At 66.8% G+C, this 57001-nt stretch carries 57 protein-coding genes and 1 tRNA gene (2 of these 58 cut by a window edge); 12 read left to right on the top strand and 46 right to left on the bottom strand.

Annotation, left to right across the window (positions count from 1 at the left end; all coding sequences use genetic code 11):
* Window positions 1-316, bottom strand: partial view of a hypothetical protein gene (locus AQZ59_RS04425; protein ID WP_062613460.1) — the beginning only. The gene continues 797 nt to the left of window position 1, outside the view; only the first 316 of its 1113 coding nucleotides appear in the window; it begins with the start codon at window positions 314-316; its stop codon lies beyond the left edge, outside the window.
* A gap of 143 nt (window positions 317-459) precedes the next feature.
* Here AQZ59_RS04425 and AQZ59_RS04420 point away from each other — a divergent pair, with 143 nt between their 5' ends.
* The gene (locus tag AQZ59_RS04420; protein WP_062613459.1) at window positions 460-1563 is read left to right on the top strand and encodes a coiled-coil domain-containing protein; all 1104 of its coding nucleotides are present in this window, start codon (window positions 460-462) and stop codon (window positions 1561-1563) included.
* 153 nt (window positions 1564-1716) lie between these two features.
* On the opposite strand, the gene AQZ59_RS04415 is transcribed toward AQZ59_RS04420, so the two are convergent.
* The 24 genes from AQZ59_RS04415 to argS form a co-directional block, all read right to left on the bottom strand.
* Window positions 1717-2448 (bottom strand): alpha/beta fold hydrolase, encoded by a 732-nt coding sequence (locus AQZ59_RS04415; RefSeq protein ID WP_160326868.1) that lies wholly within the window; start codon window positions 2446-2448, stop codon window positions 1717-1719.
* A gap of 60 nt (window positions 2449-2508) precedes the next feature.
* Window positions 2509-2808 carry a hypothetical protein gene (locus AQZ59_RS04410; RefSeq protein WP_062613457.1) on the bottom strand — a complete coding sequence of 100 codons (300 nt, stop codon included), beginning with the start codon at window positions 2806-2808 and terminating at the stop codon, window positions 2509-2511.
* On the bottom strand, window positions 2808-3503 hold the full coding sequence (gene nucS, locus AQZ59_RS04405; protein ID WP_062613456.1) for an endonuclease NucS: 696 nt from the start codon (window positions 3501-3503) through the stop codon (window positions 2808-2810). The genes AQZ59_RS04410 and nucS overlap by 1 nt, the downstream gene beginning before the upstream one ends.
* Before the next feature lie 125 nt (window positions 3504-3628).
* On the bottom strand, window positions 3629-4048 hold the full coding sequence (locus AQZ59_RS04400; protein WP_062613455.1) for a DUF2550 family protein: 420 nt from the start codon (window positions 4046-4048) through the stop codon (window positions 3629-3631).
* 12 nt (window positions 4049-4060) lie between these two features.
* Window positions 4061-4348, bottom strand: coding sequence for a F0F1 ATP synthase subunit epsilon (locus tag AQZ59_RS04395; RefSeq protein WP_062613454.1), 288 nt, complete (start codon window positions 4346-4348; stop codon window positions 4061-4063).
* Complete coding sequence (gene atpD / locus AQZ59_RS04390) at window positions 4345-5808, bottom strand: F0F1 ATP synthase subunit beta (RefSeq protein ID WP_062613453.1); 1464 nt, start codon at window positions 5806-5808, stop codon at window positions 4345-4347. The genes AQZ59_RS04395 and atpD overlap by 4 nt, the downstream gene beginning before the upstream one ends.
* 13 nt (window positions 5809-5821) lie before the next feature.
* On the bottom strand, window positions 5822-6709 hold the full coding sequence (locus AQZ59_RS04385; protein WP_062613452.1) for a F0F1 ATP synthase subunit gamma: 888 nt from the start codon (window positions 6707-6709) through the stop codon (window positions 5822-5824).
* 2 nt (window positions 6710-6711) lie between these two features.
* On the bottom strand, window positions 6712-8337 hold the full coding sequence (atpA, locus tag AQZ59_RS04380) for a F0F1 ATP synthase subunit alpha (protein WP_062613451.1): 1626 nt from the start codon (window positions 8335-8337) through the stop codon (window positions 6712-6714).
* Window positions 8338-8379: 42 nt separating this feature from the next.
* Window positions 8380-9189, bottom strand: coding sequence for a F0F1 ATP synthase subunit delta (locus AQZ59_RS04375; protein WP_062613450.1), 810 nt, complete (start codon window positions 9187-9189; stop codon window positions 8380-8382).
* A 1-nt stretch (window position 9190) separates the two neighbouring features.
* Window positions 9191-9745 carry a F0F1 ATP synthase subunit B gene (gene atpF, locus AQZ59_RS04370; protein WP_062613449.1) on the bottom strand — a complete coding sequence of 185 codons (555 nt, stop codon included), beginning with the start codon at window positions 9743-9745 and terminating at the stop codon, window positions 9191-9193.
* A 2-nt stretch (window positions 9746-9747) separates the two neighbouring features.
* Complete coding sequence (gene atpE, locus AQZ59_RS04365; protein WP_062613448.1) at window positions 9748-9957, bottom strand: ATP synthase F0 subunit C; 210 nt, start codon at window positions 9955-9957, stop codon at window positions 9748-9750.
* A gap of 28 nt (window positions 9958-9985) precedes the next feature.
* Window positions 9986-10807, bottom strand: coding sequence for a F0F1 ATP synthase subunit A (gene atpB / locus AQZ59_RS04360; RefSeq protein WP_062613447.1), 822 nt, complete (start codon window positions 10805-10807; stop codon window positions 9986-9988).
* Window positions 10808-10987: 180 nt separating this feature from the next.
* Window positions 10988-11395, bottom strand: coding sequence for a hypothetical protein (locus tag AQZ59_RS04355; RefSeq protein ID WP_062613446.1), 408 nt, complete (start codon window positions 11393-11395; stop codon window positions 10988-10990).
* The gene (locus AQZ59_RS04350) at window positions 11385-12479 is read right to left on the bottom strand and encodes an MraY family glycosyltransferase (RefSeq protein ID WP_082661164.1); all 1095 of its coding nucleotides are present in this window, start codon (window positions 12477-12479) and stop codon (window positions 11385-11387) included. The genes AQZ59_RS04355 and AQZ59_RS04350 overlap by 11 nt, the downstream gene beginning before the upstream one ends.
* Window positions 12476-13081, bottom strand: coding sequence for an L-threonylcarbamoyladenylate synthase (locus AQZ59_RS04345; protein WP_062613445.1), 606 nt, complete (start codon window positions 13079-13081; stop codon window positions 12476-12478). Before AQZ59_RS04345 ends, AQZ59_RS04350 begins: the two co-directional genes overlap by 4 nt.
* Entirely contained in the window at window positions 13078-13896 is an 819-nt protein-coding gene (gene prmC, locus AQZ59_RS04340; protein WP_062613444.1) for a peptide chain release factor N(5)-glutamine methyltransferase, read from the bottom strand. The genes AQZ59_RS04345 and prmC overlap by 4 nt, the downstream gene beginning before the upstream one ends.
* The gene (gene prfA / locus AQZ59_RS04335; protein ID WP_062613443.1) at window positions 13897-15009 is read right to left on the bottom strand and encodes a peptide chain release factor 1; all 1113 of its coding nucleotides are present in this window, start codon (window positions 15007-15009) and stop codon (window positions 13897-13899) included. It lies immediately after the preceding gene.
* 69 nt (window positions 15010-15078) lie between these two features.
* The gene (gene rpmE / locus AQZ59_RS04330) at window positions 15079-15291 is read right to left on the bottom strand and encodes a 50S ribosomal protein L31 (protein ID WP_062613442.1); all 213 of its coding nucleotides are present in this window, start codon (window positions 15289-15291) and stop codon (window positions 15079-15081) included.
* A gap of 138 nt (window positions 15292-15429) precedes the next feature.
* Entirely contained in the window at window positions 15430-17133 is a 1704-nt protein-coding gene (gene rho, locus AQZ59_RS04325) for a transcription termination factor Rho (RefSeq protein WP_062613441.1), read from the bottom strand.
* 217 nt (window positions 17134-17350) lie between these two features.
* Window positions 17351-18244 carry a homoserine kinase gene (thrB, locus tag AQZ59_RS04320; RefSeq protein WP_062613440.1) on the bottom strand — a complete coding sequence of 298 codons (894 nt, stop codon included), beginning with the start codon at window positions 18242-18244 and terminating at the stop codon, window positions 17351-17353.
* Window positions 18241-19344: a threonine synthase gene (gene thrC, locus AQZ59_RS04315; RefSeq protein WP_062613439.1), complete on the bottom strand. Its 1104-nt coding sequence runs from the start codon at window positions 19342-19344 to the stop codon at window positions 18241-18243. The genes thrB and thrC overlap by 4 nt, the downstream gene beginning before the upstream one ends.
* On the bottom strand, window positions 19344-20621 hold the full coding sequence (locus AQZ59_RS04310) for a homoserine dehydrogenase (protein ID WP_062613524.1): 1278 nt from the start codon (window positions 20619-20621) through the stop codon (window positions 19344-19346). Before AQZ59_RS04310 ends, thrC begins: the two co-directional genes overlap by 1 nt.
* 14 nt (window positions 20622-20635) lie before the next feature.
* On the bottom strand, window positions 20636-21991 hold the full coding sequence (gene lysA, locus AQZ59_RS04305; RefSeq protein ID WP_062613438.1) for a diaminopimelate decarboxylase: 1356 nt from the start codon (window positions 21989-21991) through the stop codon (window positions 20636-20638).
* A gap of 2 nt (window positions 21992-21993) precedes the next feature.
* Window positions 21994-23673, bottom strand: coding sequence for an arginine--tRNA ligase (gene argS, locus AQZ59_RS04300; RefSeq protein ID WP_062613437.1), 1680 nt, complete (start codon window positions 23671-23673; stop codon window positions 21994-21996).
* A gap of 97 nt (window positions 23674-23770) precedes the next feature.
* Between argS and AQZ59_RS04295 the strand changes: the two genes are divergently transcribed.
* Window positions 23771-23843, top strand: a tRNA-Arg gene (locus tag AQZ59_RS04295).
* A gap of 24 nt (window positions 23844-23867) precedes the next feature.
* Here AQZ59_RS04295 and AQZ59_RS04290 read toward each other — a convergent pair.
* The 3 genes from AQZ59_RS04290 to AQZ59_RS04280 are packed head-to-tail and all read right to left on the bottom strand — an operon-like array spanning window position 23868 to window position 26625.
* Window positions 23868-24941 (bottom strand): hypothetical protein, encoded by a 1074-nt coding sequence (locus AQZ59_RS04290; protein ID WP_152994720.1) that lies wholly within the window; start codon window positions 24939-24941, stop codon window positions 23868-23870.
* Window positions 24938-25594, bottom strand: a complete 657-nt coding sequence (locus AQZ59_RS04285; RefSeq protein ID WP_062613435.1) for an ABC transporter ATP-binding protein — start codon at window positions 25592-25594, stop codon at window positions 24938-24940. The genes AQZ59_RS04290 and AQZ59_RS04285 overlap by 4 nt, the downstream gene beginning before the upstream one ends.
* Window positions 25594-26625 (bottom strand): peptidoglycan-binding domain-containing protein, encoded by a 1032-nt coding sequence (locus AQZ59_RS04280; RefSeq protein WP_062613434.1) that lies wholly within the window; start codon window positions 26623-26625, stop codon window positions 25594-25596. The genes AQZ59_RS04285 and AQZ59_RS04280 overlap by 1 nt, the downstream gene beginning before the upstream one ends.
* Before the next feature lie 589 nt (window positions 26626-27214).
* Between AQZ59_RS04280 and AQZ59_RS04275 the strand changes: the two genes are divergently transcribed.
* Complete coding sequence (locus tag AQZ59_RS04275; protein WP_062613433.1) at window positions 27215-27808, top strand: hypothetical protein; 594 nt, start codon at window positions 27215-27217, stop codon at window positions 27806-27808.
* Here the strand turns inward: AQZ59_RS04275 and AQZ59_RS04270 are convergent.
* The 4 genes from AQZ59_RS04270 to AQZ59_RS04255 all read right to left on the bottom strand — a co-directional run bounded on the left by AQZ59_RS04270 (window position 27805) and on the right by AQZ59_RS04255 (window position 32026).
* Window positions 27805-28581 (bottom strand): glycerophosphodiester phosphodiesterase family protein, encoded by a 777-nt coding sequence (locus AQZ59_RS04270; protein WP_082661142.1) that lies wholly within the window; start codon window positions 28579-28581, stop codon window positions 27805-27807. The two genes, AQZ59_RS04275 and AQZ59_RS04270, sit on opposite strands and share 4 nt — an antisense overlap.
* Window positions 28582-28595: 14 nt before the next feature.
* Window positions 28596-29501, bottom strand: coding sequence for a M23 family metallopeptidase (locus AQZ59_RS04265; protein WP_062613431.1), 906 nt, complete (start codon window positions 29499-29501; stop codon window positions 28596-28598).
* A gap of 198 nt (window positions 29502-29699) precedes the next feature.
* Window positions 29700-30716 carry a hemolysin family protein gene (locus tag AQZ59_RS04260; RefSeq protein ID WP_236698658.1) on the bottom strand — a complete coding sequence of 339 codons (1017 nt, stop codon included), beginning with the start codon at window positions 30714-30716 and terminating at the stop codon, window positions 29700-29702.
* A gap of 8 nt (window positions 30717-30724) precedes the next feature.
* A complete protein-coding gene (locus AQZ59_RS04255; protein WP_062613429.1) occupies window positions 30725-32026 on the bottom strand; it encodes a hemolysin family protein in 1302 nt (433 codons plus the stop codon).
* A gap of 230 nt (window positions 32027-32256) precedes the next feature.
* On the opposite strand from AQZ59_RS04255, the gene AQZ59_RS04250 reads away from it, so the two are divergent.
* Together AQZ59_RS04250 and AQZ59_RS04245 are read left to right on the top strand one after the other, a co-directional pair.
* Complete coding sequence (locus tag AQZ59_RS04250; protein ID WP_236698657.1) at window positions 32257-36000, top strand: multifunctional oxoglutarate decarboxylase/oxoglutarate dehydrogenase thiamine pyrophosphate-binding subunit/dihydrolipoyllysine-residue succinyltransferase subunit; 3744 nt, start codon at window positions 32257-32259, stop codon at window positions 35998-36000.
* An 84-nt stretch (window positions 36001-36084) separates the two neighbouring features.
* Entirely contained in the window at window positions 36085-36672 is a 588-nt protein-coding gene (locus AQZ59_RS04245) for a GDSL-type esterase/lipase family protein (protein ID WP_082661162.1), read from the top strand.
* Between the two features lie 53 nt (window positions 36673-36725).
* Here AQZ59_RS04245 and AQZ59_RS04240 read toward each other — a convergent pair whose 3' ends face one another.
* The 14 genes from AQZ59_RS04240 to AQZ59_RS04185 all read right to left on the bottom strand — a co-directional run bounded on the left by AQZ59_RS04240 (window position 36726) and on the right by AQZ59_RS04185 (window position 48839).
* Window positions 36726-37439 (bottom strand): C40 family peptidase, encoded by a 714-nt coding sequence (locus AQZ59_RS04240; protein ID WP_062613426.1) that lies wholly within the window; start codon window positions 37437-37439, stop codon window positions 36726-36728.
* A gap of 48 nt (window positions 37440-37487) precedes the next feature.
* Complete coding sequence (locus AQZ59_RS09375) at window positions 37488-37715, bottom strand: hypothetical protein (protein ID WP_101923637.1); 228 nt, start codon at window positions 37713-37715, stop codon at window positions 37488-37490.
* Between the two features lie 4 nt (window positions 37716-37719).
* On the bottom strand, window positions 37720-37794 hold the full coding sequence (locus AQZ59_RS09900; RefSeq protein ID WP_099981265.1) for a 50S ribosomal protein bL37: 75 nt from the start codon (window positions 37792-37794) through the stop codon (window positions 37720-37722).
* Between the two features lie 58 nt (window positions 37795-37852).
* On the bottom strand, window positions 37853-38146 hold the full coding sequence (gene rsrA / locus AQZ59_RS04235; RefSeq protein WP_062613425.1) for a mycothiol system anti-sigma-R factor: 294 nt from the start codon (window positions 38144-38146) through the stop codon (window positions 37853-37855).
* Entirely contained in the window at window positions 38146-38745 is a 600-nt protein-coding gene (locus AQZ59_RS04230; protein WP_062613424.1) for a sigma-70 family RNA polymerase sigma factor, read from the bottom strand. The genes rsrA and AQZ59_RS04230 overlap by 1 nt, the downstream gene beginning before the upstream one ends.
* Window positions 38746-38798: 53 nt before the next feature.
* The gene (locus tag AQZ59_RS04225) at window positions 38799-39965 is read right to left on the bottom strand and encodes an N-acetylglucosamine-6-phosphate deacetylase (RefSeq protein WP_062613423.1); all 1167 of its coding nucleotides are present in this window, start codon (window positions 39963-39965) and stop codon (window positions 38799-38801) included.
* A complete protein-coding gene (nagB, locus tag AQZ59_RS04220; RefSeq protein ID WP_062613422.1) occupies window positions 39962-40738 on the bottom strand; it encodes a glucosamine-6-phosphate deaminase in 777 nt (258 codons plus the stop codon). Before nagB ends, AQZ59_RS04225 begins: the two co-directional genes overlap by 4 nt.
* A gap of 16 nt (window positions 40739-40754) precedes the next feature.
* Window positions 40755-41426 carry an N-acetylmannosamine-6-phosphate 2-epimerase gene (locus tag AQZ59_RS04215; RefSeq protein ID WP_062613421.1) on the bottom strand — a complete coding sequence of 224 codons (672 nt, stop codon included), beginning with the start codon at window positions 41424-41426 and terminating at the stop codon, window positions 40755-40757.
* On the bottom strand, window positions 41427-42353 hold the full coding sequence (locus AQZ59_RS04210; RefSeq protein ID WP_062613420.1) for an ROK family protein: 927 nt from the start codon (window positions 42351-42353) through the stop codon (window positions 41427-41429).
* Window positions 42354-42362: 9 nt separating this feature from the next.
* Window positions 42363-43277, bottom strand: coding sequence for a dihydrodipicolinate synthase family protein (locus AQZ59_RS04205; protein WP_062613419.1), 915 nt, complete (start codon window positions 43275-43277; stop codon window positions 42363-42365).
* Window positions 43278-43286: 9 nt separating this feature from the next.
* The gene (locus tag AQZ59_RS04200; protein ID WP_062613418.1) at window positions 43287-44090 is read right to left on the bottom strand and encodes an ABC transporter ATP-binding protein; all 804 of its coding nucleotides are present in this window, start codon (window positions 44088-44090) and stop codon (window positions 43287-43289) included.
* On the bottom strand, window positions 44087-46168 hold the full coding sequence (locus AQZ59_RS04195) for a dipeptide/oligopeptide/nickel ABC transporter permease/ATP-binding protein (protein ID WP_062613417.1): 2082 nt from the start codon (window positions 46166-46168) through the stop codon (window positions 44087-44089). The genes AQZ59_RS04200 and AQZ59_RS04195 overlap by 4 nt, the downstream gene beginning before the upstream one ends.
* Window positions 46169-46171: 3 nt before the next feature.
* Window positions 46172-47125, bottom strand: coding sequence for an ABC transporter permease (locus AQZ59_RS04190; protein ID WP_062613416.1), 954 nt, complete (start codon window positions 47123-47125; stop codon window positions 46172-46174).
* Window positions 47126-47258: 133 nt separating this feature from the next.
* Window positions 47259-48839 (bottom strand): ABC transporter substrate-binding protein, encoded by a 1581-nt coding sequence (locus AQZ59_RS04185; protein ID WP_062613415.1) that lies wholly within the window; start codon window positions 48837-48839, stop codon window positions 47259-47261.
* A 64-nt stretch (window positions 48840-48903) separates the two neighbouring features.
* Here AQZ59_RS04185 and AQZ59_RS04180 point away from each other — a divergent pair, with 64 nt between their 5' ends.
* The 7 genes from AQZ59_RS04180 to AQZ59_RS04150 all read left to right on the top strand — a co-directional run.
* Window positions 48904-49665: a FadR/GntR family transcriptional regulator gene (locus tag AQZ59_RS04180; RefSeq protein WP_062613414.1), complete on the top strand. Its 762-nt coding sequence runs from the start codon at window positions 48904-48906 to the stop codon at window positions 49663-49665.
* A 166-nt stretch (window positions 49666-49831) separates the two neighbouring features.
* Complete coding sequence (locus tag AQZ59_RS04175) at window positions 49832-50299, top strand: DoxX family membrane protein (RefSeq protein WP_062613413.1); 468 nt, start codon at window positions 49832-49834, stop codon at window positions 50297-50299.
* Complete coding sequence (gene aroA / locus AQZ59_RS04170) at window positions 50296-51567, top strand: 3-phosphoshikimate 1-carboxyvinyltransferase (RefSeq protein WP_062613412.1); 1272 nt, start codon at window positions 50296-50298, stop codon at window positions 51565-51567. The genes AQZ59_RS04175 and aroA overlap by 4 nt, the downstream gene beginning before the upstream one ends.
* Window positions 51554-52570 (top strand): ribosome small subunit-dependent GTPase A, encoded by a 1017-nt coding sequence (rsgA, locus tag AQZ59_RS04165; RefSeq protein WP_062613411.1) that lies wholly within the window; start codon window positions 51554-51556, stop codon window positions 52568-52570. Before aroA ends, rsgA begins: the two co-directional genes overlap by 14 nt.
* Before the next feature lie 111 nt (window positions 52571-52681).
* Window positions 52682-53479 (top strand): histidinol-phosphatase, encoded by a 798-nt coding sequence (gene hisN / locus AQZ59_RS04160; protein WP_062613410.1) that lies wholly within the window; start codon window positions 52682-52684, stop codon window positions 53477-53479.
* 66 nt (window positions 53480-53545) lie between these two features.
* Entirely contained in the window at window positions 53546-54685 is a 1140-nt protein-coding gene (locus tag AQZ59_RS04155; protein WP_070447836.1) for an exonuclease SbcCD subunit D, read from the top strand.
* Window positions 54685-57001, top strand: partial view of an AAA family ATPase gene (locus tag AQZ59_RS04150; RefSeq protein WP_062613408.1) — the 5' portion only. Its footprint extends 812 nt past the window's final position; 2317 of the gene's 3129 nt are visible here — the first part of the coding sequence; the start codon lies at window positions 54685-54687; the stop codon falls past the right edge of the window. Before AQZ59_RS04155 ends, AQZ59_RS04150 begins: the two co-directional genes overlap by 1 nt.

Raw genomic sequence — 57001 nt, 5'->3', positions numbered from 1 at the left:
GGACCGTGTCCGACGACGCGGCCTCCCAGCTCTCCAGGCCCGTCACCTCGGTAGCCGGGGCGTCGCCCACGTAGGCCCGGACGTCGCCCGTCGTGGCCAACGCCCACTGGACCGTGCCCTCGCCCTCGAGCGTCACCGCCACCGTGTCATTCACCATCTCCAGGACGCCGGGTGCGGTGAAAATGAATTGCGACTCGCCGCCTGGCACCGTCACCTCAACGACGGTCGATTCCTCAGCCGTGGCAGCCCGGACAATCCCGAAAACCGCCACGATCAGGCCCAGGATAACCAAAAGCAGGCCGCCGATCCGTTTCATACCAGTTCCTCAGCATCCAGTAGTCTTTGATAACAATTGTGTAACACTATCCTGACACAGGTAATAAAATCATCGTAGTGTGAGTGACTCGACGGCGCGGTGACACTACGCTGTAGGGAGAGAAAACCGATCAAGGAGCCAATGTGACCGACCAATTCCCCGTCGTCATGCGCGGATACGACCGCGCTCAGGTAGACGAGCGCATCTCCCAGCTGGAGGCCAGCCTCGAGCAGACGCGGGATCACGTCTCCCGCCTGGACGCGCAGATCCTCCAGCTCTCCGCCGAGCTGACCGAGGCCCAGGACGCGCTGCGGGAAAATGAGCGGCCCTCCTACTCCGGGCTCGGCTCGCGCGTGGAACGCCTCCTGCGCTCCACCGAGGAACAGGCGCTCGACCTCATGATGCGCGCCCGCCAGGACGCTGCCGCGCTGGTTGCCGACGCGAAGTCCCGCGCCGCCCAGCTGCGCGCCAGCGCCGAATCCGAAAGCCAAAAGACCCTCGAGCACGCCCAGACGGAGGCCACCACTATGCGCACCAAGGCCGAAGCCGAAGCGGCCACCCTGTCCGAAACCACGCGTCGAACCGCCAACGAAATGGTCTCCTCCGCCGAACGCGAGGCCGCCCGCCTGCGCACGCTCGCCGACAAGGACACCACCGCCCTGCGCTCCGAGGCCGAACACGAGGCCGCGGCCCTTCGGGCCCAGACGGAAGAGGAGATGACCAATCTGCGCTCCACGGTGGCCCAGGAGGTGGCCAAGATGCGCGCCGAGGCGGAGGACGAGATCGCCGCGAAGGCCGCCGAATCCGCCCGCGCCCTCACCGAGCAGGCCGCCGAACTGCGCGCCCGCGCCGAGGAGATGGTGAGCGCGGCCGAAAACGAGGCACAGGACGCCGAAGCCCGGGTGGTCGAAGCCACCAAGCGGGCCGACGAGCTCACCGCCACCTCGAACACCGAGGCCGCCGCCATCCTCACCCAGGCCCGCGAAGAGGCCGCCGCCATCCTCGAGGCCGCACGCGAGGAGGCCGACCGCATCCGCTCCGCCGCGCAAAGCGCCGCCGACGGCGAGCGCAAATCCGCCGAAGAGCACGTGGCCTCCCTGCGCGAACAGCGCAACTCCCTCCAGTCCTACCTGGAGGACATCCGGGCGATCCTCACCTCCTCCTCACACTCCATCGCACTCGAGGAGATCGTCGATTCGGCCGAAGACAAAGCCGGGAAAGGCGGTGCCGGCGAGGGAGCCGAGTAGATAAGCTCTGCCAAGTGGACGCTGGCACGTCGAGGGCCCCGGGCATGCGCCCGGGGCCCTCTTCGCTCTCGCGGCGTTGCTAACTCGTGAATCTGAGAGGTTTCATGGCCGTATCGGCCCCGATCGGCTCCAGATTTACCAGTTAGCCACCACTTAGCGGGCTACGTGCGCGTAAAAATCGCGCAAAATGGCCGCCAGCTCCACCGGGCTCTCATCAGCCGCGAAGTGGCCCACGCCCGGGATCTCCTTGATCCGTGGCTGGTCGGTACGCAAGGCGAGCTTCATGTAGCTCTCCATCGACGCCGTGGGATCCTCCGTACCACGAATGAAATACACCGGGCCCTTCACCCGCGCCACCGCGTCCGTGCGATCCTCACGGTTCGCCATCGCCCGCTGGATCCACGCCAGGCCCTCATTCGGCAGGGCACGGAAGCGGGCGTCCAACGACGCCCGGACCTCGTCCGATGCATCCGGGCCCACCATCGTGGTCGTCCAGTCCTTTACCGTCTCATAGCCCTGGCCCGCGTCAGCCTTGGCGGCGGCGTCGCGGCGGAAAGCCTTGCGGTCGGCATCATCGGAATTGATGTTCGTGTCCATGAGGGCAAGGCCGGCCACGAGCTCGGGGTACGTGACCGTGAACTCCGCGGCCACCGAGCCGCCCATCGACAACCCGCCGAGCGCGATGCGCTTGATGCCCAGCTCGTCCAGGCGCGCCTTCATCGCGGCCACGAACGTGGCGATGCTCGGCTCGCCCGCCATGAACTCCGCGGTCAGTTCGGATTCCCCGAAGCCCGGGGCATCGAAGGTAAGGATGTCGACGTCGGAAAGCTCGCTGCGCACGGCATTCCACATCGCCGAATCCAACGGCAGTGCATGAAGAAGCACAAGCGGAAGGTCAGACGCTGGCCCAGTTCTACGATATGCAATCATAAAACCACGCTACCACTAGAAGCCCGTGGAGCGGCGCCCTTTCGCCCGCCAGCACGACGTGTGCCAGTGCCGGCGCGCCTCCTGGCCCGCCTGCGGGCCAAACCAGCTGTCCTCCGTCCAGGCCACCACGTGCGATTCCCCCACCATGATGATCCCGTTACACCCCGGGCACACGTACTCCTTGGTGCCCGCGCGGATGGTGTGAACCTTGAACTCCATGCCGTTATCGGCGGTCTCGTAGTGGGTGTAGTTCATCAACCGCTCCGGATCGAGCGGGCGAACCTCACGCTGATACTTGTTCCGCCGCCGGGCCATCAGAACAGCCGATCCTCAGGCCGGTCCACTCCGCGCATCGCGTCATAGTCGAGCACCACGCACTCAATCCCCCGGTCCTCCGCCAGCACCCGCGCCTGTGGACGGATCTCCTGGGCCGCGAAGATGCCGCGGATCGGACGGAGCGTGGAATCGCGCTCGAGCAGCGAAAGGTAGCGGGTCAGTTGCTCCACGCCGTCCACCCCGCCCCGGCGCTTGACTTCCACCGCGATGTGGCGCCCCTGCGCGTCCGTCACCAGCAGGTCCACCGGCCCGATCGCCGTCGGATACTCGCGCCGCACCAGCTGCGTGCCCGCGCCTAGGATCTCGGTCTGCTCGGCGAGCAGGCGCTGCAGGTGTTCCTCTACGCCGTCCTTGAGCAGGCCTGGCTCCACGCCCAAATCGTCCGTGATGTCCTCGTGGATCTCAAAAATGTGGATGACGAGCGCGTCATCCATCTTCGCGTGCTCCACCCGCCACTTTTCGGTAATCCCGCGCTCAGCCTCCGCTGCTTCCGGCTCCTCCACGCGCATCGTGCACGGCGCCGACATCCAATTCAGCGGCTTGTACGACCCGCCATCGGAATGGATAAGCACCGACCCGTCTGACTTGAGCATGACTACCCGCTTGGCGGGCTCAAGGTGGGCATCGAGGCGACCAGAATAATCCACAGAGCATGTCGCAATGACGATTCGCACGAGCTTCCTTTCCGCTAGAAGCTCCAGCCTAGCAGAGCGCCCGGCCCGCGCGTCTTGCGCCCGCTACCTCACGACGCTGCCCGGCAATGCAAGCCGCCGCACGACGCCGCCCGCCCGGCTCACCCCTACCCGAGCGTGGGCTCGGCCGAGGGGCGCGAGGAATCCATCCAGGACAGCAGCGCCGCCATCTCCTCCGGACTGGAGGCCACCCGCCGGCTCTCCCCCGCGCTACCTGGTTTGCCGGGCATGAGGACCGTGACCACGGAGATACCCCCGCGCGGGCGCTGCACCTCAAAACTCATCGTGTTGCGCACCCACCGCACCTTCGGCGCCAAGGACAGGGAGCGCGTGGAATACAGGTCAAGGGACTCAGGCCCAAGGATCGCGATCGCGTTGTGCCACGCCCCGTCCTCGCCCCGCACCGACACCTGGATCGAGGCCTCGTGATTGAGCAAGTAGCGAATGCGATACAGGTAGAGGGATGACAGGGCGAGGGCGAGCATCACAAGGATCGCGATGATCCACCAGATGCCGCCCTCGCCCATATCAGCCCGTTCCTATTCCGCGCCCAGTTCCTCGAACATCTTGGCGTTGGCCTCGGCGTCGTCGTAATCCTCCACGACCACCGTGATGTCGTCCTGGTCCACGGTCATGAAGCCGTTGCCAACCTTGAAGGACTTCGGCTCCCCATTCTCCACCAGGCGTACCGTGCCCTTGTAGATCACGGCCATGACGGGGGCGTGACCCGGCAGGATACCCATCTCGCCGTTGAATGCGGGCACCACGAGCTCAGAGACCTCACCTTTGTAGAGGCCCCCGGTTCGCGTAACGATCTCTAGCCTCATGACTCGGCCTGAATCTTCGCCCAGGCGCGCTCGATGTCCTCGATGCCGCCGATGTTGAAGAACGCCTGCTCCGGGATGTGATCGTATTCGCCCTCGGTGATGCGACGGAAGGCCTCAACCGTCTCGTCGATCGGCACCGTGGATCCCTCCACGCCCGTAAACTTCACGGCCGTGTAGGTGTTCTGCGAGAGGTACTGCTCGATGCGGCGTGCACGCGCAACGGTGATCTTGTCCTCTTCGGAGAGCTCGTCCACGCCCAGGATCGAAATGATGTCCTGAAGTTCCTTGTTCTTCTGGAGGATGGACTTCACGCGGGTCGCCACGTCGTAATGCGCCTGACCCACGTACTGCGGGTCGAGGATGCGCGACGTCGACGCCAGCGGGTCCACCGCCGGGTACAGGCCGCGCGAGGCGATCTCACGGGAGAGCTCGGTGGTCGCATCCAGGTGGGCGAACGTCGTGGCAGGCGCCGGATCGGTGTAGTCGTCAGCAGGCACGTAAATGGCCTGCAGCGACGTAATCGAGTGGCCGCGCGTGGACGTGATGCGCTCCTGGAGGGCGCCCATCTCATCGGCGAGCGTGGGCTGGTAGCCCACCGCGGACGGCATGCGGCCCAGCAGCGTGGAGACCTCGGAGCCAGCCTGCGTGAAGCGGAAGATGTTGTCGATGAACAGTAGCACGTCCTGGTTCTGCACGTCGCGGAAGTACTCCGCCATCGTCAGACCGGACAGGGCGATGCGCAGACGCACCCCCGGCGGCTCGTCCATCTGGCCGAAGACCAGGGCGGTCTTGTCCAGAACGCCGGCCTCCTCCATCTCCATGATGAGGTCATTGCCCTCGCGAGTGCGCTCGCCGACGCCGGCGAACACGGACACACCGCCGTGATCCTGGGCAACGCGTTGGATCATCTCCTGGATGAGCACGGTCTTGCCCACGCCCGCGCCGCCAAACAGGCCGATCTTGCCGCCCTGCACGTACGGGGTGAGGAGGTCGATCACCTTGATGCCCGTCTGGAACATCTTGGTCTGGCCCTCGAGCTGATCGAAGTTCGGGGCTGTGCGGTGGATCGGCCAGCGTTCGGTGACCTCGAGGGTCTCGCCCTCTTCAAGGTTCAAGCACTCGCCCACCACGTTGAACACGTGGCCCTTGGTCACGTCGCCCACGGGCACCGAGATCGGGGCGCCGGTGTTGCGCACCTTCGCGCCGCGCACCAGGCCGTCGGTGGGCTTCATCGCGATCGTACGCACGATGTTGTCGCCCAGGTGCTGGGCCACCTCGAGCACCATGGTCTTCGTGACCTCGGCGCCGTCCGCCTCGTCCTCGGGCAGGGCGACCTCGACTTCGAGGGCGTAGTTGATTTCAGGAAGGCCATCCGGCGGGAACTCGACGTCCACGACCGCTCCGACCACCTGGATGATGCGGCCATCAGCCAGCTTCTGAGACGTATCTGTCATAGTCATTTCCTTCTTGGCGCTACTTTCCGAGGCTGTCCGCGCCGGAGATAATTTCGGTGATTTCAGTGGTGATCTCTGCCTGGCGAGCATTGTTCGCAAGGCGCGTGTAGTCCTCGATGAGGTTCTGCGCGTTCTCGGTGGCCGCGTGCATCGCCTGTTGGCGCGAGGCCAGCTCCGATGCGGCCGCCATGAGCAGGACCGCGTAGATGCGCTGGTCGATGTACATAGGCAGCAGGGTGTCGAAGAGCTGGCGTGGCGAGGGCTCAAACTCGTACAGCGGCGCCTCTTCGTGAAGCCCGGCTTCGTCGTCGACGACGACGAGCGGCAGCATCCGCCGCACCTCCACGTTCTGCGTGATCATCGACTCGAACCGCGTGTAAACGGTGTGCAGCTCGGCAACTCCGCCCTCCTCCGGTGAGGCGAGGAAGCGGGCGAGGAACTCGCGCGCGATCTCGTGAGCGGTGTCCGCGCTCGGGTTGTCGGACTCCCCCGTCCACGAGCCGGCGAGCTCGACGCCGCGGAACTTGAAGTGCGACACCCCGCGCCGGCCGAAGACGTAGAGCACCGGCTCCTTGCCCTGGGCCTCGAGCTCCTCGCGTAGCCGGTCCGCCTCGCGCAGCACGGATGCCGAGTAGGCGCCGGCCATGCCGCGATCGGAGGTGACCACGAAGACGAGGACCCGGTTCGTGTCGGTACGCTCGTTGAGCATCGGGTGGCTCTCGTCAGCGTGTGCGGCAACCGCCGCGATCGACTTGGTCAGGGCCTGCGTATAGGGATCTTGGCCGAGCGCGCGCTTGCGCGCCCTGCCCACGCGAGAAGCCGCAATGAGCTCCATCGCGGAGAAGACCTTTTCGAGCGTCTCGGTCGCCCTGATCTTCTGCTTGTAGATACGCTGTTCGCCGGCCACTACTAACCCCTCTTGGACCGAACGATCTGCTCCTGCGACTTCTGGGCAGGATCGACCTGGTCGGTCGGCAGCTCGTGGGTCTCATAGGCGGAGGTGAAGGAGTCAAGGAACTTGGCGGTGGCCGCCTTCAGCTCCTCCTCCGTCTCGGGCTCCAGCTTGCCGGTCTCGAGGATGGTCTGCAGCACGTTCGTGTTGTGGCGCAGGTAGTCGAGGTAGCCCGATTCGAACTTGTGCACGTCCTTGAGCTCGATCGTGTCGAGGTAACCGTTGGTGCCGGCCCACACGGACGCCACCTGGTCCTCGACCGCGTACGGGGTGTACTGCGGCTGCTTGAGTAGCTCCATGAGGCGCTCGCCGCGGGTGAGCTGGCGTCGGGTGGTCGCGTCAAGATCGGAGGCAAACATCGCGAACGCCGCCTGGGCGCGGTACTGCGCCAGCGTGATCTTCAGCGTGCCGGCTACCTTCTTCATCGCCTTGATCTGCGCGTCACCGCCCACGCGGGACACGGAGATGCCGACGTCGACAGCGGGGCGCTGGTTGGCGTTGAACAGATCCGACTGGAGGAAGATCTGCCCGTCCGTGATCGAGATGACGTTGGTGGGGATGTAGGCCGAGACGTCGTTGGCCTTTGTCTCGATGATCGGCAGGCCCGTCATCGAGCCGGCACCGAGCTCGTCGGAGAGCTTCGCACAGCGCTCGAGGAGGCGGGAGTGCAGGTAGAACACGTCGCCCGGGTAGGCCTCACGCCCCGGCGGGCGGCGCAGCAGGAGGGACAGCGAGCGGTAGGCCTCTGCCTGCTTCGACAGGTCGTCAAAGATGATGAGCACGTGCTTGCCCTGGTACATCCAGTGCTGGCCGATGGCTGAGCCGGTGTAGGGGGCGAGGTACTTGAAGCCCGCCGAGTCGGAGGCGGGCGCGGCCACGATCGTGGTGTATTCGAGCGCGCCGTTGGCTTCGAGCGTGGCCCGCACAGAAGCGATGGTGGAGCCCTTCTGGCCCACCGCCACGTAGATGCAGCGCACCTGCTTGGTCGGATCGCCCGACTCCCAGTTCGCCTTCTGGTTGAGTACGGCGTCGATCGCCAGGGCGGTCTTGCCCGTCTTGCGGTCGCCAATGATGAGCTGGCGCTGGCCGCGCCCGATCGGGATCATTGCGTCAATCGCCTTGAGGCCGGTCTGCAGCGGCTCGTGGACCGACTTACGCATCATGACGCCCGGGGCCTGCAGCTCGAGCGCGCGGCGCCCGTCGAGGTCCGTGATCTCGCCCAGACCGTCGATCGGCTTACCAAGCGGATCGACAACGCGGCCGAGGTAGCCATCGCCCACGGGGACGGAAAGAACTTCCCCGGTGCGACGCACCTCCATGCCCTCGCGGATACCCTCGAATTCACCGAGGACGACGACGCCGATCTCTTCCTCTTCCAGGTTCATCGCCAAGCCGAGGGTGTCATCCTCGAACTGCAAAAGCTCATTCGCCATAGCGCCCGGCAGCCCGTCCACGCGGGCAATGCCGTCGGCCGTCAGGGTGACGTGGCCGACTTCCTCGCTGGCCGCTTTCGGAGGCTCATACGAACTCACAAAGCTGTCCAACGCAGCCCGGATTTCCTCCGGCTTGATCAGTTCAGCCATTTATCTTCCTTCGCTCGCTTGCGGCTAGGCCGCTTTTCAAAATCAGTTGGTAAATGCCCCTCGAACCGAGTCGAGTCGGCTGGCGATAGTGCCATCGATGATGTCATCCCCCACGTAGATCCGCAGGCCTCCGATGACTTCCGTGTCAATGGAAACGTGGATCTTGACCGGCGTGCCGTACTTGGCGCTGAGGATGCGTGCCAGGCGCTCCTCCTGCTCGCGCGTGAGCGGCAGGGCGCTGGTCACCGCGGCCACCATGTGCTCGTCCAGGCGCGCGGCTGCGAACGTGTAGCGGCGCAGCAGGCCCGGGATCGTGTGGTGTTCGCGCGCGATCGAGCGCCGGATGAGCGCCACGGTCCACGGCTGGAGGTTGTGGAACAGCTGCTCGGCGAACCGGTGGCGGGCCTCCGGGGACAGGTTCGGCGTGGTGAAGGCAAGGCGCAGATCGCGGTTGTCCGAGTAGAGGCGCATCGTCTGGTAGAGCTCCTCTTCCACGGTGGACAGCACGCCCTCGCGGCGGGCGCCCAGCAGGATCGTGTCAACCCCGAGCGCTTCGATGGCCCGCTGCAGGTCATCCCGCTGGGACCACTCCTCGCGCACGAGTCCCTCCACGAGCTCGGCCACTCCGTCGCTCACGCGCCCGCCGAACACGTCGCGTGCGAGCTTCGCACGCGCCTGCGCGTCCCGCGATCCGCCCTCGAGTGCGTTGGTGAGCGCCGTGGAGACCTTGATGACATCCACGATGGAGAACATCTGGAGGGCCAGTTCGATCTCCTTGCCCACCTGGGTGGCGACGAACGGCTCCCACCGCTCCCGCGCCCGGTCGAGCGCGCCTTGACTTGCTGCACGCATCCTAGGACTCCGCCTCCGTCAGCTCCGGGGTCATCGTCTCAAGATCATCCATGAAGCGATCGATGACACGGCGGGCGAGCACCTCATCAGCAATCGCTTCGCCCACAATGCGGCCGGCCAGCTCCGTGGCCAGCACGCCCACCTCTGCCTGGAGAGAGCGCTGGGCTGCCTCCGAGTCGGCGTCGATACGGCGCTGGGCGCTAGTGATCAGGCCGTCGGCCTCGCTGCGGGCCTTGGCCTGGGCCTCGGCGATGATCGCCTTCGCGTTGTCCTGGGCGTTCTCGCGGATGCCCGTGGCCTCACGCTGGGCCTCGCGGATCTCCTCCGCGAGCTTAGCCTGCTGGTCGGCAACCTCGGCGCGCGCGACCTCAGCGGCCTTCAGGCCCTCCTCGATCTTCTCCGCGCGCTCGTCAAGCATCGCGACGAACGACGGCCAGGCGAACTTGTAGACCGCCACAGCCACGAGGATGAACGCCAGCGTGCCCCAGAGGAGTTCCGACGGTGCAGGAAAGAGCAGGTTGTAGTCGCCGCCCTCTGCAAGAATCGTCTCACGCATTCTTATGCACCGAAGACGAGGCCAGCACCGAAGCCAATCAGGCCCAGGGCCTCCGCAAACGCGATCGAAAGGAACATGTTGACGCGGAGGATACCCGCGATCTCCGGCTGACGAGCCGTTGCTTCCTGGTTCTTGGCGCCGATCATGCCGATGCCGATAGACGGGCCGAGGGTAGCAAGACCGTAACCGATGGTGGCGATGTTTCCGATCATTGTTTTCTTTCCTTTTGTTGAGTGGGTATCAGTGTTCTGAAATGGACAGGGAAATGTAGGAGGCCGTCAGCATCGCGAAGATGTAGGCCTGCAGTGCCGCGACGAAAATCTCGAAGCACATGAACGCGAGTGCGCCGATGAAGGTCACCGTACCGGTGGCCACGCCGAGCGCGCCCGACAGCGTGAAGTAGAGGAAGTGCGTACCGGCAAAGCACAGGGCGAGGATGAGGTGGCCCGCCACGAGGTTCATGAGGAGTCGCAGGGTGAGCGTAGCCGGGCGTAGCACGAAGGTGGAGAGGAACTCGATCGGCGTCATGATGAAATAGATCGGCCACGGCACGCCCGGCGGGAAGAGCTGCTCCTTGAAGAAGCGCAGGCCCCCGCGGGCCTTGACGCCGGCCGCGATGAAGCCCACGTAGGAGAAGATCGCGAAGATGAGAGGCATGCCGATCAGCGACGTTCCGGCGATCTGCAGGCCGGGCACCACGCCGGTGATGTTCATGAAGAAGATGCCCAAGAAGATGGTCATGATCAGGGGCTGGTACTGGTGGGCGCGTTCCTTGCCGAGGATCTCCTCGCCAATTTGCACCTTGGAAAAGTCAAGGAGGGATTCGACGGCGGCCAGGCGGCGGTTGGGGACGAGCCTGCGGTTGCGCGCGTACCAGATGAGGATGAAGGCCAGCACCAGGGCGGCGATCATGCGCACCATGATGATGCGGTTCATCTCAAAGATCGTGCCTTCGAAGAAAAGCGCCGGCGGGTTGAATTCGTGCTCGAGCGTAGGCGGAACGAAGCTCTCACCCTCCCCCGTGAGGAAGATGGGTAGCGTTGCAAGCGCGTAAAGATTCACAGTGCGTTCAAACCCCAACTAGTGCGATGTCCTCATGTGCGTCGATGCTGACACGACCTCAAAACACTCTACCTGAGTATTTTCCTTGCTTCCAAGGTAACCCATGACCCCCTGGTCTCGCTCGGAGATTTTTGTGACTTATGCCCGTCTCGTGGCGCGTGCCTGACCGGTGGTTTTCCGCTACCCCTGCCCCACGTGTGGGCCGGCCCTGCGGAGGGCAAGGACGGAGTAAACGAGGAGGGAGGCAAGGAGGGCGAGGGCGAAGACGCCGACGACCACGCGCAGGTTCAGCCCCGAACCCCGCAACGCAAGCAAGGCCACCCCGAAGGCCGCCATCTTCACCACGTACGCCCCAACCATCGCCGCACCCTGCGCGTCGGCGAAATAGCGCGCGGCAAGCGCGCTCGCGCTGAGCGTCACGAGGTTGATGAGCACCGCGATCCCGCCGCCGGCCAAGATGGACAGGCGCTCGGCCGGGACGAGGAGCGCGGCGATCACGGTCACGACGCCGACCAGGGCGGCCGCGCCCAGCGTGGCCCGAGCGATCAGCCCGGCCGCCGTGTACGACTCGCCCGGCCTACGCCGCACGGCGCTTTCCGAACTTCTGCCAAGTCACCGCAGTGCCGGCGAAGATCGTGAGCGCCGCGCCCGCCAGCACGCGCGGGCCGGGATAGACCGTGTAGGCGACGGCGGAGAAGGAGGCGATCGCGGTCCACATGTACAAGATGAGCACGGCCACGGTGTGGGAGTGGCCCCGGCGCAGGAGGCGGTGGTGGAGGTGGCCGGCGTCGGCGGAGAAGGGCGAACGCCCCTGGCGCACGCGGCGGAACACGGCCCACGTGAGGTCAATGAGCGGAATGAGGAGCACGAGCAGGGGGATGACGAGCGGCATGAATGCGGGCAGGGCCTGGCGGGCGCCCACCGTGGCCGGGTCGATCTGACCCGTAACCAGGATCGTGGCGCCCGCGAGCACGGTACCGAGCATGAGTGCGCCCGAATCACCCATGAAGATCCTCGCCGGGTGGAAGTTGTGCGGCAGGAAGCCCACGCAACTGCCCACGAGAGCCGCGAGCACGGTCGTCGCCACGGAGGTGTAGTCACCGGGCGAGACCTCTCGGGTGAGGTAGTAGGCGTAGATGAAGAAGGCGAACGCCGCGATGCCGACCACCCCGGCCGCCAGCCCGTCCAGGCCGTCCACGAAGTTCACGGCATTGGCCACCACGACCACCGCGATGATTGTGGCAAACAGGGTCAGGCGCGTGGAGCCCACGGTCAGTCCCAAAAGTGGCACCGTCACCAGCTGCACGCCCTGCCACGCCATCACACCGGCCGCCAGGATCTCACCGGCGAACTTCGAATACCAGGTCAGCTCCCACACGTCGTCGATCGCGCCCAGGACGCACATGATTGCCCCGCCCCACAGGATCGCCCACACCCCCGTGCTCGGCGCGAACACCTCACGCAGGTAGGGGATCTGGCTGGCGAGCGCGAGCGCCCCCACGAGCCCGGCAAACATCGCCACACCGCCCAGACGGGCGATCGGGGTGGAGTGGACGTCACGCTCGCGGATCTGGGTTATCGCGCCTGTGGCGAGCGCGATGCGCAACACCAGCGGCACCAGCAGGTAGGTGAGGGCCGCGGCGAGGACGAGGATGAGGAGGTAGGTTCTCACGCCAGCGCCTGCCACACGGCGTCGGCGCTGATCGCGCCCTGACGCAAAATTGTCGGCTCGCCAACCACGCTGACGATCGTGGAGGCCACTCCCCCGGCCGACGGGCCGCCGTCGAGGTAAAGGGAGACCGCGCCGCCGAGCTGGTCCATCGCCGCCTCCACCGCAGTGGCGGGCGGCTGGCCGTGCTGGTTGGCGCTCGTCACCGCGAGCGGGCCCACCGCGCGAAGGAGCGCAAGCGTGGTATCCGAATCGGGCATGCGCAGCGCCACGGTCCCGTTCGTCTCGCCCAGGTCCCAGCCAATCGAGGCGCGCGCGGGCACCACGATTGTCATCGCTCCCGGCCAGAAGGCCTCCATGAGCGCCCGGGCCGCCGGCGAGATCTCCTCGCTCAGCTCCTCGGCCTGTCCCTCGGCCACGAGCACGGGCGGCGGGTTGGCGCGCGTGCGGGACTTGGCTGTCAGCAGCCGGGTGACGGCGTCGGTGTTAAAGGGATCGGCGCCGATGCCGTAAACCGTGTCGGTGGGCAGGCAGATAACTTCCCCGCGCGCAATCGCCGCGCTGGCCAGTGCAATGGCGCGCTGGTCGCTCGCCGGTACTTTCATTGGCGTTCCTTTCGTGCGCGCAGCCACCGGTCCCGGCCGGCCAGGTCACGCCCGGTGGTGACGTCCACGAAGCCGCACTCGGTGGCGGCCGCGCGGAGGGCCTCGCCCTGCTCGTCTCCATGTTCCATGATGAGGATACCCCCACCTCGCAGGAGGAGGTGGGCGCGCGCCACCAACTGCCGGGGCAGATCCAGCCCGTCCGTCCCGCCGCCAAACAGCGCGAGCTCCGGGTCCTGGCGCACCTCCGGCGACAGCTCGTGCCACGGCGCCACGTAGGGAGGGTTGCTCACGACGACGTCGATGCGGCCCGCGTACTCCTCCAGCTCCTCAAGCGCGTCGCCCTGGACGAGGCTGACAAGGCCGCCGTAGCGGGCGTTGTTGAGGGCGGCGGAGGCGAAGGTATCGGCAGAGCGCTCAACCGCGAGCACGCGGGCGTTCGATTCGGTGGCGATCGAGATCGCGATCGCGCCCGAGCCAGTGCACAGGTCCGCCACCAGCGGATCCGGCAACGCTCGGATGTCGGCCAGCGCGGCCTCGACCACCGACTCGGTCTCAGGCCGCACGATGAACACCCCCGGCCGCGCCTCGAGCTCAAGGTAGCGGAAATACATCGTACCCTCCAGGTGCTGGAGCGGCACGCGGCGGGCGCGGGCGGCCACGAGCTCCTCGTAGCGGGCCAGCTCCTGCGGGGATGGCGTCCCCTGCACTCGCTCCCCTGCAACGAGCTGGGCGAGTAGGCGGGCGTCGGCCTCCGGGGAGGGCACGCCCGCGGCGGTCAGCTCAGCGCACGCCCGGGCGATCGCCTGCGCCCACATTTACTGGGCCTCGGCTTCGTCGGCTGCCGCCTGGAGGCGCTCCTCCTCGTCCTTTTCGCGCAGGGAGGTGATGACGTCGTCGAGGTGGCCGGCGAGCACCTGATCGAGGTTGTGAGCCTTGAATCCCGTGCGGTGATCGGCGATCCGGTTCTCGGGGAAGTTGTACGTGCGCACACGCTCGGAGCGGTCCACGGTGCGCACCTGCGAGCGGCGCTGATCGGCCTCCTTGGCCGCCAGCTCCTCCATCTGGGCTTGGCGCAGCCGTGCCAGAAGCACGCGCATGGCCGCCTCACGGTTCTTGATCTGTGACTTCTCATCCTGCATCGACACGGTGATGCCCGTGGGCAGGTGGGTGATGCGCACGGCCGAATCCGTGGTGTTGACCGACTGGCCGCCCGGGCCCGAGGAGCGGTAGACATCGATGCGCAGATCGTTATCGTTGATCTGCACTTCCTCCGGCTCGTCCACCTCGGCAAACACGAGGACGCCGGCGGCGGAGGTGTGCACGCGGCCCTGCGACTCCGTGACCGGCACGCGCTGGACGCGGTGCACGCCCGCCTCATACTTCAGGTGCGCCCACACGCCGTCGGACGGATCCTCCGGCACATTCTTGGCCTTGATCGCCACCTGGACGTCCTTGTACCCGCCCATGTCCGTGTCGGTGTGCGACAGGATCTGGGTGGACCAGCCCTTCGACTCGGCATAGCGCTGGTACATGCGCAGCAGGTCGGAGGCGAACAGCGCGGACTCCTCGCCGCCCTCGCCCGCCTTGACCTCGAGGATGACGTCTCGGCCGTCGTCGGGATCGCGCGGCAACAGCGCGTCACGCAACGAATCGGCCGCGTCGTCCACCTCGGCCTGCAGACGCGGCAACTCCGCGGCGAACAGTTCCCCGTCCTCTCCGCCGAGCTCCACGATCTCCTTCGCCTCGCTCAGATCCGTGGAGGCGGCCAGCCAGTGCTCGTAGCGCGTCACCACACGCCGCAGCTCGGCGTAGCGCCGGCCCAGCTTACGTAGCTTCTCCGGCTTGGCCAGCACTTCGGGGGACGCCATCTGCTTTTCAATGTCCGCATACTCTTCGGCCGCGGCCTGCGCGGCAGGGAACTCACTCATGAACCTAATCTCTCAACATAAAAGCCAACGCCGGTACAGATAACACTGTACCGGCGTTGTAAAGCCCAGTTACTTGGTGCGCTTGCCGTAGCGAGCCTCGAAGCGGGCCACGCGGCCGCCGGTGTCGAGGATCTTCTGCTTGCCCGTGTAGAACGGGTGGCAGGCGCTGCACACCTCAACGCGCAACGAACCGCCCGGAAGCGTGGACCGAGTCTCGAATTCGTTGCCGCAGGTGCAGGTGACGTGAATGTCGTGGTAATCGGGGTGGATACCCTGCTTCATTTCTTTCTCCTTGGATCGTTTGATGCCCTGGGTCCGGCGAGCCGGTGAACCAGAAGCCGACGGTCAATTTAACCACAGCACGCAAGGGGTTGGGTAGCGACCGGCGGTGCCCCGTTGGTCACACCGCCGGCCCCACTCCTAGTCCGCGTTCTGCATACCTCGCACCACCGACATGAGGAACTCAGCGTTCGACTCGGTCTTGCGCATGCGGCCCAGCACGTAGTCCGAGGCCTCCTGCAGTTCGAGGGTGCCCAGCGCGCGGCGCAGGTGCCACACGATCTTGAGCTCCTCAGGGCTGAACAGCAGCTCCTCGCGGCGCGTACCGGAAGCGTTGAGGTCCACGGCCGGGAAGATACGGCGGTCGGCCAGCTGGCGCGAGAGGCGCAGCTCCATGTTGCCCGTGCCCTTGAACTCCTCGAAGATGACCTCGTCCATCTTCGAGCCCGTCTCCACCAGCGCCGAGGCGATGATGGTGAGCGAGCCGCCGTTTTCGATGTTGCGCGCCGCGCCGAAGAACTTCTTGGGCGGGTAGAGCGCGCCGGCGTCCACACCACCCGACAGGATACGGCCCGACGCCGGGGCGGCCAGGTTGTAGGCGCGCCCGAGGCGGGTGAGGGAATCGAGGAGGATGACAACGTCCTGGCCGAGCTCGACCAGGCGCTTGGCGCGCTCCACCGCCAGCTCGGCCACGATCGTGTGGTCGGAGGCCGGGCGGTCGAAGGTGGAAGCAATGACCTCGCCCTTGACCAGGCGCTGCATGTCCGTCACTTCCTCGGGGCGCTCGTCCACGAGCACCACCATGAGGTGAACGTCCGGGTTGTTGTTCGCGATCGCCATCGCGATCTGCTGCATGACCACGGTCTTACCCGCCTTCGGCGGGGAGACGATGAGGCCACGCTGGCCCTTACCGATCGGGGCCACGAGGTCGATGACGCGGGTGGTCAGCGCCTTCTGCGTGGTCTCCATCCGCAGCATTTCGTTCGGGTAGAGCGGGGTGAGCTTGTTGAACTCGGGCCGCTCGCGCGCCTCGTCCGGGGCCATGCCGTTGATGGCGGTGACCTCCACCAAGGGGTTGAACTTGTGCTGGCGGCCGCGGCGATTACCCGCCGCCGACGCGTCGCGCACTGCGCCCTGGATCGCGTCGCCTCGGCGCAGGCCGTAACGGCGGATCATCTGGGTGGAGACGTAGGCGTCATTCTTGCCGGGCAGGTAGCCGCCCGTGCGCAGGTAGTTGTTGTTGCCGTCGATGTCGAGGATGCCGGCCACCGGGATGAGCACGTCACCCGACTCGATGTCGTCCTCGCGCTCGGTGCGATCCTGGTCGCGGTCGCGGTTCCGATCGTTGCGATCATTGTGGTTATTACGGTCGCCCCGCTCAGAACGCTCGCCCCGGTCGTTTCGGTCATTGCGATCGCCGCGGTTGCGGTTGCGGCTGCGCTGACGGCGGCCGCGGCGACCACGCGAGTCGTCGTCCGCGTTTTCCTCGGCACGACGCTCGGCGGCATCGCCCAGCGCGTCGAGCGCCGCCTTCTTCTCGTCCTGGCTCAGCTCCTTCGCCGGCCGGCCCTTGACCGGCGGCAGGTCGAGCCGGGCACTCGGATCGCCGTGCTGGTTGACCGCCTGCGAATCAGCAGGCTGGGTCTTGTCACGACGCGCGGGCCGCTCGGCGCTCTTCTCCGCCGGCTTCTCGGCACCTGCCGGCTTCTCGGCCGCGTTCTTCTTCGCGGGCGCCTGGCCGGAGCGCGCCTCACGGATGGCAGAAATGTAGTCGTTGCGGCGGGACTTGGCCGGCAACGAAAGGCCCATGGAGGCCGCCAACTCTTGCAGGTCGGCAAGGCGCATCGTCGAAATGGGGCCTGTGGGTGGCGTTGGATTTTCGCTCACGAGGTTCCTTCCTCGGATCCGGGACAAAGCCGGAGATCACTTGGTTAATAATCCGCACGATGGCGCAGTGCGCTCGAAACATGTGCGTGGCGCGGGCCCAGCGGGCCTCGCTGACGCGGCAATCAGCCAATCACGTCAGGGGCTAGCCTACACGCGCACGGCCGTTTTGGGAAACCTAACGCCCCAAAATGTGAGCACCGGCAACCTGCTTCGAGTCCACCGTGCGGAAACCCTGCTTGGCCAAAATGTTCGCCATTTCGGGCGCCACCTGCGCAAACAGGAGGATCGTGGGCCCAGCCCCGCTCACCACGGCGGGCCAGCCCGCCTCGCGCAACGCCTTGAGCATCGCGGCCGTGTGCGGCATGGAATCGGCTCGGTAGCCCTGGTGGAGGCGGTCCTCCGTAGCGGCAAACAGCAGCGAGGGATCGCTCGCCAGCGCGTGGGTGAGCAGCGCGGCCCGCCCGGCGTTGAACGCGGCGTCCGCGTGCGGAATCGTGGGCGGCAGGACTGCGCGCGCCGTCGTCGTCGGTAACACCTCGTGCGGCACCAGCAGCGTGGTCCTCACCTGCGGGGAAACCGCGAGCTGGGCCGTGCGGTAGCCCTCGCCCTCGGTCCAAGACACGGTGACACCGCCGTAGATCGCGGGCGCGGCGTTATCCGGGTGGCCTTCGTATTCGGCGGCGATGTTGAGCACCTGCTCGAGCGTGAACTCGGCGGGGCTCCCCAGCATCTCGCGCACGAGCATCACGCCCGCCACGACCGCCGCCGCCGAAGACCCCATACCTTTGCCGTGCGGGATCGCGTTGCGGCACACCAGCTCGATGCCGGCGGCCGGCGCGCCCACACGCTCGAAGGTCTCGCGCATGACACGGATGATGAGATGCGTCTCGTCCTTCGGAAGCGTGTCATGCCCCTCGCCCACCACGATCGCCTTCGAGGCGCCCGTGGTGAGGGTAGCCGAGACCTCATCCCACACGTCGTGAGCCATGCCCATCGAGTCAAAGCCCGGGCCAAGATTTCCCGACGACGCCGGCACCCGTACCCGCGCCGTGTCGTTCACGATCCTCATGACAGCCCCAGGACCCGGGCGGCGGCCTGCGTGGTCGGCTCGATCGGATCGAAGTCCAGCTCCATGTCGCCCAGCGCGGTGGCCGTGTCTTTCAGGCCATTGCCGGTCACGGTACACACGATCTTCGCACCGCTCGGCACCTTGCCCTGCTCGCCGGCCTGGAGGAGCCCGGCCACCGACGCCGCCGACGCCGGCTCCACGAACACCCCCACCTCGGAGGCGAGGATCTTCTGGGCGGCGAGGATCTGCTCGTCGCGTACACGGTCAATCCAGCCGCGCGAATCATCCCGGGCGGCCTCGGCGTACTTCCAGGAGGCCGGGTTGCCGATCCGGATCGCGGTGGCGATCGTCTCGGGCTGGTCCACCACGTGGCCGAGCACCAGCGGTGCCGCGCCCCACGCCTGAATGCCCCACATCTGCGGCACCTTCGCGGCCACGGGATCCATGTGGAGGGCCGAGTCGTCGAAGGAGGCCAGGGTGGTCCGGCCGGCGTACTCGTTATAGCCCATCCAGTAGGCCGAAATGTTGCCGGCATTGCCCACGGGCAACACGTGGATGTCCGGGGCGTCACCCAGCTCGTCCACGATCTCGAACGCCGCGGTCTTCTGACCCTGCAGGCGGTAGGGGTTAACCGAGTTGACGAGCGCCACCGGGTGGGAGTCGGTCAGCTCGCGCACGATGTTGAGGCAGTCGTCGAAGTTGCCGTCCACCGCCACGAGGCGGGCGCCATGCACGATCGCCTGGGCGAGCTTGCCCGCCGCGATCTTGCCCGCGGGCAGGATAACAGCGCACTGCAGCCCCGCCGCCACGGCGTAGGCAGCCGCCGACGCCGACGTGTTACCAGTGGAGGCGCAAGCCACCACCTCCACGCCAGTCTGCAGCACCTGCGAGATCGCGGTGGTCATGCCGCGGTCCTTGAACGAGCCGGTGGGGTTCGCGCCCTCCACCTTGACGTACACCTCGGCGTCCAGCTTCTCCGACAGCGCCTTGGCATAAACGAGCGGCGTGCCACCTTCCTTGAGGGTGACCACCGGGTCCGAGTCCGCAAACGGCAGCCGCTCACGGTATTCGCTGATGAGTCCTTGCCACTGATGAGCCATTATTCGTCCTCTACCCGAAAAACGCGCACCACCTCATGCACGTCACTAATCTTTCCTACAGCCTCGATGGTAGCCGCCATGTCGGCGGCAGACGCGGCGTGCGTAGTAATCGCGAGCGCCGCCAGGCCAGGCTGGCCGTCAACTTCCTGGTTGACGGCCGAGATCGACACGCCCGCCTCCGCGAACGCGTCCGTGACCTCAGCGAGCACGCCCACCCTGTCGGCCACCTGCAGGCGCACGAAGTAGCGCGAGACCGATTCCCCGGCGTCCATGAACTCCGACTCGCCGAGCACGATCTCCTGCGGGGCACGCCCACCCAGCACCTTCTTCGCCGCCGCTGCAACGACGTCGGACAGCACCGCCGACGCCGTGGGGGCGCCTCCCGCTCCCCTGCCGTAGAACATGAGTCGGTCCGCGGACTCGGCCTCGATGACCACCGCGTTGAAGGAACCGCCGATGGAGGCCAGCGGGTGGGATACGGGCACGAGCGAGGGCGCCACGCGCGTCTCGATCTTGCCGCCGGCCTGGGTTGCGGTCGCCACCAGCTTGATGACGTAGCCGTTCTTCGTGGCCGCCTCGATGTCCGCGTCCGTGATCGAGCGGATGCCCTCCACGTCGACGTCGGCGAGCGAGACCCGCTTGTGGAAGGCGAGGGAGGCGAGGATCGCGATCTTCGCAGCGGCGTCGAAGCCGTCGACGTCGGCCGTGGGGTCCGCCTCCGCGTACCCGAGCTCCTGGGCGGTGGCGAGCACCTCGTCGAAGGTGAGGCCCTTGGTGGTCATCTCATCGAGGATGTAGTTCGTGGTTCCGTTGAGGATGCCCTTGATCGCCTTGACCGAGTCCCCCGCGAGCGACTCGCGCACCGCGTAGACCACCGGCACCGCGCCGGCCACGGCCGCCTCGTAATACAGGTCGACCTTCTTTTCCTTCGCCAGGTCATACAGCTCGGGGCCGTGCTCGGCTAGCAGCGCCTTGTTGCCCGTCACCACCGAGGCGCCCGATTCGAGGGCGTGGCGGATGAGCGTGCGCGGGGGTTCGATGCCGCCAATGAGCTCGATCACGACGTCGGCCTGCTCGATGAGCCCGGCCGCGTCAGTGGTGATCAGGGCCCGGTCGATCGCCGGGTCGCGTTCGGCGGCGAGGTTCGATACCGCGATCCCGATTAGTTCGAGGTCCGCCCCGGCGCGCGCCGAGAGCAGCGCGTTTTTTTCGGACAGCAGGCGGGCCACCTGAGTGCCCACGGTGCCGCAGCCGAGGAGCGCAATCTTGATACTCATGTCGTCCTTTCGCACTAGCCCACGTCAAGGGCGAGCTGATCCTCGATTGTCTCACGGCGGAGGATAACCCTGCAGTGTCCGTCTCTTACTGAGACAACGCCAGGGCGCGGCAACATGTTGTAGTTCGATCCCATCGAGCGCCCATAGGCCCCGGTGACGGGCACGGCCAGCAGGTCCCCGGCCGCGAGCGGCGGCAGAGCGACGTCGTGAACCACGATGTCCCCCGACTCGCAGTGCTTGCCCACCACGCGACAGCGCGCCTCCTCGCCCTCCACGAGCCGGTTCGCCACGAGCGCCGTGTACTGGGCGCCGTAGAGGGCGGGACGGAGGTTATCGGACATGCCGCCGTCCACGGAAACGTAGCGGCGCGGGCCGGAATCGGTGGCCACGTCCTTGATCGTGCCCACCGTGTAGAGGGTCATCATCGCCGGTGCCACGATCGAGCGGCCCGGCTCGATCGACACGCGCGGCGGGCGCAGGCCCGTTTGTGCCACGTGCTCGGAAACGGCGGCGGCGAGCACCCGGGCGAACTCCTCGGGGGCTGGCGGGACGGCGTCGGCGTCGGTGTAACGCACGCCGTATCCCCCGCCCAGGTCCACCTCCGTAATCTCAATGCCCTGGCCCGCTGCCCACGCCCGCACGTCCAGCACGGCGCGCGCTGCCTGTGCGAAGCCGTCAGCGGCGAGGATCTGGGAGCCGATGTGGGAGTGCAGGCCGATGAGCGAGAGCGCGGGATTCGCGGCGATGCGGGAGATGGCCTCCTGCGCCGCGCCCGTGGTCACCGACAGGCCGAACTTTTGGTCCTCGTGGGCCGTTTGGATGAAATCGTGCCCGCCGGCGTGAACGCCCGTGGTCAGGCGCACGTAGACGGGGGCGCGCGTGCCGGCCGCCCGCGCGATACGCGCCACCTGCTCGATCTCGGGCAGGGAGTCGACCACGATGTGGGCCGAGCCGCACTCGAGCGCGAGCGTGATCTCGGCATCCGACTTGTTGTTCCCGTGCAGGCCGATGCGGCTGCCCGGCACGCCGGCCGAGAGCGCCGTGCGCAACTCTCCCTCGGAGGCCGAGTCGATGTTCAGCCCCTCCTTAGCCATCCAGCGGGCCACGGCCTTGCTGAGGAAGGCCTTGCCGGCGTAGTAGACGTCAGCGCCCGCGAGCGGGGCGAAGGCCGCATCCATCGCGTTCTTCCAGGCCCGCGCCCGGGCACGCATGTCCGCCTCGTCCAAGATGTAGGTGGGCGTGCCAAACTCGCCGGCGATCTGCGTCACGGGCACGCCCGCCACCGCAAGCTCGCCCGACTCGGTGCGGGCGACGTTCGCCGACCACACCCCGTCCGGGCGGCCTGTCGGCTCGGGTGCGCGGGCCACCACGGTTACATCCTCTCCGGGGCGCTGACGCCGAGCAGCGCCAGACCGTTGCACAGCACCTGACCGGTGGCGTCGTTGAGCCACAGGCGGGTCTGGTGGACGGGGCTGACCGGGTCATCCCCGCGCGGGGTCACGCGCGAGATGCCGTACCACGAGTGGTACTTGCCCGCCAGCTCCTCGAGGTAGCGGGCCACACGATGCGGCTCGCGAAGCTCGGCCGCCTGCGCCACGATCACCGGGTATTGGGCGAGCGTTGCCAGCAGCTCCTCGTCCGCCTCCCCATCCAGGAGGGCCGGGTCGAAGGCATCGCGCCTCACGCCGTGCTCGGCCGCATTGCGGTCCACGGCGCAGGTGCGCGCGTGGGCGTACTGAACGTAGTAGACCGGGTTCTCGTTCGTGTTGGAGGTAATGAGGCCCAGGTCGATCTCCAGCGGGGAGTCCATCGCGGCGCGCACCAGCGAGTAGCGGGCGGCGTCCACCCCGGCCGCCTCCACCAGGTCGCTCAATACCACGATCGTGCCGGCGCGCTTGGACATCTTCACCGGCTCCCCGTCCCGCACCAGGCTCACCAGCTGGCCGATGAGGATCTCCAAGTTCTCCCCGAGGCCGGCCGTGTCACCGAAAGCGCGCGCCATCGCGTACATGCGCCCGATGTAGCCGTGGTGGTCGGCGCCCAGAATGATGACCACGCGGTCCGCGCCACGCTCGCGCTTGTTCAGGTAATAGGCGATGTCGCCCGCGAAGTAGGCCGCGTCCCCGTCGGACTTGATGATCACCCTGTCCTTGTCATCGCCGAAGTCCGTAGTGCGGATCCACGTGGCGCCGTCGGCCTTAAAGATCACGCCCTGCTCATCTAGGCGCGCGATCGCCGCATCCACCGCGCCCGACTCGTGCAGCGAATCCTCGTGGAAGTACACGTCGAACTCCACGCGGAAGTCACGCATCTCATCCTTGATCGCGGCAAACATGAGGTTGACGCCGCGCTCGCGGAAGACCTCGCGCGCCGCGTCGTCGTCAAGCCCCGCCGGGTCCGGGCGCCCGGCCGCGAGCTCGTCGGCGATCACCTGCTGGGCGATGTCGGCGATGTACTGGCCCCCGTACCCGTCCTCCGGCGCCTCCTCACCACGGGCGCGGGCGAGCAGGGACTTAGAGAAGCGGTCGATCTGGGCGCCGTGATCGTTGAAGTAGTACTCGCGTACCACGTCCGCACCGCTGGCCTTGAGGATGCGGGAAAGCGAATCGCCGACGGCGGCCCAGCGCGCGCCGCCCACGTGGATCGGGCCGGTGGGGTTGGCCGAGACGTATTCAAGGTTGATGGTGGAGCCCGCCAGCACATTCGCCGTGCCGTAGGCCTCCCCGGCCTCCACGATCGTGCGAGCAAGCTCACCCGCGGCGGCCGCGTTCAGCGTGATGTTCATGAATCCCGGGCCGGCGATATCCACGGCCGCAATCGCCTCCGAGCCTGCAATCCTGCCCTTGAGGAGTTCCGCGAGCGCGCGCGGGTTCGTGCCCGCCTTCTTTGCCAGCTGCAGGGCAACATTCGTGGCCCAATCGCCGTGTTCGCGACTGCGCGGGCGCTCGACCTTCACGTCCGGCAGGTCGGCCGGATCCAGGTTGACCTCACCGGCGGCGATCGCCTGCTCGAGCGAGGTGCGTATAAAGGCAGAAAGATCTTCAGGTGTCATGCACCAAGCATACCGGCGCCCGCCGACGCACCCAATTTGGTATCACCACACGATTCGATTCTGCGCGGCCTGCGGTGTTAGACTGACGAATCGCCGGGCCCCGATAGCTCAGGGGATAGAGCGTCTGCCTCCGGAGCAGAAGGTCGCAGGTTCGAATCCTGTTCGGGGTACTTTTCCCTCGCCCGCGCCGCGTCCTACGCCGTGCGCAAGATCGCCACCGGATCTCTGTTGACCGCCCACGCGATCGGGATGAGCGCCGTCAGCGACGAGGTCAGCACCATCACGAGCGCCACCGCCACCGTGAACTGCGGCGGAATCGGGCTCAGCCACACGCGCGCCACGACGTCGGCTGCCAGGCCCGCGAGCGCCGCTCCTAGCGCGATCGGTAGCGTCACCCTCACCAGCGTTAGTGCTGTGAGGTCTATTCGCGTGATCCCCAGCGCTCGCCGCCGCCCCAGCAGCCGGCGGTAGAGGAGCACGTAGGCAAGGGAGACCACCGTGGTGAGGACGCTACCGAGCCCGATGACGGTCAGCAGGACCGACTTCGTGTAGCTGGCAAAGTCCCCGGACGTCACGCGGTCAACAATGGCTAGCCCCGAGCTTTCGAAGGTCAGCTGGCCCGGAGACTCCTCGGCCGCGTACGTGCGGATCGCGGCCTGGATGGAGGGCACGGCGTCGATGGCATCGGCCATGACGACGATGCTACGCATGGTCTGTAGCTCGGAGTTCTGGACGACCATTGACTCGGCGAACACCTCGTATCCTGGGCGGACGGTCGCGCCCGCCACCACGGGAAACTCCCTCCCGGCGCTGGTGAGCACGACGCCGGAGGGCACCTCCCAGCCCAGCTTGCGGAGGACCTCCTCGTCGATCGCGGCCTCACCGTCGGCGGGCGGGCGCCCGTGGGAGAGGACGAACGGCACGCTCAGGTCGGTCACCTGCCACGCGGTGGTCTTGGCGCCCGGGACGGCCGCATCCACCTCCAGTACCTCCCCCACGCCGATCACCGACTCCACGCCACGGGTGGTTCGCAAGAGCTGGACCACCTGGGCATTGAGGAGCTTGCCCGTGGCCTCGCGAACCGTGAGCACGCGCGCCGAGGGATCGTTGAGCTCGCCTGCCAAGGCCTCGCGCTGAGCCACCTGCTGTCCGGCAGTGAGCAGCGCGCCGAGCGTCGCACCGAGCGAGACGATAAAGAGGAGGAGGGTGGGGACCACCTGCCGGCGCGCGTCCCGCCGCGCCTCGCGTAGCAACTGCACCAACCTCATACCTCCACCCCCGCGCTGACATCGAGCACGTAATCGCACGCCTCGATGACAAACGGGTCGTGCGTGGCGACGACGCCGGTGCGGCCGGCACGTGCCTCCTCCTGGAGGAGGGAGAGGATAGTCTGCGCGTTGCCGCGGTCAAGGTTTCCGGTCGGCTCGTCGGCGAGGATGATCGCCGGGCTATTAATGAGCGCGCGAGCCATCGCGGCGCGCTGGCCCTGGCCGCCCGAGATCTTGGTGGGGCGCTTGCCCTCGAAGCCGCTCAGCCCCACCTTGGCCAGTAGCTCCGTACCGCGCTCAACGAGCTGTCGGTACGTGTTGCCCACGTAGAGTCCCGGCTCCACCACGGAATCGAGGATCGGTGAGAAGTCGTCCAGCTCGGAGTCCTGAAAGACGAATCCAACGTTGCGGGCCCGAAAGGTGCTGCGCTGAAAGTCGCTTAGCCCGCTAACGTCCCGCTCCCCAACACAGACCGCCCCCGAGCGCGGCTGAAGCATGAGCCCGAGGATATAGAGGAAGGTCGACTTCCCGCAGCCGGACGGGCCGGTGAGGGCCGTGAGTGCCCCGGGGTGGAAGTCGTAGGAGAGCCCCTCGAGCACGCTTGGGCCCTTGCCATAGGCGAAGCTCACGTTGTTGGCGCGCAGCGTGTCCATCAGTCGCCCTCGCCGAAGACGCGGATCTCGCTTCCCACATCGATCCCGTCGACGACCGCGACGCCCTGGGAAGCGCCCAGCACCACGACGTCGTGCCGCTCGCCGGCGGCGTCGACGACATAGGTGGCGCCGAGTGCGTCGGTCATGATGGCCGAGCGCGGCACGAGCGGGCCGGAGACCTGCGGCACAATCTCGATGATCGCCTGAAGCTCGCTGCCGGGGGTGAGCCCCTCGCAGTCGTCGTCGCACACGGTGCCACCGCCGACGCCTTGGATCTCGACCTCGTAGGTGAAGGACTCCTCGTTCTTGCGGGTCTCGCCCACCACACCGCTCCACTCGTGCTCGCCGTTCGTGAGGCGCACCTGGGCCTCGGCGGGCAAGAGGGCCTGCTGTGATTCGTTGAGCACAAGGAAGACGCGCGCAGTGCCGGCCGGTGCGGACACCACCACTTCTCCCCCGGCAAGTAGCGCGCCCTTTTTGAGGACCTTCCGGTCGAATGTGAGCTCGGCGGGCAGGCTCGGGCTGGCCACCAGCTGCCCGAGCTGAACCGTTCCCGTAACAGGCTGGCCCGTGTCCTTTTGCCACTGGCGCACGTTCTTCTCAGCGATCGGCCCGAAGTCTGAATCCACGGCCCCCGGGTAGCCGAGCGCGTTGAGGTAAGCGTTGAGCTGCTTGACGTCCGCGCCCGTCATGCCACGGGAGAGGTCGCGATAAAACGGGACGTCGCCGTCGACGACGCCGACGGGCAGCCCGCCCACTTCATACAACGTCTGCCCGGCGGAGAACACCTGATCCTCGGCCACGAACGTCACGACTCCGGGGAGCACGTTCGTTGCTAGTGTCGTGCTATCCACGTCAACGCTCGCGCCAAAGCTCAGGCTACGGCCCACGCTTCCCGTCTCCACCGTGACGGTTGCGGGCGCGGCCTTGACCGGCACCGCCTCCTCACCGCGGAGAACGACGTAGCCCGCACCCAGCCCGAGGCCGGCAGCAACCAGCACCGTGAGGAAAAATGCGATGATCCGGCGCATCGTGCCACCCTTCTTTTTCGATCAGCAACGCCTTTTGGTCAAAAGCGCTCCTCCACATTGAAACGCTGTTACTTTAATCACATACATCCCAGTACACCTCAGATAGGAGATCGGATCATGTACATTAGAAAGACTCTCATTGCTCTTTCCACCTCGCTTGCACTCGCACTGAGCATCGCTGCTCCGGCAACAGCTGCCTCTCGAAGCGGAACAGCAACCTGCCCGGCGGGAGTTGCCGGGGGGCATCTCCGCCTATTCCGAGCAACGGTTTCCTAGTAACTACATGTATGTGAAGGTCGGCACCTCAGTTAAGGACGGAACAGGTCACGACCGTTTGCAGATCGACACCAACCTAAAGACTGCATTTTGGTACGCCCAGAGTCCGAGTCTTCGTAAAGCAGCCGGCTACTGCAACCCGCATTAGTTGTCTCTCATGTTCATATCTTCTCGCAGCTGCAAGAGTTTACGCGTCGTTGGTGTTGCCCTGTGTGCCGCTCTCATACTCGCCGGCTGCTCCTCACAAGAGGAAACCACGGCGCCCACTGGCACTCCCGACAACCCACGGGACGTCACCGCGTGGTCTCCCTCAGTGATCCCGACGAGCGCCCCCATCACCGAAGAACAGCAGGAAGTATCGCGGCTCGAGCAGGTAACGCAGATCCTCCAGGCTTACGACCTTCCCGCACCCACCTCCGAGGTCGAGCTCCCGCCGGTCGTGCGACGGGTGAGCTACGAGGATTCCGGCCCCCTCATCGCACAGTGCCTGACGGACAACGGCTTTTCCAGCACGTCTTCGGGTGGAATCATCACCACGCTCGACGTGGCCGATGAACAGGAGAAGTCCTTCGCCAAAGTTCGCGCCGACTGTGCCGCCCAGTACCCCATCGACGCGAAATACACGCAAGAGTGGACAGCCGACCAGTGGAGGGTCTACTACGAGTACATGGTCGGGTACTACATTCCGTGCGTCGAGTCCTTCGGCATCGCGATCGACAAGGACAATATCCCTGAAGAACGGACTTTTATCGAGAGCGCCCTGTCCGGCGCTGATAGGTGGAGCCCCGTGGCAGAATGGTTCGACAATCCCGATTATCACAAGCTGACGGACGAGACGACCCCCGAGGGCGCCGAGCTAGCTGAGGCGTGCCGGCAATCCCCGCCGAGCAACAAGCTCTTCGGCTAGTTCGCCCCGCCCCGCATCTGGTCGATCACCGACCGCGCCAACGTCGGCCGATCGGTGATGAGCCCGTCCACGCCGAGCTCGAGAGCCCTGCGCATGTCGTCGGCGTCGTTGACGGTCCACACATGCACGGCCAGGCCGCGTGCGTGGGCCAGCGCGATGAACTTCTCATCTACCACCTGGATGGTCTTGAACAGCTCGGGGACCTGCACGCATTCCACGCCGCGCTCCGGACCCGGCAGGCGGTAGGCCAGCGCGCGCGGGCCCTTGGCCGCCACCACTAGCCGCGCGATCGCGGACGTCCCCATCGAGGAGCGCACTCCCGGAAGGCGCCTGCGCATCCACGCCAGGCGGACCTCGGAGAAGGAGGCCAGGCTCACGCGGTGGGCGGCATTCTGGCGGCGAATCGCCGCCACCATCGCCGGGGCGGTCGCGTTGTTCTTCGCGTCCAGGTTAAAAATGAGGTCCGGGAACTCTTCGAGCAGGTCATCGAGGCGCACGAGCGGGTTACCCGAGTGGTCGCGCACGTGCCGCAAGTCCTTCCACGCCCAGGAGGAGACCGCGCCAGAGGCGTCCGTGAGACGGTCGAGGATCGGATCGTGAATGATGACCGCCGTGCCGTCGGCCGTCACATGACAGTCGGTTTCGACGTAGCGGAAGCCCTGATCGCGCATCGCCTCAAAAGCGACGATGGTGTTCTCCGGGTGCTCGTCCCCACCACCGCGGTGAGCGAGGATGACGGGCTCGCCGATCTCCCACATGCGCTGATGAACCATGAAGCCTGCGCTCGCTAGCACATATCGGACAGATCGACCGCGCCGAAGTCCTCCAGAGCCTTGATCGGGTCCAGCAGGTTATCCTGCCCCGTAGTCTCGATCTCGTGGCCCGTGTGGACCTCGAAGTGCAGGTGCGGGCCGGTGGACCAGCCCTTCGAGCCGACGTCGGCGATGTGCTGGCCGGCCCTGACCTTGTCACCCTTCTTCACGTGCACCCCGTCGTCGTACATGTGGACGTACCAGGTGGTGTATTCCTTTCCATCGATCACGTGGGCGATGACGATGAGGTTCGACGAGCGTCCTGCAATACCCTCTCCCGCGTAGACGACCTCGCCGTCGGCCATCGCGTAGATCGGTGTGCCGGCCGGGGCTGCCATATCCTGGCCCAGGTGGAAGGATGAGGTGTAGGAGATCGGGTCAATGCGCAACCCGAAGGGCGAGGTGAGGCGGTAGGTGCCCGCCGCCATCGGCATGACCACCAGGTCGGATTCGGACTTGAAGGCCGAGGCGAGCGAGTTCGCTCCCCCGCGCAACTCGCACTGGATGGCAGCCCCCGAATACGTGCGTTCGAAACCACGATAGCGGGCCGAGTCCGCCGCGCCGCTCGTCTTCTTCAGGGTGTCCGGGACCGTGGGCTGCGGGGTGGCCACCGTGGAGGTGGCCAGGTTCTGCGCGCCCTGGACGGCCGAGGCGGAATACAGGCTGCCGAATAGGATGCCGGTGACTGCGGAGCCGGCGACGACGGCGCTGAGCACGCCTGCCGTGGCGGGATTCTTCGCCTCTTTGAAGAGCCGGCGGAAGAATGAGAGCTCCTTGGTGGCCCGCGGAGCAACGGGCGGGAGCTCGATCACTTCAGTGACCTGGGCGTCGCGAAGTTGAGCTTCGCGGGCGAGCCGGAGATCACGGCGCGATGGTCGCACAGTTTCACGCTCAGCCAATCCGGCCCCTCCTCTTTCTTGTGCGCACAATATCGGGAAAACCCCGGACATCTCCCAATGATAACGGTTTGATAACGCTACCGCGAGCAGTATTCACAACCTCGGGACTGAACTCCCTATGATGTGAGCCACTGCCGGTGAAGTCTCACTTGTCATGGTCACGAAATGGTCGCGGCGGCGCTACTTCTGCATGGCGTCGCGAACCTCGCCGATCAGCTCCTCAATCACATCCTCGAGGAAGAGCACGCCCCGCACCTCGCCGTCCACCACCACGCCCGCCAGGTGAGTGCCGTCCTTCTGCATGGAGCGCAGAGCCGTCTCGATCTCGTCCTTCGAATCCACCTTCGACATGGTGCGGATCTTCCACGGCGCCAGCGGCGCGTTCCGCCGCCCGGGCGCCACGTCGATGATGTCCTTGAGGTGGACGTAACCGACAATCTCGCCGCCCTCCTCAACCGGGTAGCGCGAAAACCCGTGCTGGGCGATCTCTGCCTCCAGCTCGGCCGGGGTGGTCTGCGGCATGACCATGACTAGCTGCTCGGTTGCCACCATGAGGTCGCCAGCCGTGTACTCGGAGAACTCGAGGGCGGAGGAGATGAGGCCGACGTCCGCGTCGAGCACGCCTGCATTCTTCGAGGCCTGCACGATCGATGCCACCTCGTCCACCGTGAACGCTGCGCCCACCTCGTCCTTGGGCTCGAGCCCGAAGACGCGGATGATGTGGTTGGCGAACCAGTTGAGGGAGAAGACCACCGGGTGGAAGATCTTCGAGACGAACACAAGCGGGGGCACCAGGATATAAGCCGCCCGCTCGGGGGTGGTGACCGACAGGTTCTTCGGCACCATCTCCCCCAGCACCACGTGCAGATAGACCACCAGCGCGAGCGCCAGCACCAGCGCGATCGGGTGGAGGAACGACGCGGGCACGCCCGCCGCCTCGAGCGGGCCCTCGATCCAGTGCGCGATCGCCGGCTCCGAGATCGCGCCGAGCGCCACCGAGGCGAGCGTGATCCCGAGCTGGCAGGTGGCAAGCATAAGGGTGACGTTCTCCAGGGCGTAGATGACGGTCTTGGCCGACTTCTTCCCCGCGTCCGCCAGCGGTTCCACCCGCGAGCGCCGGGCGCCCATGACCGCGAACTCGCCGCCCACAAAGAACGCGTTGGTCAGCAGGAGCAGGCCCGTGACAAGGAGTGCCATTCCGATGCTCATTCGTCCACCCCGCAAATCCGCACCTGTTCGATGCGTCGGCCATCCATGGTGGCAACCACCGCGCGCACGCCGTCTTCCTCCACCTCGTCCCCTACCTCGGGCATCCGCCCGAGCCGGGCCATCATCCAGCCGCCCACGGTTTCCCACGGGCCCTCGTCCGGCACGTCGAGCCCGAGCTCGCGGGCCACCTCGTCCGGGCGCATGAGGCCGGGGATCATCCAGCTACCTCCAGAGACGATATGCGTGCGCACGCGGCGCCGGTCGTGTTCGTCGGCCACGTCGCCCACGATCTCCTCCACCGCGTCCTCGAGGGTGACGATGCCCGAGGTACCGCCGTATTCATCGACGACGACAGCCATCTGCAGCCCCTCGGCGCGCAGCTGCACGAGGAGCGGGGCGAGCGCGATGGTCTCGGGCACGCGCGTGGGTTCGACCAGCAACGACGACGACGTCACGCGCACCTGCCCGCGCGCCTCGTAGGGGATCGCCACCGCGCGGCGCAGGTGGACGAAGCCGCGAATGTCGTCGAGGTCCTCGCCGATGACGGGGAAGCGGGAGTGTCCGGTCTCGGCAGCGCGCGCGATGACGTCGGCCGCCGTGTCGTCCACGTGGAGGGCGGCGACCCGCCCGCGGTCGGTCATGACGTCCACGGCGGTCAGCGCGCCGATGTCGATCGAGCGGGTGAGCAGACGGGCGGTGGGCAGGTCGAGCGTGCCCTCCTCCGCCGAGTGCCGCACGAGCGCGGCGAGCTCGGAGGCCGAGCGCGCACCCGAGAGCTCCTCGGCCGGCTCGATGCCGAACTTGCGCAAGATCCAGTTCGCGGTCTCGTTCAGCAGCACGACCACCGGCTTGAACACCGCCGTGAAGATGCGCAACGGGAGGGAGACGAAGGCGGCGGTGGAGAGCGGCTCGGCGAGCGCCATGTTCTTGGGGATGAGCTCACCGAACAGCATGGAGGCGACGTTAATGATGATGAAGGCCAGCGTCGCGGCGGTGCCGACCGCCGCTGCGGGCGCCAGGCTGCCCAACAGGCCAGAGAAGAAGTGTTGCAGCGGGGCCGTGGCCACGTAGCCGAGCAGGATCGTCGTCATCGTAATGCCCACCTGGCACGAGGACAGCTGGAGGGAGAGGTGATGCAGGGCCTTTTGCACGCGCCCGGCCTTCGCGTCCCCCGACTGGGCGCGGTCATCGATCGTGGCTGGATCCAGGGCGACGAGCGAGAATTCGGCGGCAACGAACAGGGCGTTGCCCGCAATAAGTACAAGGGCAAGACAAAGCAATATGAGATCAGTGGCCACGGGCCACCTCTTGTCGTCCTTCCATACCCACCATCGTAACCCACCGCCTGGGCGCGCTGCGGCCCCGCCCTCGCCCACAGGGGAATTCTTGAATCATCACGGGAGTTTTCTTGACGCTAAGAGATTTTGACCGGCGAAAACACCCCGATTTGAGGCCAGTTTTGGGACTTTGCTCCCCCGTGCGAAAGAAAGATCACTAGGCTTGGATACATCGGTCATCCAACGAACAAGTGAGGCAGACAGTGTCGTCAACCAACTCCGATGATTTTGGCGCGAACCAGGGTTTTATCGAAGATCTTTACGCGGCATACCTTCAAAACAAGGACGGGGTCGGCCCCCAGTGGGCCGAGATGTTCCGTAGCTGGGAAGCACAGGGCCGCAAGCCTGCGGGCGCGGCGAGCGAGGCCGGCGTCGTGAACGCCCCGGAGCCGAAAAAGGAAGTGACGCCCGCCCAGCGCGCCGTCCACTCCCAAGCCGATCGCGCTTCCACCCCCACCACGAACGTCACCCGCTCCGACCTGCCCCCGCAACCGCGCGCTGCGGCCGCCCCCGCCATCACCCCCTACGCCACGTCCTACTCCCTCCGCCCGGCCAGCGCCGAAGCGGACATGGACCCCAAGGCCAAGGACGTCACGGCCCTCAAGGGCGGGGACCGCGGGCTGGCGAAGAACATGGACGCCTCACTGTCCATCCCCACCGCCACCTCGCTGCGCGCCATGCCCGCGCGCGTCATGTTCGACAACCGCGCCGTCATCAACCGTTACCTCGCGGCCACCCGCGGCGGCAAGATTTCCTTCACCCACCTCATCGCCTACGCCATGGTCGAATCGCTGGCCGAAATGCCAGAGATGAACGTGGCCTACTCGATCGAGGATGGCAAGCCGTCCCTGGTCGAACCCAAGCACGTCAACCTGGGCATCGCGATCGACGTCGCCAAGCCCGACGGCACACGCACGCTCGTCGTTCCCTCAATCAAGGCCGCCGAGACGAAGACGTTCTCCGAGTTCGTGGCCGCCTACGAGGAGCTGGTAGACCGCGGGCGCGCGGGCAAGCTCACGATCGAGGATTACCAAGGCACCACCGCCACACTCACCAACCCCGGCGGGCTCGGCACCACCGAATCCGTGCCGCGCCTCATGGTCGGCCAGGGGCTCATCGTGGGCGTCGGCTCCATGACCTACCCGCCCGAATTCCAGGGCACCGCCGATGAGACGATCGCCCGCCTGGGCGTGTCGAAGGTGGTCCACATCGGCTCCACCTACGACCACCGCGTCATCCAGGGCGCCACCTCCGGGCGCTTCCTGCGCCTCATGGAAAACAAGTTGCTCGGCGAGGATAGCTTCTACGAGCGCGTCTACCTCTCGTTGCGCGTGCCCTACACGCCCGTCGTGTGGGAAAAGGACATCGAGTACGACGCCGAACGCGAACTCGGCAAGCCCGCCCGCATCGCCGAACTGATCCACGCCTACCGCTCGCGCGGCCATCTCATCGCGGACACCGACCCGCTATCCTTCCACCTGCGCCGCCACCCGGACCTGGAGATCGGCTCCTACGGGCTCAGCCTGTGGGACCTCGACCGCTCCTTCCCCACCGGCGGCTTCGCCGGCACCAGCCACCTCACGCTACGCCAGATCCTCACCAACCTGCGCGAGGCCTACTGCCGCACCGTGGGCATCGAGTACATGCACATCCAGGACCCGGTCCAGCGCAAGTGGTTCCAGGAACGCCTCGAGCGCACGCCTGAGGCCACCACGCCCGAACAACGCGTGCGGATCCTCGAAAAGCTCAACCAGGCCGAGGCCTTCGAGGTCTTCCTCCAAACCAAGTACGTGGGACAGAAGCGCTTCTCGCTCGAAGGCGGCGAGTCCCTCATCCCGGCCCTCGATTCGATCCTGGACGGCGCCGCCGACGACGGGCTGCACGAGGTCGCCATCGGCATGGCCCACCGCGGCCGTCTCAACGTGCTGACCAACATCGCCGGCAAGTCCTTCGGCCAGGTCTTCTCCGAGTTCGACGGGGTGATGGACCCGCGCAAGCCGGGCTCGGGCGACGTCAAGTACCACCTCGGCACCGAGGGCACCTACACCTCCGCCCGCGGCGACCAGGTGGGCGTATACCTCGCCGCGAACCCGTCCCACCTCGAGGCAGCCGACGGCGTGCTCGAGGGCGTGGTGCGCGGCATGCAGGACCAGCTCGACGACGACGGCGGCGCCGTGGTCCCCCTCCTCATTCACGGCGATGCGGCCTTCTCCGGCCAGGGCGTGGTCACCGAGGTGCTCAACCTCTCCCAGCTGCCCGCCTACCGCACCGGCGGCACCATCCACATCATCGTCAACAACCAGATCGGCTTCACCACCGCCCCGTCGAACTCGCGCTCCTCGCGCTACACCACCGACATCACCAAGGGCCTGCAGCTGCCAATCTTCCACGTCAATGGAGACGACCCGGAGGCCGTGTGCCGGATGGCCCGCATGGCCTACGACTACCGCATGCAGTTCAAGAAGGACGTCATCCTCGACATCATCTGCTACCGCAAGCGCGGCCACAACGAAGGCGACGACCCGTCGATGACCCAGCCGATCATGTACTCCCTAGTGGACGAAAAGCGCACCACGCGCCAGCTATACCAGGAGGCCCTGCTCGGCCGCGGCGACATCTCTGACGAGCAGGCCGCCAAGGTGGAGGACGACTTCCACGCCCTACTCGAGAAGGCGTTCCAGGACGCGCGCGAGGCGGAGAAGAAGGCCGAAAACGACGAGGCCGACGCCGCCGACGCGCTCGGCATGCCCGCCTCCCAGCAGGAGGACGCCGGCACGATGGTCGGCTGGACCACCGCCGTCTCCCCCGAAATCCTCCAGCGCATCGGCCGGGCCCACACCACCCCGCCGGAGGGCTTCACCCTGCACAAGAAGATCATGGCGCTGTTCGACAAGCGCAACAAGATGGCCCACGAAGGCCACATCGACTGGGGCTTTGGCGAACTGCTCGCCTTCGGCTCCCTCCTCATCGAGGGCGTGCCCGTGCGCATGTCCGGCCAGGATTCGCGCCGCGGCACGTTCACCCAGCGCCACGCCGTGGCCCACGACCTGGTGACGGGCGAGGAGTGGACGCCGCTCATGGGCCTGACCGAAGACCAGGCGCGGTTCAAGATCTACGACTCGGCCCTCTCCGAGTACTCGATCATGGCCTTCGAGTACGGCTACTCGGTGCAACGCCCAGACGCGCTCGTGCTGTGGGAGGCCCAGTTCGGCGACTTCGCCAACGGCGCCCAGACCGTGGTGGACGAGTTCATCTCCTCCGCCGAACAAAAGTGGCACCAGACGGCGTCGATCGTGCTGCTGCTCCCCCACGGCTACGAGGGCCAGGGCCCGGACCACTCCTCGGCCCGCATCGAGCGCTACCTGCAGCTGTGCGCGGAGGACAACATGATCGTGGTTCAGCCCTCCACCCCGGCAAACTACTTCCACATGCTGCGCGAACAGGCCTACCGCCGCCCGCGCAAGCCCATGATCGTCTTCTCCCCCAAGCAGCTCCTGCGCCGCAAGGGCGCGGACTCGATGGTGGAGGAGTTCACCTCGGGCACGGTGCAAAAGGTGATCGGCGAGACCCAGGAGCTCGGCACCGTGGATCGGGTGCTGCTGTGCACCGGCAGGATCTACTACGACCTCATCGAGGAGCGTGCCAAGAAGGGCGATGACCGCACCGCGATCATCCGCGTCGAGCAGCTCTACCCCAACCCGGTGGAGGAGCTTCGCGCTGAGCTCGACAAGTACCCGAACGCCGAGGTGTTCTGGGTGCAGGACGAGCCCGCCAACCAGGGCGCCTGGGCGCACTTCGCCCTCGACATGTTCGTGGCGCTCGACCGCGGTATCACGCGCATCTCGCGCCCGGCCGCCGCCTCGACAGCCGCGGGCATGATCGGCCGCCATCGTATCGAGGCCGAGGAGCTCATGCGCCAGGCCTTCGCGCGGTAATGGCGCGATAACACCGAGATATTGCCGACCACGTGGCCCCTGCCTTCGGGTGGGGGCCACGTACTCTATAATGGGCGTGTGAGCATCCGAGTATTCTTCGTAGGCGACGAACTGGTGGCGGGCTACGGCGACGCCCGCGCCCTGGGCTGGGTGGGGCGCACCATCGCGCGCTCCCCAAGCGACCCACCCCTCATGCCGATCTCGCTCGCCTATCCCGGCGAAACCACCGACCGGCTGGTGTCACGCTGGGAGGCTGAGGTGCTCCCCCGCCTCGATCGCGACGCCGACAACCGCCTGGTGGTTGGCCTCGGTTCACACGACCTGTCGGTCACCTCAACTTCGCGCTCTCGCCTGTACCTGGCCAACATGCTCGACACGGCCGTGCGCCGGGGCATGAGCCCCTTCGTGGTGGGCCCGCCGCCGCGGCTCAACATCGCTGCCCGCGACCAGGCCGAGCTCACCCGGGCCTTTTCCGAGGTGTGCGAGAGGCGCCAGATCCCATTCGTCGACACCTACAATCCATTGCGCGATCACGAACAGTGGCTGACTGACATGGCCACCTCCGCCGACTCCTACTGCCCCCGCCAGGCCGGCTACGGCCTCATGACCTGGCTGGTGCTCCACAAGGGCTGGCACCGCTGGCTAGGCATCGAGCCGCCCACGGCCGACTAGCACGTTGAAAGGGGGAGCGCGGATCGCGCTCCCCCTCTTCAGTTCAGTGCGTCTTAGCCGACGCGGATGTAGATCGGGTTACCGTAGATCGGCCCCTCCATGACGCCCGTGGCAGGGTTGCGGGCCGCGATGTGCTGGCCATTGCCGGTGTAGATGCCCACATGGCCGGGCCACCACACGAGGTCACCAGGCTGGGCCTCCGCGGCGGAGACCTGCTGGCCGGCGTACAGCTGAGAGCCAGACGAGCGCGGCAAGGAGATGCCGGCTAGCGCGTACACGTAGGAGGTGAAGCCCGAACAGTCAAAGCCGGCGGGCGACGTGCCGCCGTAGACGTACGCGGAGCCGGCGTAGGAACGCGCGATTCCCACAATGCCGGAGGCTGCCGGGGCGGGGGCCGCGGCAGGCTCTGCGTAGGTGGCTTCGGTCGCCGCCTCGGAGGAGTCCGCGCGGGCGGTCTGCGCGGCCTGGGCGGTCTGCGCGGTCTCGACGGCCGGCGCGGCAACGGCCGGGCTCTCGGCCTCAACAGTCACGGCCTCGAACTGCCACTCACCCTCGGCGGTCGTGGCCAGCGACGCGGAGGCAGCTTCAGGGGCAACGACCGCAGGGGCAACGGTCTCAGGCCGGGCCGCCGGCTCGGCCTCGGTATCAGCGAAAGCGATAGGGGCAACCATACCCACCATGGTCGATGCCGCGAATGTGGACGCGGTGGTGATGCGAGTAGCGGAGTGGTTGCGCTGCTTGATCACGCGACGATCGGCACGAGACATGAGGCTCCTTGTCAGACAATCATTTGATAACGAAACCATAACAAAGGATCACAGCAGGATCACACCATCGTCCACACCTGTGGACGACTTCACAGGCCCGCCCGCGGGCGAATATATGCTGGCCGATTGAAGAGTTTTGGACGATTCCGGGCCGATCTGCTCATATACGAAGATCACCCTGGAATCGTCCAGTAAATTCAAACCGGCGGCAAGCCGGCAGGAAACCCAGCGGAGAAACCCGGGCAAAAAGAAATGGCCGGAGACAACTCCGACCATTTACCTAGGCGTTGGGGCGCTTGCCGTGGTTCGCACTCTTCTTCTTGCGATCCTTGCGCTTCCGTCCACGCTTCGACATGTTTACTCCTCCGGTAGATAGGGCTCAAGTGTATCTTTTCACCCGGTATCCTACCAACCTACTCGCCAACGATGTGTGTGATCTTCGTACGCAAAGACTCGGGCGCCTCCTGGGAGCAGCACCCGCGGCGGATCACCTTGCGCACCACGATCTCCTCCTCGATCCTCGCCGCGCACGCCCTACACGTGGCGCCGTGGCGGAGAAGGCGGCGGGCGTCATCGTCGGAAATCTCGTCATCCACCAGCTCGAAAAGGTGGTCGAGCACCTCCTCACAGCCGCACTGGGCGCACGTGCACTCCCCGTGGCAGGTGCAGGCCTCGAGTTTGGACATGAGCTCGTCAAACTCCTTCATCACACGTTCTCCTTGACATATCCCAGATCGCCCGCGTAGTCGCGCAGGGCCTCACGCAACTGGGTGCGGCCCCGGTACAGGCGTGACATGACGGTCCCGATCGGGGTGCCCATGATGTCCGCGATCTCCTGGTAGCTAAAACCCTCCACGTCGGCCAGGTAGACCGCCGTACGGCGCTCGTCCGAAAGCTGGTCGAGTGCCTGCCGGATATCCTCGTTCGGCAACAGTTCAAGCGCGAGCATCTCGGCGGACTCCAGCCCGCGCGAGTGGTGGAACGAGGCCTTGTATTCCTGCCAGTCCTCCACCTCAGCCGCGGCCTCCTGGGGCCGGCGTTGGCGCTTGCGATAGGAGGAGATGAAGGCGTTGTTGAGGATCCGGTACAGCCACGCCTTGAGGTTGGTGCCTGGCGTGAACTGGTGGAAGGAGGCGAAGGCCTTGGCGAAGGTCTCCTGGACGAGGTCCTCGGCGTCCTGCTGGTTGCGGGTGAGCCGCAGGGCTGCGCCGTAGAGCTGGTTGAGGTAGGGCATCGCGTCGCGCTCAAAGCGGGCGGTGCGCTCCTCGGGCGTCTCCTCGACCGTCACGGCATCTCCTCCATCCATCACCGGGGCAAACGCACAAGGCGCCGCGGTCTATTCCCGCGGCGCCCTGTGAGCTACCTTGCTACGCCCTCCCGGACGATCGTGGTGACCTCCAGGTCTTCGGTGAAGACGACGGCATTCGCCGGCTCCCCCACCTTCCACTCGAGGGTCACGCCCGGGTCGGCTTGGGTCAGCCCGACGGCGTGGGCCGGGGCTCCCACCCCGCACCGCACGGCGGCCTCCATGTCGAGGTACCCGCCGCGGACCATCCGCTGGACCTCCTCGGCCACGCGAGCAGTGCCGCCCGCAATGGCGCCGTTGCGCGAAAGCCGCGCGACGCCGTCGACAATATCCACATCCTGCCCGCCGAGCACGTACTTGCCGTCCGGCATGCCCGCACCTTCCATCGCGTCGGTCACGAAGACCACGCCGAGCGGGTTCTCTCGCTGGATGAAGGTAACGACGTCGGCGACCAGGTCGGGGTGGACGTGGACCGTGTCGGCCACGAGCTCGACCACCGCCTCTCCCCTGCGCGCCGCCGCCATGAGCTCGCGGACCGGGCCCGGGGCGCGGTGCCCGAGCGGGGGCATCGCGTTGAACAGGTGAGTGGCCATCTGCGGCGGCTTAGCAAAGCCGATCTTCGCGGCGTAGGCCGAGGTGGCCTCGATGACCGCGCGGGTCTGCTCTTCGTCGGCCGAGGTGTGACCCCACGAGGGCACGGCCCCGTAGTCGAGGAGCAGCTGGGCGGCCTCGATGGCGTTGTCCACCTCAGGCGCGATCGTCATCGTCTTAATCCAGCCCTTGCCGGCCTCGAGCCACCCACGCAGCTCATCCAGATCCGGCATACGGATCGCGGCCGGGTTCTGGGCGCCACACTTGGCGGGCGAAATGTAGGGGCCCTCCAGGTGGATGCCCACCAGCTTGCCCTCCTCGCACGCTTGCGCCAGCCCCTTGATCGGGGTCAGCGTGTCAATGAGCGAGACGGTGGAGGCGATGAGCGCCGTCGTGCCGAAGGAGCGGTGGGCCTCGACGGCCTTATCCACGCCCTCGGCGCTCGGGTCGTCGGGGAAGGAGGCCCCGCCGCCGCCGTGGCAGTGGACGTCGATAAAGCCCGGTGTCACCCAGCCCTCCACGCCTTCCTCCACGGGGAAGACCTCGGCCACGACGCCGTCCTCCAAGCGCACGCCCGAGCCGACGATCTTGCCGTAGCCGTTAAGGAGCTTGCCGCGAAGCTCGATCACTTGAGGACCTCCCAGCGCGTGCGGTACATGTCGGTGTTCGTCAGCTTCGAGGCGGCCGCCTCGTCACAGAAGACGACGACCGACGGGTGCATCTGCGTGATCGACGCCGGGCAGGAGGCCGAGATCGGGCCCTCCACCATGCCGGCGATCGCGTCGGCCTTGTTCTCGCCGAGAGCGATGAGGAGCAGGTGCTTGGCCTCCATGATGGTGCCCAGGCCTTGAGTAACGCACTTGTCCGGCACCAGGTCAAGGTTGCCCTCGAAGAAGCGGGCGTTGTCCTTGCGGGTCTGGTGGGTCAGCGCGTCCACGTGCGTGCGCGAGACGAGCGAGACGCCCGGCTCGTTGAAGCCGATGTGGCCGTTGGCGCCGATCCCCAGGATCTGCAGGTGTACCCCGCCGTTGTCGCGAATGTCGGCGTCGTAGGCCTCGGCCGCCGCGTACGGATCGTCGGCCTGACCGTTCGGCGTGTGGAGGTTGTCCTCCGTCAGGCCCGTTTTTTCATCCCCCACGAGCTCGGTACGCAGCACGTTGCGGTAGGCCTCCGGGTGGGCCGGGTCGATGCCGACATACTCATCGAGCGCGAAGGCCTTCGCGTCCGCGAGCGTGAAGTCGCCAGTGGCGTGGGCCTCGCGCAGCTGGGCGTACAGCCCGAGCGGGGTGGAGCCCGTAGCGACGCCGAGGTTCTTCGGCTCGGCGCCCTTCATCGTGTTCATCAGGTAAGCGGCGGCAGCCTTGGCAAGTTCCGTCTCGTCGCTGAAAATTCCGATCTGCATGTTTCTTCTCGCTTTCTTAACTGATGGCATCTGCAAACCACGACGTGATCGTGGTCGGGTGGGTAATGGCCGTGCCGACGACGACCGCGAAGGCGCCCGCGTCCATGACGGCCTTGGCGTGCTCGGGCGTGTGAACGCGGCCCTCGCAGAAGACCGGCAGGTCGGGGAAGGCGGTCACGATCTCGCGCAACAGCTCGAGGTCCGGGCCCACACTCTTCGGGCGCTCGCCCGTGTAGCCGGACAGGGTGGTCGACAGAATGTCGGAGCCAGCCTCGGCCGCCATCACCGCGTCGTCAAACGAGCCGCAGTCGGCCATGACGAGGGCGTCGTCCTTCTTCAGCTCGGCCACCGTCTCGGCGTAGGTGCGCCCGTCAGGGCGGGGGCGGCGGGTGGCGTCGATCGCCACGATGTCCGCACCGGCCATGATGCAGGCGCGCGCGTGGCGCAGGGTGGGGGTGATGTAGACGCCGTCGTGACCCTCTTTCCACAGGCCGATGACGGGCACGTCCACCTGCCCCTTGATAGCGGCGATGTCTGCCAGGCCCTGGCAGCGGATCGCGGCGGCGCCACCACGCTCGGCTGCGAGCGCGATCTGTGCCATGGTCTCAGGGTGGCGCATAGGCTCGCCCGGGTATGCCTGCGCGGAGACGATCAGGCGCCCGCGCAGCGATTCGATGAGCTGATGCATTTAGACTTCTTTCCTCATGAAGTTGATCGCCGCCCCGTACAGGGGCGCGGCGGAACCGAGTTCGCCGAGCTTGATCGGCACGGTGGCGACCGGGTCCATTGCGCGCGCAACAAATCCCGCGTAAACATTTTGCCACCATTCCTCCCCCGAGCGCGTCATCGAACCGGAAAGAACAATGACGGAGGGGTCGATACAGTTGGCAAGCGTGGCGAGCGATTCGCCCGTGGCGTAAGCCGACTCGTTGAAGACGGCCCGCGCCAGCTCGTTGCCGGATTCGGCGAGGTCCTGGAGCTCCTTGCCGTTGGCGACCTCCGGGTCGGCGGCGCCGCGGCGGGAGTTGTACCAGTTCGTGATCCCATGCCCGGAAGCGATGGCCTCAATGTGGCCGGTGCGCCCGCACGAGCAGGGCATGCCCTCGGCCAGGTGGTGGTGGATGTGCCCGTAGTGGCCGGACAGGAAGTGATCACCAAAATCGATCTGGCCATCGCGGATGAGCGCGCCCCCGATCCCGGTGCCGAGCGCCATCGACACCACCGACGTCGCCCCCTTGCCCGCACCCATGACGGCCTCGCCCAGCCCGTGGGCGTGGACGTCGTTGATGACGTGGACGGGCAGGCCCGTGGCCTGGGACAGCATCTCCCCCAGGCGCGTCCCGGCCCATCCGGGCATCGTGTTCGTAGCTGAGACGATCGCGCCCGTGGCCGGGTCGACCACACCCGCGCTGGCGATTCCGATGCCGAGGAGAGAGCGGTTAGCACACGCATCCACCACCATGTCGCGGATGCGCCGTGCCACATCGGCACCGCCAGCGCGAGCGAGAGTCTTCATGGATTGGCTTTCGCCGACGCACAGGTGCTCGGCGTCGGCGAAAGCCCAACCCACCTTGGTGCCACCAATATCGATCGTCAGGATCTCGGCACCAGCCATGGTCCCCTCCTAGTTGAGATGCCCGGTTTCCCGGAGCACGCGGGCCACGGCCTCCACGTTCTCACCCTCAAGAGCGAGGACGGGCTCGGGCATCGTGTTCGTCTCGAACACGCCGAGCAGCATGAGCGCCGTCTTGAAGGCGCCGACGCCGGCCGCGAAGCCCACCTCACCAGAGGCGACCTGGACGATCCGCATGAGGCGGGTCGCCTCATCCTGCAGCTCGCGCACCCGGCCCCAATCGCCGGCCTGGTAGGCGCGCCACTGCTCGACGAAGATGACCGGGTCAACGTTCGCCAGGCCCGGCACCGAACCGTCCGCGTGGGACATGTAGGCGCCGTCCACCACGACCTCGTGCCCGGTGAGCAGGGCCAGGTCAAGGCTTTCCTCGTCACGGGCCTGGGCCAGGAAACGGAAGGAGACGTCGTCGCCGGACGAATCCTTCACGCCCGCCAGCACGCCCTCTCGGGCGAGCTCGAGGATGAGCGCCGGGGCGAGCTTGACGTGCACGCACACCGGAATGTCGTAGGCGAACAGCGGCAGGTCCACCTCCTCGTGGACGAGGCGGAAGTGACGCTTGATCTCCTTCGGGCCCAGGATTGCGTAGAAGGGGGCGGTGGCGACGATGGCGTCGGCGCCGAGCTCCTTGGCCACGCGAGCGTGCTCAATCGTGCGCTTGGTGGTCATGTCGATGACACCGACCAGCACGGGCACGCGGCCCGCCACGATCCGCACGGCGTTCTCGATGACCTCGCGGCGGCGCTCATCGGTGGAGAACACGACCTCGCCGGAGGAGCCGAGGACGAACAGGCCATCGACTCCGGCGTCGATCATGCGGTTAATCGAACGCTCAAACGAGGCGACGTCGAGCGCGCCGTCCGCGGTGAGCGGGGTGACAACGGGAGGGACAACTCCACGGATTTTCATTGGTCTTCCTTACAGTTGAGGATGGAGAAGCGACGGTGCCGCTCCGAGCAGTTTCTTGGTGTAGGGGTCCTTCGGGTTGGCCAGGAGCTCCTTCGCCGGGCCCTCCTCCACGACCTTGCCCTTGTTCATCACCGCAATGCGGTCGGAGATGTAACGCACGGTCTGGATGTCGTGGGAGATAAAGACCATCGCGAGCCCCAGCTCGTTCTTCAGGTCCATGAGAAGGTTGAGGATCTGGGCGCGCACCGACACGTCGAGGGCCGACGTCGGCTCGTCGGCAATGATCGCGTCCGGGCGCAGGGCGAGCGCGCGGGCGATCGCCACGCGCTGGCGCTGGCCACCGGACAGCTGGCCGGGAAGCGCGTCGAGTGCCGACTGCGGCAAGCCCACCTGGGCGATCAGCTCCTCCACGCGGGCGTCACGCTCGGCTTCGGTGCCGATGTCGTGGACGCGCAGCGGGTCGAGTAGCTGGTCACGCACGTGCATGCGGGCATTCAGCGCGGTGGCCGGATCTTGGAAGACGACCGAGACGACGCGCCCGATCTTCCGGCGGTCGGCAGCCGAACGCTTCGTCACCTCCTCACCCTTGAAGAAGACCCGGCCCGTGGTGGCCTCCTGCAGGCCACACATGACGTTCGCGGTGGTGGATTTGCCACACCCGGACTCGCCCACGATGCCGAGCACCTGGCCGGGCATGACCTTCATCGACACCCCGTCCACCGCGTGGACCTTGGTGGGGTTGAAGATAGTGCCGGCGCGGGTCTTGAAGATGACGTGCAGGTCGCGCAGTTCGATGATCGGGGTCTCGCTCATCGTGCTTCTCCCTTCGCTTCAGTGTTCTGCCCCGCCGGGACACCGGGCTGGGCAGGGGCCGGGTAGCCGGCGTCGGTCCAGGCCGAATCCGGGATGGCGGCGTAGTAGTGGTCGCGTCCGGGGATCTCCATGCGCAGCGGCGGGGTGGTGAGCCCGACGTCGGGGTGCGAGGAGCGCGGCGCGAAACGGTCGCCCGCCGGGAAGTCCTTCGGCGACGGGACCGTGCCGGGGACCTGGTGGAGCCTGTCGGCGCCCGCCTCGATCGAGAGCACCGAGCCGAGCAGGCCACGGGTGTACTCGTGGACGGGGTGGGTGAGCAGCTCCGAGGCCGGCGCCTGCTCGACCACCTGGCCGGCGTACATGACCGTGATCTTGTGGGCGACCTCGGCCACGAGGGCCAGGTCGTGGGAGACGAAGACCATCGCAAATCCGAGCTTCTCGCGCAGGTTGTTGAGCAGCTCGATGACCTGCTTTTGCACCGTCACGTCGAGGGCGGTGGTCGGCTCGTCGGCAATGATGAGCTTCGGGTCGCGGGTGAGGGCCATGGCGATGAGCACGCGCTGGCGCTGGCCGCCGGAGAGCTCGTGCGGGTAGGACTCGAGCGTGCGCTTCGGGTCCAGGCCCACCAGCTCCAGCAGCTCCTCGGCGCTGCGGGTGCCGCCGCGCGAGGTCAGCTGCTTCATCTGGCTGCGGATGAGCATGGCCGGGTTGAGCGAGGACAGGGCGTCCTGGTAGATCATCGCCATCTCGTTGCCGAGCAGCGCCTGGCGCTCCTTGGCGCTCATCTTCAGAAGGTCCTTACCCTCGTAGAAGATCTCGCCGCTGATCTCGGCGCGCGGGTCGATGAGGCCCATGACCGTGAGCGCGGTGATCGACTTACCACAGCCGGACTCGCCCACCAGGCCCATCGTCTCGCCCTTGCGGACCGAGAAGTTGACGTGGTCGACCACGTTGATGTCGCCGTGGCGCGGGAACTTGATCGACAGGTTGCGCACCTCCAGCAGCGGCTGGCCGGTGGCGGTGGCGACGAAGCGGTCCGTGCGCTTGGACTCGACCACCTCGAGCTGATCGAGGCGAGCCTTGAGCGATTCGGCCTGGGCGGCGTAGGCGAGGCGTGGGTCGAGCAGCAGCTTGTCCTGCTCGCGGGCGCCCGTGACGGCCTCGACCTTCTGGGCCGACGACGGCGCCGCCACCATCGCGTCGGTAATACCTTCGGACAGGATATTGAGGCATAGCACCGTGAGCATGATGAACAGACCCGGGAAGAGCGCCGTCCACCACATGCCGAGCAACACCGACAGGTTCGACGACGCGTCCGACAGGACGTTACCCCAGGTGGGGACCATCGTGGACTGCAGGCCCGAGCCGATGAAGGTCAGCGAGGCCTCGAGGATGATCGCGTCAGCAACCAGCACGGTGGCGAACACGAGGACCGGGGCGGCCGTGTTGCGGGCCACGTGACGGATGAGGATCCAGGGTGCACGCGCACCGGAGACGATGACCGCGCGCACGTAGTCCTCGCCGTAGGCGCTCATGACGTTCGCACGAACGATGCGGGCCAGCTGCGGGATGTAGACGAAGGCGATCGAGCAGATGATGACGATTACCAGGCCCACCACGTTGTCCGGCTCGAGGCGGCGGGAGAAGACTAGCACCATGACCGCGGCCATTGCGATGCCGGGGACGGCCATGATGACGTCCATGATGCGCATGATCACTTCGCCGATCCACTTGCGCGACACGGCGGCGACCGCACCGATGAGGGCGCCGAAGACCAGTGCCACGAGGGTGGCGGCGATGCCGATGATGAGCGAGAAGCGGCCACCGTAGAGGATGCGGGACAGGATGTCACGGCCCACGTGGTCCGTGCCGAACGGGTGCTCGCCTCCGGGGGCGAGCCACTGGCCGCCCAGCTCGTTGGGGTTGTAGGGGGCGATCAGCGGGGAGAGGAAAGAAATGATGAAGATGAGGATGAGGAACACCATGGCCAGGCGCGCGCCGAGCGACATGTTCTTGATCCGCGAGAAACGGGCTCCGGGCGCCGTGACCTTCTCGAGCTTCTTTTTCTTGGAAGTCATCTGTTACACCGACCTAATACGCGGGTTGATGAGGAGGTAGAGCATGTCAACCACAATGTTGACGATGATGAAGGAGATCGCGACCACGAGCGCGCCGCCTTGCACGAGGTTGACCCAGTTGTTCTGGATGCCGAGGATGAGCACGCGGCCCATGCCCTGCAGGCCGAAGATGATCTCGATGACGACGGCGCCACCCATGAGGTAGCCAACGCGCAGGCCGAGCACGGTCACCGGGGTAATGAGGGCGTTGCGCAGAACATTGCGGCCGATGACGACCGAGCGCGGGATGCCGGCGCCGAGTGCGGTGCGCACGTAATCCCTATCGAGCTCTTCCACCATGGAGGTTCGCACCACGCGGGTCATCTGGCCGATCACGGGGACCGCCAGGGAGAAGGCGGGAAGCAGCATGCGCATGAACCATCCGCCAAAGTCTTCGCTCATCGCGGGCAGGCCACCGGAGACGGGGATCGAACCGCCCACGAAGGCCAGCACCAGGAGGGAGGCGAGCCAGAAGGACGGGGTGCCGATGCAGATCACCGAGAAAACGCGGATGACCTGATCTGGCCAGCGGTCGCGGTAGATGGCGGCGAGGATGCCGAGCGGGAAGGCAACGAGGATAGCGATGATGAGGCCGAAGAAGGTCAGAGACAGGGTGACCGGGAGTGCGCCCATCACCATGTCGGACACGCGGTTGGTTTCGCCGACGCCGTAGATGCCCAGGTCTCCCTGGAACATGTTGATGACATAGTTGCCGTACTGGATAAAGAAGGGATCGTTGAGGCCGTGTGCGACGCGGAACTCTTCCAGCGCCTGCGGCGTCGCGAACTCGCCGAGAGCCGTGTAGGCCGGGTCGATCGGCGAGAGAGACATGATGAAGAAGACGAGCAGGGTCACGCCGATCACCATGATGGGTAGCGCGATCAGGCGCCGCCCGAGAAGTCTGAGCAGATTGTTCATCTGTATTTCCTCTTCCGACGAGGGAGGGCTGAGGTCAGTGCGCACCTATGTGCGCTGCCCTAACTGGCTGAGGGTGCAAAAAGTGGAGGGTAGGCGGAAGGACCTACCCTCCACTCTTTGACTCGAATGGATGTTACTTGACCGAAGCGCCGACAAGGTTGAGGCCGGTGGTGCCAATACCGTGGGCACCCACAACCTTGTCCCCGTTGATGCCGGTGATCATCGTGCGGTGGAAGAGCGGGAAGAGCGGAGCCTCATCGGCGATAAGATCCTGCGCCTCGCCCCACAGCTTCTTCGCTTCGTCACCAGAGGCCTGCTCGGCACCGGTCACGATCTCGGAGAGCTTGGCGAACTGCTCGGGCGCGGAGTTGGCCCACTGCGTACGCTTCTGGGTCCACACGTTGTCGCCGTACCACCAGTTGATGATGATGCCCGGGTCGGAACCGAAGACCGACGGATCGCCCGGTGCGAGGGCGACGTCGAAGGTCGGGTTGTCGACGTCGGCGAAGTTCGCGTAGAGGTCACCCGAGGCCATCGACTGAACGTTGACGGTCAGGCCAGCGGCCTCGAGATCCTGGCGGATCTGCGGGGCGAGGTTGGCGATCCACGGGTGATCGGTGGTGATGAGGGTGATCTCCTTCAGGCCGGCGGCTTCGAAGGCAGCCTTAGCCTTGGCCGTGTCATAGGTGAACTGCTCGGCAGCCTCCTTGTGCATCGGGTTGGCAGCGGGCAGGAAGGAGGTGGCAACGGTCGCGTCGCCGCCCATCACGTCGTTGACCAGCTTCGCACGGTCGATCGCGTAGTGGAAGGCCTTGCGGACGTCCTTGTTGTCGAACGGAGCCTTGGAGGTGTTGAACATCAGGAACGGGTTGTTGTAGCCCGGAACCTCGTCCAGGGTCCAGCCGGCGGCTGCGAGCTGATCCTTGGTGGCCGACGGGACGGTCTCCATCACGTCGATGGTGCCACCGAGGGCGGCAGCCAGACGGGCCGCGTCGTCCTTGAGGACATCCCAGTGGATCTTCTCAACGGTGGCGGGCTTGGAGCCATTGTAGTGCTCGTTCGGGACGGCCTCGATCGCGGTGTTGGTGATCGACTCGTACTTGTACGGGCCGGTGCCGATCGGCTTGGCGGTCATCTCTTCCTGCGTGGAGGCCGCGGGGACGATCTTCACATCGACAAAGCGCTCAGCGACGGCGGCGAAGGGGTACTTCGTCTTGATCGTGATCGTCTTGTCATCCTTCGCCTCGACCGAATCGACGAAGCTGAAGAACTGCTTGTAGATCGAGGTGTCGGCCGTCGTGCGGGCATAGGACTCGAGCACGTCAGCCGTGGTGACGTCGGTGCCATCCGAGAACTTCGCGCCGTCGCGCAGGGTGACCTCGTACTCGGTGTCCGAAACCTTGACCGGATCGCCGGCAGCCAGGGCCGGGAAGAGCTCGTAGTTGGACATGTCGAACTCGTACAGACCCTCAACGACGTGCCAGTTCGCACCCATGGCCAGAGCCGAGGAGGTGGTGGACGGATCGTAGTTCGTGGTCTCGTAGGCGACACCCAGGTTCAGCTGACCGGACGGGGCCCCACCTGTGGAGGTGTTCGAATCGGTGGTCCCGGACGATGACGGCGTCTGCGAGCTTCCTCCGCCACAGGCGGCCAGGGCGAGCGTGGTGGCGGCAGCGACAGCCGTCAACTTCGCCCAGCGCTTTGTAGAACGCATGTTGTTTCCTCTCCATTGAGTTAAATGTGAAGCGCCAACGCTTCTCATCGGGTACACTCATCGTATGTTGTCTGACAAGTCCGCGCAAGTGCTTTTAAGTAAGTACTCCCCGACAACGATGCCGGGGAAGAGCGCCATTCCAACCACGAACCGCTCATCAGCCACGATCGATGCCGTCAAGTCCTATATCATCCAACACGACCTCAAGCCCGGAGATCCGCTTCCCACCGAAGCGGCCCTGTGCGAGGCGCTCGGCGTTTCGCGTTCCTCCGTGCGCGAGGCCCTGCGCAAGCTCGAGGCGCTCGACATCATCCGCGTCCACCAGGGCCGGGGCTCCTTCGTGGGCGACATGTCGCTCGAGCCGATGGTCGAAACCCTCGTGTTGCGCTTCGCCCTCGACCGGGCCTCGGGCACGGAGTCGCTGCGCCAGGTGGTCTCCACGCGGCGCTTCCTCGACCTGGGCGTCGCCGTTGCGGTAACCACCGCGATGAAAGGCACCGCCAACCCGGAGCTGCACCGGCTGGTTGAGCGCATGGTGGAGAAGGCCTCCCGCGGGGAGCGGTACATGGAAGAGGACAGCGCCTTCCACAACGGGATCATGGCCTACCTGGATAACGAGCTGATCTCCCAGCTCAACGCGGCGATGTGGCTCATCCACCAAACCTTCATCCCCGATCTGGACGTGGAACAGGACGACGGGCTGCTCCAGACCGCGCGCGCCCACGAGCGCATGCTCCTCACGGCCGAGGCCGGCGACGAGGCGGCCTACCGCCAGGCGGTCATCGACCACTACGCCCCGCTCGCCGACATCCTCGAGATGAGCTAACCGCCGCGCGGCACGAAGGCGGACCCGTGGCGAGCCGACAAAGGACGGCGTCGCGCAGGCCGGCAAGGGGCGACGCCGAGCGGGTCTGTTCGCGCGTGATGGCGCTGTGTCCGGACAGTGTCGGCGCGGTCGATTAGACTGGACACACAGACGAACGGAGGACCTCATGCTTTCCACTCTTGCCCGCCCGCTGCTCGCGGCGCCCTTCGTGGCCGCCGGTATCGACGCGATCCGTAAGCCCGCCGGCCACCGTGCCGCCGCCGAACGCATCCTCGGGGTGCTCGAGCGGGCGGGCGTGCCCACGAAGGACATCCCGGTTGACGTGCTGACCCGCGTCACGGGTGCGGTCTTCACTGTTGCCGGCGTTTCGCTCGCGCGCGGGCGCATGCCGCGCTCTACCGCCCTCATGCTGGGCGCGATGCAGATCCCGATGTCGCTGGGCCGCAACCCGTTCTGGGAGCAGTCTGGGCCCGCGCGTCGTGCCTCTCTTTCGGCGCTGGTTGCCGACGCCGGCCTCATCGGTGGCGCCCTCATCGCCTCGACCGACCGGGGCGGCAGGCCCTCGCTCGGCTGGCGCGCCTCCACGTGGGCGAAGGACGTCTCCGAGAACGCCCACATCGGTACCAGCCGGTGACGTGGCCGGCCCCCGCGTCGGGCCCTGCCCACGCCACGTTCTCCATCCCCGGCTCGAAGTCGCTGACGAACCGGTACCTCGTGCTTGCCGCCCTGGGCGATGAGCCGACCGTGATTCGCCACCCGCTGGTGGCGCGCGACACCGAGCTCATGGCCGGCGCCCTTGAGGCGCTGGGCGCGCGGGTGGTGCGCGGCGGCGATGCGTGGCGCGTGGAGCCGGGCCCGTTCCGGGGCGGGCGCATCGAGTGCGGGCTTGCCGGCACGGTTATGCGCTTCATTCCGCCGCTCGCCGCGCTGGCGGGTGATCCCGTGGTTCTCGACGGCGACCGGGCGGCCCGTGTGCGGCCGATGGGCGCGATCGTGGAAGCACTGGGCAGGCTCGGGGCGCGCGTGGAAGCCGGCGAGCACGAAGGCTCCCCCGTTTTGCCACTGACCGTGCACGGGACTGGCCGCGTGGCCGGCGGCCAGCTCGATATCGACGCCTCGGCCTCCTCCCAGTTTGTTTCCGCCCTGCTGCTCGCCGCGCCTCGGATGGAGCGCGGCCTCGACCTGCGCCACGTGGGCGCTAGCCTCCCGTCGGCACCGCACATCGCGATGACGGTGGAGGTCCTACGCGAGGCGGGGATCGAGGTCGTGGACGAGGGGCAGCGTTGGGTGGTCTCCCCCGGCGTACCCAGACTGGGCGAGGTGGCGATCGAGCCAGACCTTTCGAACGCGGGGGCATTCCTCGCCGCCGCGATGGTGACCGGCGGAACCGTGCGCGTGGAGCGCTGGCCGGGGGCGACCACGCAGCCGGGGGATGCCTACCGTCGGATCTTTACCCAGATGGGCGGGCGGGCGCGCCTGGAGGGCGGCACACTGGAGCTGACCGGGCCGGAGCGCATCGTGCCGTTTGATGCCGACATGAAGGACGTGGGCGAGCTCGTGCCAACCGTGGCCGCCGTCGCCGCGTTTGCCGGCGGCACGTCGCGCCTGCGCAACATCGGCCAGCTGCGCGGGCATGAGACGAACCGGCTCGCGGCGCTCGTGACCGAGCTTGGCCGCGCTGAGATTTCGGCCCGCGAGGAGGGCGATGACCTGGTGATCGAAGGCGGGGCCGGGCGCCCCGCCACGTTCGACACGTACGACGACCACCGGATGGCCACGTTCGCCGCGCTCCTCGGGCTACGCCTGGAGGGCTCGCGCGTCCAGAACGTGGAGACGACAGCGAAGACACTGCCGGGCTTCGTTGCGATGTGGGAAGGGGCGTTCGGGCATGTCGAGGCGTGACATCGGCACGGACGACCACCGGGTGCGGGTGCGCCCGGGCAAGGGCTCGCGCCCGCGCACGAAGATCCGGCCCGACTACAGCCAGGCCGCGCGCGCCCGAGTCTACCGGGTGGATCGCGGGCGCTATCACGTCACGCTCGAGGACGGAACAAAGGTGACGGCCGTCAAGGCCAAGGAGCTGGCACGCGGTGCGATCGTGGTGGGCGACATCGTGGCCCTCACGGGCGACCTGTCGGGTCGGAAGGACACGCTCGCCCGGATCGTCCAGGTGGACCCGCGCAAGACGGCCCTGCGGCGCACGGCCGAGGAGTCGGAGGCGGCAGGTACCGAGCGGGTCATCGTGGCGAACGCCGACCAGCTGGTCATCGTCACGGCGCTCGCCCAACCCGAGCCGCGCCCCGGCATGATCGACCGCTGCCTCGTAGCCGCCTACGACGCCGACATGCACCCGATCCTGCTGCTCACCAAGTCGGATCTGGCCAGCCCCCAGGCGCTGCTCGACCTGTATGCCGACCTCGACCTCGACATCTACACCTCCACGATCGACGAGAAGCGCGAGACGTCGGACGTGGGTGAGATTGCCGCTGCGCTAGAAGGCCACGTGTCGGTGCTGGTGGGGCACTCGGGGGTAGGGAAGTCGACGCTCATCAACGCACTCGTGCCGAGCGCCGAGCGCGAGACCGGGCACGTGAACGAGGTGACGGGACGCGGGCGGCACACGTCGACGTCGGCGATGGCCTTCGGCCTCGAGGGCGGCGGCGTGGTCATCGATACGCCAGGCGTGCGCACGTTCGGCCTCGCGCACGTCGAGGCCGAGGACCTGCTGCGCGGGTTCCCGGATCTGCGCGAGGCGGCCGAAGACTGTCCGCGCGGTTGCCCGCACGAGCCCGGCGCGCTCGAATGCGCGCTCGAAGAGGTGGAAGGCGAGCGGCTCATGGCCCGTGTTGAGTCCTTCCACCGCCTGCTCGATTCACGCCAGAAGATGGACCCCCACTGGGCCTAGCCACACCGGGCGGGCCTGGTGGCCGGGGCGTAACCGGCATGGCGGCGTCGTGCGCGGGGCTCGATGGGCGCGCGGGGCGTGCGAAAGCCAATCAGCGGCTATGCTTGGGGCATGCAACCACGTTACGCCGATGACCTGCAGGTGGCCCTCGGGATCGCCGACCGGGTCGATGTCCTTACCCTCGAGCGCTTTCGGGCCGCCGACCTGCGGGTCGAGACCAAGCCCGACATGACCCCCGTCTCTGACGCCGACCGCGCCGCCGAGCGCCTCATTCGCGACATGTTGCGCCAGTTCCGTTCGCGCGACGGCGTGACGGGCGAGGAGGAGGCCCCGGTGGAGGGCCTGTCGGGGCGGCGGTGGATCATCGACCCGATCGATGGCACGAAGAATTACGTGCGCGGCGTGCCGGTGTGGGCCACGCTCATCGCGCTGGAGGACAACGGGGCGATCGTGCTCGGCATCGTCTCAGCCCCAGCGCTCAAGCAACGCTGGTTTGCGGCGAAGGGCCTGGGAGCCTACGCGGGGCGGTCGGCGGCTGCGGCGCGGCGCATCCACGTGTCGCAGGTGGGGCGGGTCTCAGACGCGTCGCTGTCCTATTCGTCGCTGGATGGCTGGTCGGATCGCAACCAGCTGCGCGCCTTTTTGCGCCTGGCTCAGACCTGCTGGCGCACGCGCGCCTTCGGCGACTTTTGGTCGTACATGCTGGTGGCCGAGGGCGCGGTGGATATCGCGAGCGAGCCGGAGCTCAACCTGTATGACATGGCCGCGCTCGTGCCGATCGTGACCGAGGCCGGCGGGCGCTTCACTTCGCTCGAGGGCGAGGATGGGCCGTGGGGGCACAACGCGATCGCCACGAACGGCCACCTTCACAACCCCGCCCTCGAGATCCTCAATTCCGTGCGGGATTAAGCGGTTTCTGCCGCCGGCGGGGCGTGCGGAGAAAAAGTTGTCGGAGGGGACCGCTAGCCTGAAGACATGAGGTTTTTACATACGGCCGATTGGCACCTGGGCCGGGAAATGCACGGTGCCGATCTCACCCCTGCCTTTGAGCAGTGGGCCGATCACGTGGTCGATCTCGTGGCGGCGGAGAGTGTGGATGCGCTCTTCATTTCAGGTGACGTGTTTGACCGCAGCGTCCCGCCCGTCACCATGGTGGAGCTGCTGTCTGACACGCTTGGGCGCCTGCTCGAGCACACGCGGGTGATCATGACCAGCGGCAACCACGATTCGCCCCAGCGCCTCGGCTTCCTGTCAGGTTTGGTGCGGGATCGGCTGCATATCTGTACCGATTCGCGCCGCGCCCACGTCCCCGTGGTGATGGACGACGACACCGGGGGCGCCCTCATCTACCCCATCCCCTACTTAGATCCGCCCACGGAGCGGGAGAAGCTGGCCGGGGATGAGGTGCTCGAACGCAGCCACATGGCGGTTAACACCGAGATGCTGGCCCGCGTGGAGGCGGACATGAAGCGGCGCGGGGGCAACCCGTACCGGGTGGTGCTCTCCCATTCGTTCGTCATCGGCGCGCAACCCACGGAGTCGGAGCGGGATATCTCGGTGGGCGGGGCGGATTCGATCCCCTCGCACCTGTTCCGCCTGGGCGGGCTCACGGATTACGTGGCCCTCGGCCACATCCACGGCCCGCAACGGGTGGGCACGGAGGGCGATCCGCTCATGCGCTATTCGGGCTCGCCCATCGCCTTTTCCTTCTCCGAGGAAAAGCACGTCAAATCCTCCGTGCTGCTCGATACCCAAAGCGGGGGCGTGGAGCTCATCCCTGCGCCCGTATACCGGCCGCTTGCCACGTTGGAGGACACGCTGGAAAACCTGCTGTCGGTAAAGTACGCGGCGTTTGGCGATTACTTCGTGCGCATCCGAGTCACGGATCCGGACAGGCCGGCCGATCTGTACGCCAAGCTCAAGGCGCGCTTTGCGCACATGCTCGTGCTCGAACACGTGAGTGAGGCCACGGCCGTCACGCTGAGGGAGCTGGCCGAGATCCGTTCCAACCCGCTGGCCGTCATGCGCGAATTCTTTGCGCATGCGGGAGGGCGGGAACTGACCGAGATGGAGGACCAGCTCGTGGCCGATACGTGGGAGAAGGTGAGGGCCTGATGCAGTTCCGGCACCTGACTTTCAGTGCGATCGGCCCATTCCCGGGCACGCACACGATCAACTTTGATGACCTGACGGCCTCCGGCCTGTTCCTTTTTGACGGGCCCACGGGCGCCGGGAAGTCCTCAATTATCGACGCGATCGTCTTCGCCCTGTACGGGGACGTGGCGGGAAGCGACTCGGATCGGTCCCGCATGCGCTCCAGCTACGCGCCCGGCACCGTGGAGTCGGTGGTGGAGCTCGTGTTCACCATCGCCTCGGGCACGTACCGCGTGCGGCGCACGCCCGCCTACCTCAAGCAGAAGGTGCGCGGGGAGGGCACCACGCCCATAGGCGCCACCGCACACCTGTGGCGCATGTCCGAGGCGGCCGTGGAGGCGAAGAAGTGGGAGGCCGGGGAGATCCTCGGCTCGAAGATCTCACAGGTGGATGCCGAGCTGGAGGGGCTTTTGGGGCTCACGCGCGAACAGTTCGTGCAAACCGTGGTGCTCCCCCAGGGTCAGTTCGCTCAGTTCTTGAAGATGAAGTCCACCGAGCGGGCGGCTCTGCTCGAAACCCTGTTCAACACCAGCGATTACAAGCGTTTCGCCTACGCCCTGGAGGATGCGGCGAAGGAGGCACGCGGAAAGGTCAAGGCCGCCTCGGAGGAGGCCATCCGCGCCTTGCACTCCTGGCTTGATATCGACGGGGTGGCCGAACAGTTCCCCCACCTGGTCCAGCTCGTCCTCGAGCCGGACGATGAGGCGCCGCTCGAGGCGATCGCGGAAGCCGACCACGTGCTTGGCCAGGCGTGGGCGGCGGCCTCGGAGCTGACCGTCGAGGTCGGCGCCGCCGCCCGGCAGGCCGCTCAGGCCCTGCAGCAGGCGGAGATCCTCACCGCCGCCATCGCCGAACGGGGTCGGCTGGTGGCCGAGCGCGCAGTGCTGGCCGAGCGTGCGCCACGCATCGAGGAGGCGCGGGCGAAGATCGCCGCCCACGAATCGGTGGCACTCGCCATCGACCGCCTGAACCGGGAGGACTCGGCGCGGGAGGCGCTGTCTGCTATCGCGCTGCCCGCGGGCATGGCGTCCGCGGGGGCGTCCGGGCCGGATGCGGCTGCTACGGAGCCGTCGGCTACGGGTGCGGTGGGCACACCAGCCGCGGGGGCTGCGACCGTCACGGATATTGACTCGCTCGCCAGCGCTATCGCGGCACAGGAGGGCGTGCTGGAGGCCGCCGAATCTGTCATCGATTCCTGCGATGCGGAACTGGCCGGGATCAACACCCAGCTCGGCGCGCTCGCGGAGCTGGCCGCACTCGAGGCCGGCCTGTCGCAGCGCCGAGAGGAACTGGCCGGTCTTGAAAAGGAGGCAGAGGCACTGCAAGCGAGGGCTGCCGAGCTCGATGAACAGCTTGCCGCCTACCCTTCGCGCGCCGCCGAATTCGACTCCGCGCTCCAGGCCAAGCGCACACTTGCCGCCACCGCCCCGGTCATCACGGAAAAGCTTGCCTCCCAGCAAGCGGCCCAAGCCACGGCCACGAAGCTCACGGACGTTGAGGGCACGCTCGAGCGGGCGCGCGGGACCCTGGTGAAGGCCGCCGCCGCGCACTCGGCCCAACGCGAGAAATTAAATGCCACCACGGAGGCCTGGCGCAGATCGATGGCTTCCAACCTAGCCAGCACGCTGAGCGAATCTGAGCCGTGCCCCGTTTGCGGTTCCACCGAGCACCCCGCTCCGGCCGCCCCAGCGGCGGATTCGGCCACGCTCGAGCAGGTCCAGGCCGAGGAGGCGGCGCTCGCGCCGCTGGCCGCCGCACTTGACCAAGCGAACCAAAAGGTCACGGCCCTGTCCAGCTCTGCCGAAGCGTTGCGTTCCCAGCTGGGCGACGCCACGCCCGAGTCGATCGCGGCCACGATTGTTGCTCTCACGGCTGACCTGGCAAAGGCCAGCGCTGCCGAAAAGAACGCGGCGGCGATGGAGGCCGAGCGCGCGGCGCTGGAGGACGCCCAGGCCAAGCAACGTCTGGCACTGGGGCAGGTCCGGGAGGATCAGCGAGCGCTGACCGAACGTACCGCAAGCGCCAGCCAGATGCTCGGGGCCGATACCGCGCGCGTCTCCGACGCGCGCGGGGAATTCCCCAGCGTTCATGACCGCCAGGCCGCGCTTGGCCGGCAGCGCGAACAGCTCAGCAGCTTGCGCGCAGTGGCAACGACGGCGGCATCTGCGGCCCGCTCGCTCGAAGAGGCCCGCGCCGCGGCGTCCGAGGCGCTCGCTGCCGCGCACGTCACCGCCGCGCAGGCCCGCGCAAGCCACCTCCCCCGTCCCACGCTCACAG

This window comes from Trueperella bernardiae (assembly GCF_001469025.1).
In the GTDB taxonomy this organism is placed as follows: Bacteria; Actinomycetota; Actinomycetes; order Actinomycetales; family Actinomycetaceae; genus Trueperella; species Trueperella bernardiae.
Note: the sequence above shows the minus strand (reverse complement) of the source record. Positions and strands in the feature narration are given on the sequence as shown.

Coding starts and splice junctions, on each gene's coding strand:
- AQZ59_RS04410 (WP_062613457.1), bottom strand. CDS start 2,808: ATGGCCCGGCGGCGGAACAAGTATCAGCGTGAGGTTCGCCCGCTCGAT.
- AQZ59_RS04400 (WP_062613455.1), bottom strand. CDS start 4,048: ATGGGCGAGGGCGGCATCTGGTGGATCATCGCGATCCTTGTGATGCTC.
- AQZ59_RS04395 (WP_062613454.1), bottom strand. CDS start 4,348: ATGAGGCTAGAGATCGTTACGCGAACCGGGGGCCTCTACAAAGGTGAG.
- atpD (WP_062613453.1), bottom strand. CDS start 5,808: ATGACTATGACAGATACGTCTCAGAAGCTGGCTGATGGCCGCATCATC.
- atpA (WP_062613451.1), bottom strand. CDS start 8,337: ATGGCTGAACTGATCAAGCCGGAGGAAATCCGGGCTGCGTTGGACAGC.
- AQZ59_RS04375 (WP_062613450.1), bottom strand. CDS start 9,189: ATGCGTGCAGCAAGTCAAGGCGCGCTCGACCGGGCGCGGGAGCGGTGG.
- atpF (WP_062613449.1), bottom strand. CDS start 9,745: ATGCGTGAGACGATTCTTGCAGAGGGCGGCGACTACAACCTGCTCTTT.
- atpE (WP_062613448.1), bottom strand. CDS start 9,957: ATGATCGGAAACATCGCCACCATCGGTTACGGTCTTGCTACCCTCGGC.
- AQZ59_RS04345 (WP_062613445.1), bottom strand. CDS start 13,081: ATGAAAGTACCGGCGAGCGACCAGCGCGCCATTGCACTGGCCAGCGCG.
- prmC (WP_062613444.1), bottom strand. CDS start 13,896: ATGTGGGCGCAGGCGATCGCCCGGGCGTGCGCTGAGCTGACCGCCGCG.
- prfA (WP_062613443.1), bottom strand. CDS start 15,009: ATGAGTGAGTTCCCTGCCGCGCAGGCCGCGGCCGAAGAGTATGCGGAC.
- rpmE (WP_062613442.1), bottom strand. CDS start 15,291: ATGAAGCAGGGTATCCACCCCGATTACCACGACATTCACGTCACCTGC.
- rho (WP_062613441.1), bottom strand. CDS start 17,133: ATGCGCCTTGCCGACCTGCAAGAGTTGGCGGCCTCCATGGGCCTTTCG.
- thrB (WP_062613440.1), bottom strand. CDS start 18,244: ATGAGGATCGTGAACGACACGGCGCGGGTACGGGTGCCGGCGTCGTCG.
- thrC (WP_062613439.1), bottom strand. CDS start 19,344: ATGGCTCATCAGTGGCAAGGACTCATCAGCGAATACCGTGAGCGGCTG.
- AQZ59_RS04310 (WP_062613524.1), bottom strand. CDS start 20,621: ATGAGTATCAAGATTGCGCTCCTCGGCTGCGGCACCGTGGGCACTCAG.
- argS (WP_062613437.1), bottom strand. CDS start 23,673: ATGACACCTGAAGATCTTTCTGCCTTTATACGCACCTCGCTCGAGCAG.
- AQZ59_RS04290 (WP_152994720.1), bottom strand. CDS start 24,941: ATGAGGTTGGTGCAGTTGCTACGCGAGGCGCGGCGGGACGCGCGCCGG.
- AQZ59_RS04285 (WP_062613435.1), bottom strand. CDS start 25,594: ATGGACACGCTGCGCGCCAACAACGTGAGCTTCGCCTATGGCAAGGGC.
- AQZ59_RS04280 (WP_062613434.1), bottom strand. CDS start 26,625: ATGCGCCGGATCATCGCATTTTTCCTCACGGTGCTGGTTGCTGCCGGC.
- AQZ59_RS04270 (WP_082661142.1), bottom strand. CDS start 28,581: ATGGTTCATCAGCGCATGTGGGAGATCGGCGAGCCCGTCATCCTCGCT.
- AQZ59_RS04260 (WP_236698658.1), bottom strand. CDS start 30,716: ATGGCACTCCTTGTCACGGGCCTGCTCCTGCTGACCAACGCGTTCTTT.
- AQZ59_RS04240 (WP_062613426.1), bottom strand. CDS start 37,439: ATGTCTCGTGCCGATCGTCGCGTGATCAAGCAGCGCAACCACTCCGCT.
- AQZ59_RS09375 (WP_101923637.1), bottom strand. CDS start 37,715: ATGGTCGGAGTTGTCTCCGGCCATTTCTTTTTGCCCGGGTTTCTCCGC.
- rsrA (WP_062613425.1), bottom strand. CDS start 38,146: ATGAAGGAGTTTGACGAGCTCATGTCCAAACTCGAGGCCTGCACCTGC.
- AQZ59_RS04230 (WP_062613424.1), bottom strand. CDS start 38,745: ATGGATGGAGGAGATGCCGTGACGGTCGAGGAGACGCCCGAGGAGCGC.
- nagB (WP_062613422.1), bottom strand. CDS start 40,738: ATGCAGATCGGAATTTTCAGCGACGAGACGGAACTTGCCAAGGCTGCC.
- AQZ59_RS04215 (WP_062613421.1), bottom strand. CDS start 41,426: ATGCATCAGCTCATCGAATCGCTGCGCGGGCGCCTGATCGTCTCCGCG.
- AQZ59_RS04210 (WP_062613420.1), bottom strand. CDS start 42,353: ATGGCTGGTGCCGAGATCCTGACGATCGATATTGGTGGCACCAAGGTG.
- AQZ59_RS04205 (WP_062613419.1), bottom strand. CDS start 43,277: ATGAAAATCCGTGGAGTTGTCCCTCCCGTTGTCACCCCGCTCACCGCG.
- AQZ59_RS04200 (WP_062613418.1), bottom strand. CDS start 44,090: ATGAGCGAGACCCCGATCATCGAACTGCGCGACCTGCACGTCATCTTC.
- AQZ59_RS04195 (WP_062613417.1), bottom strand. CDS start 46,168: ATGACTTCCAAGAAAAAGAAGCTCGAGAAGGTCACGGCGCCCGGAGCC.
- AQZ59_RS04190 (WP_062613416.1), bottom strand. CDS start 47,125: ATGAACAATCTGCTCAGACTTCTCGGGCGGCGCCTGATCGCGCTACCC.
- AQZ59_RS04185 (WP_062613415.1), bottom strand. CDS start 48,839: ATGCGTTCTACAAAGCGCTGGGCGAAGTTGACGGCTGTCGCTGCCGCC.
- AQZ59_RS04180 (WP_062613414.1), top strand. CDS start 48,904: ATGTTGTCTGACAAGTCCGCGCAAGTGCTTTTAAGTAAGTACTCCCCG.
- AQZ59_RS04175 (WP_062613413.1), top strand. CDS start 49,832: ATGCTTTCCACTCTTGCCCGCCCGCTGCTCGCGGCGCCCTTCGTGGCC.
- rsgA (WP_062613411.1), top strand. CDS start 51,554: ATGTCGAGGCGTGACATCGGCACGGACGACCACCGGGTGCGGGTGCGC.
- hisN (WP_062613410.1), top strand. CDS start 52,682: ATGCAACCACGTTACGCCGATGACCTGCAGGTGGCCCTCGGGATCGCC.
- AQZ59_RS04155 (WP_070447836.1), top strand. CDS start 53,546: ATGAGGTTTTTACATACGGCCGATTGGCACCTGGGCCGGGAAATGCAC.